General features: G+C 32.8%; 52 protein-coding genes, 1 tRNA gene, 1 other RNA gene, 1 pseudogene and 2 riboswitches (1 of these 57 running past the window's edge). Of the genes and pseudogenes, 36 read left to right on the top strand and 19 right to left on the bottom strand.

The window, feature by feature from the left end:
* A protein-coding gene (locus tag LQ688_RS08605) for an alpha/beta hydrolase (RefSeq protein WP_239705247.1) crosses the window boundary here: on the bottom strand, nt 1–706 show its 5' portion. 107 nt of this gene lie to the left of the window's left edge; the window shows 706 of its 813 coding nt (coding positions 1–706); its start codon is at nt 704–706; the stop codon falls past the left edge of the window.
* Between the two features lie 180 nt (nt 707–886).
* Nucleotides 887–1768, bottom strand: coding sequence for a hypothetical protein (locus LQ688_RS08600; RefSeq protein WP_239705246.1), 882 nt, complete (start codon nt 1766–1768; stop codon nt 887–889).
* Between the two features lie 202 nt (nt 1769–1970).
* Here LQ688_RS08600 and LQ688_RS08595 point away from each other — a divergent pair, with 202 nt between their 5' ends.
* The gene (locus LQ688_RS08595) at nt 1971–3488 is read left to right on the top strand and encodes an SLC13 family permease (RefSeq protein WP_218729230.1); all 1518 of its coding nucleotides are present in this window, start codon (nt 1971–1973) and stop codon (nt 3486–3488) included.
* 127 nt (nt 3489–3615) lie between these two features.
* Here the strand turns inward: LQ688_RS08595 and LQ688_RS08590 are convergent, their stop codons facing one another.
* Together LQ688_RS08590 and LQ688_RS08585 are read right to left on the bottom strand one after the other, a co-directional pair.
* On the bottom strand, nt 3616–4956 hold the full coding sequence (locus LQ688_RS08590) for a sodium-dependent transporter (protein ID WP_016999215.1): 1341 nt from the start codon (nt 4954–4956) through the stop codon (nt 3616–3618).
* Nucleotides 4957–5177: 221 nt separating this feature from the next.
* Complete coding sequence (locus tag LQ688_RS08585) at nt 5178–5837, bottom strand: nitroreductase family protein (protein ID WP_070044836.1); 660 nt, start codon at nt 5835–5837, stop codon at nt 5178–5180.
* 95 nt (nt 5838–5932) lie between these two features.
* Here LQ688_RS08585 and LQ688_RS08580 point away from each other — a divergent pair, with 95 nt between their 5' ends.
* Nucleotides 5933–6970, top strand: coding sequence for an NAD(P)H-dependent flavin oxidoreductase (locus tag LQ688_RS08580; protein ID WP_239703891.1), 1038 nt, complete (start codon nt 5933–5935; stop codon nt 6968–6970).
* 173 nt (nt 6971–7143) lie between these two features.
* Here the strand turns inward: LQ688_RS08580 and LQ688_RS08575 are convergent, their stop codons facing one another.
* Together LQ688_RS08575 and LQ688_RS08570 are read right to left on the bottom strand one after the other, a co-directional pair.
* Nucleotides 7144–7800 carry a GNAT family N-acetyltransferase gene (locus LQ688_RS08575; protein WP_239705244.1) on the bottom strand — a complete coding sequence of 219 codons (657 nt, stop codon included), beginning with the start codon at nt 7798–7800 and terminating at the stop codon, nt 7144–7146.
* Between the two features lie 148 nt (nt 7801–7948).
* Nucleotides 7949–9289 carry a YsnF/AvaK domain-containing protein gene (locus LQ688_RS08570; protein WP_239703892.1) on the bottom strand — a complete coding sequence of 447 codons (1341 nt, stop codon included), beginning with the start codon at nt 9287–9289 and terminating at the stop codon, nt 7949–7951.
* A gap of 256 nt (nt 9290–9545) precedes the next feature.
* Nucleotides 9546–9648: riboswitch (purine riboswitch) on the top strand.
* 107 nt (nt 9649–9755) lie between these two features.
* Between LQ688_RS08570 and xpt the strand changes: the two genes are divergently transcribed.
* The 4 genes from xpt to guaA are packed head-to-tail and all read left to right on the top strand — an operon-like array spanning nt 9756 to nt 14669.
* The gene (gene xpt, locus LQ688_RS08565; RefSeq protein WP_239705241.1) at nt 9756–10331 is read left to right on the top strand and encodes a xanthine phosphoribosyltransferase; all 576 of its coding nucleotides are present in this window, start codon (nt 9756–9758) and stop codon (nt 10329–10331) included.
* Nucleotide 10332: 1 nt separating this feature from the next.
* Nucleotides 10333–11601: a nucleobase:cation symporter-2 family protein gene (locus tag LQ688_RS08560; protein WP_064204283.1), complete on the top strand. Its 1269-nt coding sequence runs from the start codon at nt 10333–10335 to the stop codon at nt 11599–11601.
* A gap of 34 nt (nt 11602–11635) precedes the next feature.
* A complete protein-coding gene (guaB, locus tag LQ688_RS08555; protein ID WP_239703893.1) occupies nt 11636–13105 on the top strand; it encodes an IMP dehydrogenase in 1470 nt (489 codons plus the stop codon).
* 19 nt (nt 13106–13124) lie between these two features.
* A complete protein-coding gene (gene guaA / locus LQ688_RS08550) occupies nt 13125–14669 on the top strand; it encodes a glutamine-hydrolyzing GMP synthase (RefSeq protein ID WP_103268551.1) in 1545 nt (514 codons plus the stop codon).
* A gap of 79 nt (nt 14670–14748) precedes the next feature.
* Here the strand turns inward: guaA and LQ688_RS08545 are convergent.
* A pseudogene (locus tag LQ688_RS08545) lies at nt 14749–15854 on the bottom strand (Gfo/Idh/MocA family protein).
* Between the two features lie 279 nt (nt 15855–16133).
* Here LQ688_RS08545 and LQ688_RS08540 point away from each other — a divergent pair.
* On the top strand, nt 16134–16724 hold the full coding sequence (locus LQ688_RS08540; RefSeq protein ID WP_016999224.1) for a type 1 glutamine amidotransferase family protein: 591 nt from the start codon (nt 16134–16136) through the stop codon (nt 16722–16724).
* A gap of 69 nt (nt 16725–16793) precedes the next feature.
* Here the strand turns inward: LQ688_RS08540 and LQ688_RS08535 are convergent, their stop codons facing one another.
* The gene (locus tag LQ688_RS08535) at nt 16794–18020 is read right to left on the bottom strand and encodes a hypothetical protein (protein WP_103268550.1); all 1227 of its coding nucleotides are present in this window, start codon (nt 18018–18020) and stop codon (nt 16794–16796) included.
* A gap of 341 nt (nt 18021–18361) precedes the next feature.
* Here LQ688_RS08535 and LQ688_RS08530 point away from each other — a divergent pair, with 341 nt between their 5' ends.
* Nucleotides 18362–19000, top strand: a complete 639-nt coding sequence (locus tag LQ688_RS08530; protein WP_103268549.1) for a hypothetical protein — start codon at nt 18362–18364, stop codon at nt 18998–19000.
* 68 nt (nt 19001–19068) lie between these two features.
* Here LQ688_RS08530 and LQ688_RS08525 read toward each other — a convergent pair whose 3' ends face one another.
* Nucleotides 19069–19602, bottom strand: coding sequence for a hypothetical protein (locus LQ688_RS08525; protein ID WP_239703894.1), 534 nt, complete (start codon nt 19600–19602; stop codon nt 19069–19071).
* Nucleotides 19603–19734: 132 nt separating this feature from the next.
* Nucleotides 19735–21348, bottom strand: a complete 1614-nt coding sequence (locus LQ688_RS08520) for a BCCT family transporter (RefSeq protein ID WP_239703895.1) — start codon at nt 21346–21348, stop codon at nt 19735–19737.
* A 241-nt stretch (nt 21349–21589) separates the two neighbouring features.
* On the opposite strand from LQ688_RS08520, the gene LQ688_RS08515 reads away from it, so the two are divergent.
* Both LQ688_RS08515 and LQ688_RS08510 read left to right on the top strand, forming a co-directional pair.
* The gene (locus LQ688_RS08515) at nt 21590–22165 is read left to right on the top strand and encodes an ArsR/SmtB family transcription factor (protein WP_016999229.1); all 576 of its coding nucleotides are present in this window, start codon (nt 21590–21592) and stop codon (nt 22163–22165) included.
* The gene (locus tag LQ688_RS08510) at nt 22165–23412 is read left to right on the top strand and encodes an MFS transporter (protein ID WP_026023626.1); all 1248 of its coding nucleotides are present in this window, start codon (nt 22165–22167) and stop codon (nt 23410–23412) included. The genes LQ688_RS08515 and LQ688_RS08510 overlap by 1 nt, the downstream gene beginning before the upstream one ends.
* Before the next feature lie 19 nt (nt 23413–23431).
* Here LQ688_RS08510 and LQ688_RS08505 read toward each other — a convergent pair whose 3' ends face one another.
* Nucleotides 23432–24013: an alpha/beta hydrolase gene (locus LQ688_RS08505; RefSeq protein WP_218729853.1), complete on the bottom strand. Its 582-nt coding sequence runs from the start codon at nt 24011–24013 to the stop codon at nt 23432–23434.
* Between the two features lie 36 nt (nt 24014–24049).
* Here LQ688_RS08505 and LQ688_RS08500 point away from each other — a divergent pair, with 36 nt between their 5' ends.
* The 5 genes from LQ688_RS08500 (at nt 24050) to LQ688_RS08480 (ending at nt 27292) form a co-directional block, all read left to right on the top strand.
* The gene (locus LQ688_RS08500; protein WP_016999232.1) at nt 24050–25021 is read left to right on the top strand and encodes a VOC family protein; all 972 of its coding nucleotides are present in this window, start codon (nt 24050–24052) and stop codon (nt 25019–25021) included.
* A 15-nt stretch (nt 25022–25036) separates the two neighbouring features.
* On the top strand, nt 25037–25399 hold the full coding sequence (locus LQ688_RS08495; RefSeq protein ID WP_147640572.1) for a hypothetical protein: 363 nt from the start codon (nt 25037–25039) through the stop codon (nt 25397–25399).
* Nucleotides 25400–25627: 228 nt separating this feature from the next.
* Nucleotides 25628–25951, top strand: coding sequence for a PadR family transcriptional regulator (locus LQ688_RS08490; protein WP_016999234.1), 324 nt, complete (start codon nt 25628–25630; stop codon nt 25949–25951).
* The gene (locus LQ688_RS08485; RefSeq protein ID WP_016999235.1) at nt 25944–26504 is read left to right on the top strand and encodes an HAAS signaling domain-containing protein; all 561 of its coding nucleotides are present in this window, start codon (nt 25944–25946) and stop codon (nt 26502–26504) included. Before LQ688_RS08490 ends, LQ688_RS08485 begins: the two co-directional genes overlap by 8 nt.
* Nucleotides 26501–27292: a DUF4097 family beta strand repeat-containing protein gene (locus LQ688_RS08480; RefSeq protein ID WP_239705238.1), complete on the top strand. Its 792-nt coding sequence runs from the start codon at nt 26501–26503 to the stop codon at nt 27290–27292. The genes LQ688_RS08485 and LQ688_RS08480 overlap by 4 nt, the downstream gene beginning before the upstream one ends.
* A 115-nt stretch (nt 27293–27407) precedes the next feature.
* Here the strand turns inward: LQ688_RS08480 and LQ688_RS08475 are convergent, their stop codons facing one another.
* Nucleotides 27408–27749 carry a helix-turn-helix domain-containing protein gene (locus LQ688_RS08475; RefSeq protein ID WP_231051521.1) on the bottom strand — a complete coding sequence of 114 codons (342 nt, stop codon included), beginning with the start codon at nt 27747–27749 and terminating at the stop codon, nt 27408–27410.
* Between the two features lie 129 nt (nt 27750–27878).
* A riboswitch (guanidine-I (ykkC/yxkD leader) is annotated at nt 27879–27977 on the top strand.
* Nucleotides 27978–28027: 50 nt separating this feature from the next.
* Here LQ688_RS08475 and LQ688_RS08470 point away from each other — a divergent pair.
* Nucleotides 28028–28351: a DMT family transporter gene (locus LQ688_RS08470; protein WP_016999238.1), complete on the top strand. Its 324-nt coding sequence runs from the start codon at nt 28028–28030 to the stop codon at nt 28349–28351.
* 1 nt (nt 28352) lies between these two features.
* Entirely contained in the window at nt 28353–28667 is a 315-nt protein-coding gene (locus LQ688_RS08465) for a DMT family transporter (protein WP_016999239.1), read from the top strand.
* A gap of 7 nt (nt 28668–28674) precedes the next feature.
* On the opposite strand, the gene LQ688_RS08460 is transcribed toward LQ688_RS08465, so the two are convergent.
* The gene (locus tag LQ688_RS08460; RefSeq protein WP_103268547.1) at nt 28675–29127 is read right to left on the bottom strand and encodes a GNAT family N-acetyltransferase; all 453 of its coding nucleotides are present in this window, start codon (nt 29125–29127) and stop codon (nt 28675–28677) included.
* Nucleotides 29128–29234: 107 nt separating this feature from the next.
* On the opposite strand from LQ688_RS08460, the gene LQ688_RS08455 reads away from it, so the two are divergent.
* The 3 genes from LQ688_RS08455 (at nt 29235) to LQ688_RS08445 (ending at nt 32648) form a co-directional block, all read left to right on the top strand.
* Nucleotides 29235–30131 carry a TIGR01777 family oxidoreductase gene (locus LQ688_RS08455; RefSeq protein WP_147640573.1) on the top strand — a complete coding sequence of 299 codons (897 nt, stop codon included), beginning with the start codon at nt 29235–29237 and terminating at the stop codon, nt 30129–30131.
* A gap of 127 nt (nt 30132–30258) precedes the next feature.
* Nucleotides 30259–31470, top strand: a complete 1212-nt coding sequence (rocD, locus tag LQ688_RS08450; RefSeq protein WP_016999242.1) for an ornithine--oxo-acid transaminase — start codon at nt 30259–30261, stop codon at nt 31468–31470.
* 107 nt (nt 31471–31577) lie between these two features.
* A complete protein-coding gene (locus tag LQ688_RS08445) occupies nt 31578–32648 on the top strand; it encodes an NAD/NADP-dependent octopine/nopaline dehydrogenase family protein (RefSeq protein ID WP_103268545.1) in 1071 nt (356 codons plus the stop codon).
* A gap of 82 nt (nt 32649–32730) precedes the next feature.
* Here LQ688_RS08445 and LQ688_RS08440 read toward each other — a convergent pair whose 3' ends face one another.
* Nucleotides 32731–33894, bottom strand: coding sequence for an MFS transporter (locus LQ688_RS08440; RefSeq protein ID WP_103268544.1), 1164 nt, complete (start codon nt 33892–33894; stop codon nt 32731–32733).
* A gap of 177 nt (nt 33895–34071) precedes the next feature.
* Here LQ688_RS08440 and LQ688_RS08435 point away from each other — a divergent pair, with 177 nt between their 5' ends.
* Complete coding sequence (locus tag LQ688_RS08435) at nt 34072–35001, top strand: VOC family protein (RefSeq protein WP_103268543.1); 930 nt, start codon at nt 34072–34074, stop codon at nt 34999–35001.
* 218 nt (nt 35002–35219) lie between these two features.
* Here the strand turns inward: LQ688_RS08435 and LQ688_RS08430 are convergent, their stop codons facing one another.
* The 4 genes from LQ688_RS08430 to gltC all read right to left on the bottom strand — a co-directional run bounded on the left by LQ688_RS08430 (nt 35220) and on the right by gltC (nt 38688).
* Complete coding sequence (locus LQ688_RS08430; protein ID WP_017000867.1) at nt 35220–35987, bottom strand: YibE/F family protein; 768 nt, start codon at nt 35985–35987, stop codon at nt 35220–35222.
* Nucleotides 35987–37102 carry a YibE/F family protein gene (locus LQ688_RS08425; protein ID WP_017000868.1) on the bottom strand — a complete coding sequence of 372 codons (1116 nt, stop codon included), beginning with the start codon at nt 37100–37102 and terminating at the stop codon, nt 35987–35989. Before LQ688_RS08425 ends, LQ688_RS08430 begins: the two co-directional genes overlap by 1 nt.
* 71 nt (nt 37103–37173) lie before the next feature.
* Nucleotides 37174–37785, bottom strand: coding sequence for a DNA-3-methyladenine glycosylase (locus tag LQ688_RS08420; RefSeq protein WP_064204267.1), 612 nt, complete (start codon nt 37783–37785; stop codon nt 37174–37176).
* A gap of 15 nt (nt 37786–37800) precedes the next feature.
* On the bottom strand, nt 37801–38688 hold the full coding sequence (gene gltC / locus LQ688_RS08415) for a glutamate biosynthesis transcriptional regulator GltC (RefSeq protein WP_103268542.1): 888 nt from the start codon (nt 38686–38688) through the stop codon (nt 37801–37803).
* Between the two features lie 144 nt (nt 38689–38832).
* Here gltC and gltB point away from each other — a divergent pair, with 144 nt between their 5' ends.
* The 6 genes from gltB to LQ688_RS08385 all read left to right on the top strand — a co-directional run bounded on the left by gltB (nt 38833) and on the right by LQ688_RS08385 (nt 48025).
* Nucleotides 38833–43326 carry a glutamate synthase large subunit gene (gene gltB / locus LQ688_RS08410; RefSeq protein ID WP_103268541.1) on the top strand — a complete coding sequence of 1498 codons (4494 nt, stop codon included), beginning with the start codon at nt 38833–38835 and terminating at the stop codon, nt 43324–43326.
* A 15-nt stretch (nt 43327–43341) separates the two neighbouring features.
* A complete protein-coding gene (locus LQ688_RS08405) occupies nt 43342–44799 on the top strand; it encodes a glutamate synthase subunit beta (protein ID WP_064211300.1) in 1458 nt (485 codons plus the stop codon).
* Between the two features lie 60 nt (nt 44800–44859).
* A tRNA-Ser gene (locus LQ688_RS08400) sits at nt 44860–44952 on the top strand.
* 132 nt (nt 44953–45084) lie between these two features.
* Entirely contained in the window at nt 45085–46002 is a 918-nt protein-coding gene (locus LQ688_RS08395; RefSeq protein WP_239703896.1) for a S66 peptidase family protein, read from the top strand.
* 17 nt (nt 46003–46019) lie between these two features.
* Complete coding sequence (locus tag LQ688_RS08390) at nt 46020–47120, top strand: dipeptide epimerase (RefSeq protein ID WP_103268539.1); 1101 nt, start codon at nt 46020–46022, stop codon at nt 47118–47120.
* Nucleotides 47117–48025 carry a C40 family peptidase gene (locus LQ688_RS08385; RefSeq protein WP_017000875.1) on the top strand — a complete coding sequence of 303 codons (909 nt, stop codon included), beginning with the start codon at nt 47117–47119 and terminating at the stop codon, nt 48023–48025. Before LQ688_RS08390 ends, LQ688_RS08385 begins: the two co-directional genes overlap by 4 nt.
* Here the strand turns inward: LQ688_RS08385 and LQ688_RS08380 are convergent.
* A complete protein-coding gene (locus tag LQ688_RS08380) occupies nt 48014–48760 on the bottom strand; it encodes a serine hydrolase (protein ID WP_103268538.1) in 747 nt (248 codons plus the stop codon). The two genes, LQ688_RS08385 and LQ688_RS08380, sit on opposite strands and share 12 nt — an antisense overlap.
* A gap of 120 nt (nt 48761–48880) precedes the next feature.
* On the opposite strand from LQ688_RS08380, the gene treP reads away from it, so the two are divergent.
* From treP to LQ688_RS08335, 9 genes are all read left to right on the top strand, one after another.
* Entirely contained in the window at nt 48881–50317 is a 1437-nt protein-coding gene (gene treP, locus LQ688_RS08375) for a PTS system trehalose-specific EIIBC component (protein WP_103268537.1), read from the top strand.
* A 27-nt stretch (nt 50318–50344) separates the two neighbouring features.
* Complete coding sequence (gene treC / locus LQ688_RS08370) at nt 50345–51988, top strand: alpha,alpha-phosphotrehalase (protein ID WP_103268536.1); 1644 nt, start codon at nt 50345–50347, stop codon at nt 51986–51988.
* A 32-nt stretch (nt 51989–52020) separates the two neighbouring features.
* Nucleotides 52021–52758: a trehalose operon repressor gene (treR, locus tag LQ688_RS08365; RefSeq protein ID WP_017000879.1), complete on the top strand. Its 738-nt coding sequence runs from the start codon at nt 52021–52023 to the stop codon at nt 52756–52758.
* A 45-nt stretch (nt 52759–52803) separates the two neighbouring features.
* An RNA gene (ffs, locus tag LQ688_RS08360) (signal recognition particle sRNA large type) lies at nt 52804–53072 on the top strand.
* A gap of 92 nt (nt 53073–53164) precedes the next feature.
* On the top strand, nt 53165–53698 hold the full coding sequence (locus tag LQ688_RS08355; protein WP_103268535.1) for a GNAT family N-acetyltransferase: 534 nt from the start codon (nt 53165–53167) through the stop codon (nt 53696–53698).
* A 71-nt stretch (nt 53699–53769) separates the two neighbouring features.
* Nucleotides 53770–55461, top strand: coding sequence for a DNA polymerase III subunit gamma/tau (gene dnaX / locus LQ688_RS08350; protein WP_239703897.1), 1692 nt, complete (start codon nt 53770–53772; stop codon nt 55459–55461).
* 91 nt (nt 55462–55552) lie between these two features.
* A complete protein-coding gene (locus tag LQ688_RS08345; protein WP_017000882.1) occupies nt 55553–55873 on the top strand; it encodes a YbaB/EbfC family nucleoid-associated protein in 321 nt (106 codons plus the stop codon).
* 2 nt (nt 55874–55875) lie between these two features.
* Nucleotides 55876–56472: a recombination mediator RecR gene (gene recR / locus LQ688_RS08340; protein WP_026023728.1), complete on the top strand. Its 597-nt coding sequence runs from the start codon at nt 55876–55878 to the stop codon at nt 56470–56472.
* A gap of 78 nt (nt 56473–56550) precedes the next feature.
* Nucleotides 56551–57399, top strand: a complete 849-nt coding sequence (locus LQ688_RS08335; protein WP_017000884.1) for a patatin-like phospholipase family protein — start codon at nt 56551–56553, stop codon at nt 57397–57399.
* Nucleotides 57400–57671 lie beyond the last annotated feature (272 nt).

The raw sequence follows: 57671 nt of genomic DNA, 5'->3' as shown, positions 1-57671 counted from the left end.
TATTAGTACTATCTATATCATATCTGTCCAACATATTACAAAAAGGATTAAACTGATTTTTCATATCTGATGAGCATAACCTATTTTGTACATAATAGATTTCTGGAACATAGTTTTTTTGTCTAAACAAACTAGTAATAGATAACCTAATAGCATATTTCTTCTTGATTTCTTCTGTTGAATAGTCAGGAAATATAGATGTATAAAGCTTATTTACATTGGTTTGATCATATTTATCAACATAACATTGAGGATTGTTAACAATGGCTTTAGTATCTTTATGTAACGTGGCAAGATACATGGACATAAAACCTCCTGCTGATGAACCATAATAATAGGTGTTTTCAGGTTGGATACTTAGCGTATTTGCAATCATTTGGGCAATATCACTATAATCCATTAAATAATGTCTATCTTCGCTGCCAACACCCCAACCGATTCTCAAGTTATTATTATGAACAGTTCTATCATCAATAAAAATACAACTTGCATTAAAGTCTTCGTGCCATGAATGTCTCATAAAAATTGGTGGCTTACTTTTATTAGGATCGATAGCACCGTTAGAGAAAATAATTAATTGTTCGTTGTTTTCTTTTAAATTCAAATGAATATAGAAGTCGATATTGTCTTTAAGAACTTTAACAGTTTGATTATTGTTTATTATCAAGTCATTGTACTTTATGTTTTCAAAATATAATGTTTCCACTTAATGGAGCACCCCTAATCGTATTTATCTGTGTATGATTAGCTTTTAATATATCAAAGTGGAAATTTGATTTACAATAAAAGCCCATAAATTTACAAAAACTTAACATAAGTCAAAATAATTTGGTAAATTTTGGAACAAAAAACCCAGAAGATATATGTCTTCTAGGTTTTTAAAATATTATATATTGAATAACCTTTGGAAGAAACCTTTTTTCTTTGGTTCTTCTTTTGGAGATTCTTCTGATTGATTACTTTCTGCTGTAAGTGGTACAACTGTTTCATCGTTTGAAGTTTCAGAAGTAGTAGACTCTTCTTTATCATCTTTAGCTTCTTCTTTAACTTCTTCTTTTTCTGAAGACTCTTTAGCAGTTTCTGTAGTTTCTGCAGTTTCTGCTTTAACTTCTTCAGATTGATCAGATTTAGTTTCTGCTGAAGCTTGCTTATTATCGTCATCTTGTTCGTTGTTTTCTTTTGATGCTTCTGCAGCAGCTACAGTTACTTTAGAAGGTGTCTCATCTATATCTTCAGTTTTAACAGATTGAGTTGTAGTCGCTTCAACTTCTTCTTTAGGAGAAGTTTCAGTTTGAATAGTTTCTTTCTCCGCTACGTTAGTATTCTCAGTTGGCTCACTATTTTGAGTTTCTTGTGGCGCTTGTAAAGCTAAAGTTTGTTCTAATTTTTGTTGTGTAATATGTACTTGTTGTAGCATTTCGCCTAACATTTGTCTTTCTCTACGCATATGTTGTACTTCAGTTCTTAATTCATCAATTAATTGTTGAAGTTCAGGCGTTTGTTGAGTAGGTTCATCTTTCACAAGAACTTGTAAGAAATCTTTTTCTTTTTCTAAAGTTTCAAAAGCTTGATCATAACTGTTAGTTTCTTTCACCTTTTCAGCAATTTCTTGGAATAATTCAATATCTTCTTCTTGGAAATCTGTAGCTTCTCTTCCACGATATTCCGTCTTAGAAAGCTGATAACCTCTATCTTCTAAGTGCTGTACAATTTTTCTAACTTGCTTTTCGCTAAGACCAACCTTAGCTGAGAATTCTTTTGTTAACATTTCTATGCCTCATCCTTTATATAACAGTGTTTTCTATAGGTCGGGTTGTCTGCCTACAGACAACCGTCACGCTTCCCTTAATACATTACATGTATTTGTGATAAAGTTCAAGTATTAGTTAAATAATTCGTTATATCCCAATAAGAAATATGCTACTATTTAGGAAAATAGAATAATAAACAATAAATTGGAGCTGTTGTCGATGTCAAAAAATGCAGAGAAAAAAGCTTTTAAACCAATTTGGATTATCATTAGTTTTATTTTACTAATCACAATATTATTATTACCAACACCTAACGATTTACCTATTATGGCTAAGTGCGCACTGGCAATATTAGCTTTTGCCGTCATTATGTGGGTTACAGAAGCTGTTACATATCCAGTATCAGCTGTAATGATTGTTGGTCTTATTGTATTATTAACTGGTTTTAGTCCAGTTCAAGATTTAGCTGATTCATTAGGTAATCCCGCGGTGGATGGTAAAGCTGTTGAAGGAGATGCTTTATTAGGAACGAGTAATGCTTTAAAAATGGCCTTAAGCGGATTTTCAGGATCAGCAGTTGCGCTTGTTGCTGCAGCGCTTTTTCTCGCAACAGCCATGCAAGTGACAAACTTGCATAAACGTTTAGCATTGCAAGTTCTGTCAGTTGTAGGAAATAAGACTAATAGAATTGTTATTGGAGCTATAGTTGTTTCAATAATATTGGCATTCTTTGTTCCTTCAGCTACTGCACGAGCAGGCGCAGTCGTACCTATACTATTAGGTATGATTGCAGCGTTCAATACGTCTAAAAACAGTAAGCTAGCTGCTTTACTGATTATAACGGCAGTCCACTCAGTATCAATATGGAATATTGGTATAAAGACTGCAGCAGCACAGAATATAGTCGCAATCGGATTTATTAATAAATCTATGGGGCAAGATATATCATGGGGCGAATGGTTCTTATATGCAGCACCATGGTCTATTATAATGTCAGTTGTCTTATACTTTGTGATGATTACAATTATTAAACCTGAAGAAAAGGAAATCGAAGGCGGGACAGAATTAGTTAAAAAACAATTAAAAGAACTAGGTCCTATTTCAGCAAGAGAATGGCGACTCATCACTATTTCCGTTTTATTACTATTATTCTGGTCTACAGAAAAATTACTGCATCCTATAGACTCATCTTCCATTACAATCATCGCTTTAGCAATAATGCTTACACCTAAAATAGGAGTATTTACTTGGGAAGATGTCGAAAAGAAAATCCCTTGGGGAACTGTTATTGTATTTGGTATAGGAATATCTTTAGGAACTGTTTTATTAGAAACAACAGCAGCACAATGGTTAAGTGATAAAACATTCGGTTTGATGGGATTAAATCATATGCCTTTAATTGCAATCATTGCTTTAATATCACTATTTAATATTCTTATACATCTAGGGTTTGCGAGTGCAACGAGTCTTTCTTCAGCACTGATTCCTGTATTTATCGCTTTAACACAAACGCTAGATTTAGGAGATCAGTCGATTGGTTTCGTATTAATCCAGCAATTTGTTATTAGTTTTGGTTTCTTATTACCAGTGAGTTCACCACAAAATATGCTCGCATATGGTACAGAGACATTCACAGTAAAAGATTTTATTAAAACAGGTGTACCAATTACCGTCATCGGTTATATATTAATAGTTATAATGAGTATGACTTATTGGAAATGGATAGGAATACTTTAAAATAAAAAGCATCTCACTTAACTGATTATTTCAGTTTGAAAGTGAGATGCTTATTTTTTATAAAATCGTGACAATTACACATTTTAGTTCCTAAAAATGACTATCTATTGATTTTAATATGTTCATCCTATAATAATTGTCCGATGAATACTGCGATAATAATAATTGGTAAAACAAATCTAACTAAGAAATACCAAGTGTTAACGAAGAGTCGTCCTTTTTTACTATCTTGCATATTCAACTCTTTCATAATAGTAGTTTTATCAAAAATGTGACCAACAAATATTGTGACACCGAAAGCTCCGATAGGCATTAAAATGTTAGCTACTAAATAATCCATGTTATCAAAGAATGTACCGACACCAAATGTTAAGTTTTGCAACAATCCATTTGATAAAGCGGAAGGTATCCCAAAAATAAACACAAGCCCGCCAATAATATAAGCCCATTTCTTTCTATAATCATTATTGTTTTTTGTGATGTTTGATATATTTAATTCGAGCAATGATATTGATGATGTAATTGCTGCGAACAAGAACAATAATAAGAATAATAAATAGAATAATGAACCTAAAAACATTTGATCAAAAACTTGTGGTAATATGATGAACAATAATCCAGGACCTTGGTTGGGTTCTAGACCAAAAGCAAAAATAGCTGGGAATATTGCTAGTCCTGCTGCTATTGATACACCGATGTTCATCCATACAATTGCATTAGCACTTTTAACGATATTCGTTTTTCTGTCTAAGTATGAAGCGTATGTCATCATTCCGCATGTACCTAGTGATAAGGCAAAGAAGGATTGACCAAGAGCATATAACACACCTTCAGAGCTTAAATCAGCTATTTTAGGAGTAAGGAAATATTGGATACCCTCTAAAGCGCCGTCTAAAGTTACAGATCGAATGATAATGATTAAAAATGATAAAAACAATAGTGGCATCATGATTTTTGATGCTTTTTCTATGCCTTTTTCTACGCCTTTACTAACAATAATAACGGTGATAAATATAAACGCAAATTGACTTGCTAATGCGAAGAGTGGATTTGAAATATAATCATTAAAGATATTTCCGTATTCGTTGGAATGCGTTAAACCAACGCTATCCAATAACGTCCTAATAATATATAAAATAATCCAACCGCCGATAACACTATAGAAAGAAAATAATACAAACACGGTTAAATTACCAAGCCAACCGATTAAATTGAAAGAAGACTTACCAGAAACTTTCTTGAATATATTTGTTGAGTAAGTCTTTCCATATCGTCCTAATATAAACTCACTTAATAGTAGTGGTAAACCAACTAGTAGTGTAAATATGATGAAGATGAATAAAAATGCACCTCCGCCATAAGTTCCAGCCATGTATGGGAATTTCCATACAGCACCTAATCCAATAGCTGATCCCGCACTTGCTAATATAAATCCAATATTAGAAGACCATTGTGATAAATTTTTCATAATAAACCTTCCTTTATATATAAAATGCTTTAAAGCGTTAAAGCGTTCATGTAAAAAAGTCTTAGCGCAATAAATTCTACACTCTATTAAGTAATAAAGCAATATAAAAAATACCCTAAAAATTAGAATTTTATCTAACTTTTAGGGTTTGATTTGAATTAATATCTCATTAATGATGTTTTTATTTAAGAAGACTAGTCCATATTTAAATAATTTAACAATTATTTCCCAACTGTACCATCACTTTCGTCGTTCCATGCTATGATACTTTCTACAGGTAATCTACTTGACTCATGCGGAGCTTTAGCGCCTTTACCGATAGCAAGTAAATGAGCAGGTACATATCGTGAAGTATCGATATTTAAAGCTTCAAGTAAAGCCGTTTTGTCGAAACCACCAATAGGGTTAGTATCATAACCATGATCAGTAGCGATAAGCATAAGTTGCATAGAAGCTAGGTTTACATCCATTAAACCTTGTTCTTTGAAGTAGCTTTCATCTGCACCGCTTATTAAATTAGAAATTGTTTCAATGAAATAATCTTTAGAGTTTTCATCCATGTATCCAAGTTCTACGTTTTTCTCATAAATTTCACTAACGTAATCAGCATGTTTTAAGTCAGCTAATATGAGAATAATAGCACTTGAAGAGTGAAGTTGTCTTTGGTTGAATTGTACAAGGCTATCTAATTTTTGTTTAGTTTCTTCTGAATCTATAATAACAAATCTCCAAGGTTGTAAATTGATTGATGAAGGTGCTTCTGTAGCAAGCTCAATCATTTCTTCAATTTCTTCTCTAGGTATTTTAAAGTTAGGGTCGAATTCCTTAACTGATTTTCTTTTCTTTATAATTTCTGTCAATGTAAGTTTTGATTGTGACATTTTGATACTCCTTTTAGTAAGATGACATTATAATGAACTAAATAATGACAAAAATAAAGCAATCAGCTTATGGTTATTTTGAAAGGGGTAATGATATGAATAGAACTATCTTATTGAATGAATTAGGCGTGTCAGAACCAATATTTCTAGCAGGAATGGCTGGTGGTGTAACGACACCTAAGCTGGTTTCTGAAGTTTGTAACGCAGGTGGATTAGGTCAAATAGGGGCAGGTTATATGAATCCAGAATCATTATCAGACGATATTGATAAGGTACGAAAAATGACTGATAAACCGTTTGGCGTGAATTTATTTATCCCAGAATTTCCTGAAATTAATCAAGACAAAGTTGATCGAATGAATGCAATATTGAAACCAATAGAAGAAGAACTTCAATATGAACCAATTAAAGAAGTAAAGATTACAAATCAATTCGACGAAATGATAGATGTCATTATTGATAAAGAAGTAAAAGTTGCGAGTTTTACATTTGGCAAACCAACAGAAGCGCTTGTCAGCAAGTTGCACAGGCATAACATATTAGTATTAGGAACAGCCACTGAGTTGGAGGAAGCACTAGATTTAGTGAAGGTTGGTGTAGATGGAATTGTTTTACAAGGAAAGGAAGCAGGCGGGCATAGAGGCTCCTTTAAACAGTCATTACCAGATGACCTGCTTACAACAGAGCAATTATTTAATCTTGCAAAGGAATCTATAGATTTACCTCTAATAGTAGCAGGTGGAATAACAAACCCTGAACGTTCACAATTTTTCCTTCAAAAAGGCGCTACGGCTGTACAGTTAGGTACAGCATTTTTAACAACAGAAGAAAGCGGAGTGCCTAACATCCATAAAGAGAGTATATTGCGAGCTACTACTAAAGATATTGTTTTAACAAATACTTTTAGTGGTCGCTATGCTAATGGAATAAGAAATGCTTATATTGTCTATGCTGAAACATTTGAAAGAGCGATTTGTCCTTATCCAATTCAAAATATATTAACACAGCCTATGAGAGGGAAGTCTAAAAAAGAAGACAATCATGATTATATGAATTTGTGGTGTGGTAAAAATCCCGAGGGAGCTAAGAGAGAAAAAGCTCAAGACCTTATAAAGAGATATACAGAAAAATAAAAATCAGGGAGCGGGAAAGGCATCTCATTTTGTTAAAAAGATTTTGTATCCCCACCCCGGCAAGGATGACTAGATATGAAAAAAGCTTGATATAATCGTGTTTTCATACCAGTCAGCTACTGCCAATATGATAAAACAGGCTGAGACATTTATTTATGTCGCAGCCTGTAATTTTATAACCCCATTGAATCTAATAGTTCATATACAAATTCCCTGTCATTTTCGTTACCGTGTATATATTTATTAATATAACATGAACGTATACTTGGCATAATAACGTCTTTTTGAAGCGGTAAGTATTGTTTAACAAATAAATTGATTGGTGAAGGTGGTGAAGATTTTTGAGGATTTGGTTGAATATATGATATGTTTTGCAAAATTTCATAACCATGTCTATTGAAAAAGTTTTTGCGCATAATAGCTTGTTCTTTTCCTTCTTCAGAATCATATGATTCTTCACCGAATGACTCAAGCATAATCATGTTAGCATCTCTACCATGTACTTCTTGACCACACTTGTGTAATTCTTCTTCGATTTTTTCTAAAGTTTGTGCACCTACACGTCGATTTCGGTGTTCTGGGTGGGTCATTAAATAATTAATGAATGCAGAGTTAGTAGTTGATTCATAATGACCAGTTGATAGGCTAACAACCATATCATCTTTAAGACCAACTAAAAATATATAATGATTTTTGATATATTCAGATGTTAATGAATGTATGAACACATGACGATCTTCTCTGATTTCTACTTTGAAAATTCCCTCATACATATCTAATGCTTTTTTAAACAATGGATCATCTATTGATGTGACAACTTCAAAATTCATGTTAATAAACCCCTCGACTCAAGATTTAGTCATATTATAACATATCACACTAAAAATGCTTATACAGTGTATTCTTATATTTTATATACGTAAAGTAGAGCCCGGGACAATTATTTATGCCCCGGACCCTTTTAATATTAATGATGTTTTATTGTTTATCATCATCAGTAGGATTATTAATATCTGCTTCTTCTCGTCTTACATTTTCTGAAACGTGTTCTGTGTCTTGTACTTTGTTTTTCTTGATTACAATTTCTTCAGACACTACGTTTTCTTTATCAACATTCACACGTTCTTCATGTAATGGTACGTGAATAGAATCATCCTCGTTTGATTCAAAGTCGCTATCTACTTTTTCATTTACTGGTCGACGCTCGATAGTAACTTCTTCTTTTTCTACAGGTACATCGAACTCTTCAGTTTCCTCAACTACATGTTTATCAACTGAAGCTTCACCAGTTTCAACGTTTTCTTTGTCGACGTTCACTCGCTCTTCATGTAGTCTAACAGCTTCTTCATCATCTGCCGTAGTATTTGTACTATCAGCAGCGTTTCTGTTTTCATTAGAAGTTAAGTCAGACTGTCGTGTTAAATCGTCATTAGCGTCTTGAGCATTTAAATTTTCTCTTTCATCATTTAAAGATGAACGCTCAGTTTCAACACTATCATCGTGAACTCTAGTGAACTCTGATTCATCTTCACGTGTTAAATCTCTTTGATCTTTTACATTATCAGCTTCACCATATGGTGGTTTTGAATCATTATTATTACGATTTTTAAGTTCTTCTAAATCTCTTTCGTTATCACTAGATAATGTTTCATTTTCATTTTGCTCTGATTGGTTTGCTGCATAACCTGCTGCACCTAAACCAGTAGTGCCCGCAAGAGTAGAAGCTGTAGAATGATCATCAACATCATCATGTGCTTCATTTTCTTCATCTATGCTGTTACCATAGCGATTGGTATCTTTATCATCTTGTAAATCGTCTGATTCATTGTTTACATCTTTTGATGAATTTGCAGAAGCAGCTCTAGCTCCGATACCGGCACCTGTTCCAGCTGAAACACCGCTATTACTATCTTCTTTTGAGAAAGGTTTAGTGTCATCGTAATGTTCGTTGCCTAATTGTGAATCTTTCGGATGGCTAGAATCAAAGTTCTCAGTTTCTTCAGTATTATCATTGTCGATATACAATAATATTTTTCCATCATTTAGAGCATTTTTATACTCATCTACATTTTCGTCAGGGACATTGATACCTGTAAGTACTCTTTCTTCTGCGCTTTCACCTGAGAATAATGCAGTGAGTTTATCACTAAATGATCCTCGAGAATTCTTTACTTTTACGTCTGTATATTCTAGTGAGTTATCTTCTAATCGATTTTCAGTTATAACTTGTAAGTCACGTTCTCCTAATCCATCTGCTTTCAATTGGTCTATTCGTTGTAGTAATTCACTTTCTGTATTAAACTTTTCGATTTTACCCATACTTAAAACCTCCATAAATTTTGTAATGTGCAAAAACCATCAATCAGTGAATACTCTTATGATGTTTATAGATTAATTTAATATTGTTTTCATAAATACAATATAATTCACAAATACCCTTCTATGAGATAATCAAACAAAACAGGGTAAAAATTCTCATTATTTTAATTATTCTGTCTATTTAAAATGTGTTTAAATCCCGTGATAATAAGGTTTTTCCTATTGTAAAAATACTGATATTTTGTTATTATCAATGAATAATTTATTACTAAAAACTCATATAATCTGAAGAATATGGCTTTAGAAGTTTCTACCGCATTGCCTTAAACGATGCGACTATGAGTAAACGAATAACTCTGGAACCAGACTATCAATTTTGTGTGGTTTTATATTATTTTTTACTCATCTTACCTATATTTTAGGATTAAGGTGTGTTTTTTTTAATCTAAATGAGGAGGCGAGTAGTGTGAGGACACTACAGAATAGGGTTAAAGAAGATGGTGTAGTTATTGATGAAAAGATACTTAAAGTTGATTCATTTTTAAATCACCAAATTGATGCAAAACTTATATACGAAGTAGGACAAGCAATTGTCGATCATTTTAAAGAGAAAAAAATAACAAAAGTGTTAACGATTGAAGCTTCAGGTATTGCGCCAGCTATTATGGCTTCTCTACATTTAGATGTGCCTTGTTTATTTGCCAAAAAAGCAAAACCTTCTACAATGACAAATGAATTTTATCACACAGATATTCATTCGTTCACAAAGAATACAACAAGTACAGTTGTTATTTCGAAACAATTTTTAGATGAAGATGATCATGTATTGATTATTGATGACTTTCTAGCGAATGGTGAAGCATCATTAGGCTTACACCGATTAGTTCAATCTGCAAATGCAACTACTACTGGAGTTGGAATTGTAATAGAAAAGAGTTTTCAACCGGGAAGAGAAAAATTACAATCAGAAGGATTAGACGTCTTATCATTGTGCCAAGTTGCATCTTTAGCAGGTAACAAAGTCAAATTGGTGGACGAATAAGATGAGAAATTTCATACTAAGTGTCCAACATTTATTAGCAATGTACGCTGGCGCAATTATGGTGCCTATTATTGTAGGTTCAGCATTAGATTTCACGCCCGAAGAAGTAGCGTATTTAGTAGCAATAGACATATTTATGTGTGGTGTAGCAACATTTCTACAAGTATATAAAGGAATTGGTATTGGACTGCCGGTCGTCTTAGGTTGTACATTTACCGCTGTTGCACCCATGATACTTGTCGGAAACACACACGGAATTAGTGTGTTATATGGTTCAATATTCTTATCAGGTATTATTGTTATTATAATGTCTCCATTCTTTTCATATTTAGTAAAATTATTCCCACCAGTTGTTACGGGTAGTGTTGTAACGATTATAGGAATAACACTTATGCCTGTTGCAATGAATTACTTAGCTGGCGGGGAAGGCGAAAAAAACTATGGAGATAGTAAAAATATATTTTTAGGTGTATTCACACTCGTTATCATTTTACTGATTCAACGATTGTCTAAAGGATTTATTAAATCAATTGCTATTTTATTAGGTTTATTAATCGGAACAGCAGTTGCATCATTTTACGGATTGGTAGATACTTCAGAGTTACATAAGTCAAATTGGTTAGAACTACCACGTCCATTTAGATTTAGTGGTTTCGAATTTGAGTTTGGAACAACAATAGTCTTTGTCATTATCGCAATCGTCAGTTTGATTGAATCCACAGGTGTGTATCATGCACTTAGTGAAATTACAAAACAACCTATTTCTAGAAAAGATTTATCTAAAGGTTATCGTGCAGAAGGTATAGCTATTGTAATAGGTGCTATATTTAACGCGTTTCCATATACAGCCTACTCTCAAAACGTTGGCTTAGTTTCTCTATCTGGAGCTAAGAAGAATCAAATCATGTATATGATGGTTGCACTACTCATTATATGTGGTTCTATTCCAAAGTTAGGTGCGTTAGCAAGTATGATTCCTTTCCCAGTGTTAGGTGGTGCAATGATCGCAATGTTTGGAATGGTTATGGCATACGGCGTGAAAATGCTAGGTGGCATAGATTTCAACAAACAGAACAATTTACTTGTGATTGCAGTATCAGTTGGGATAGGCGCAGGTATTACTGCAGTACCACAGGCATTAGAAACATTCGGTGAACAATATGCATGGTTAACTCAAAATGGTATTGTTTTAGGGACATTTGCAGCTATTATATTAAATTTATGTTTTAATGGGTTAAACAATCAACAAACCAGTGAAAATATGAAATAATGAAAATGAAAATAAATTAATGGAGGTTATATTCATGTGGGAAAATAAATTTCAAAAAGAAGGATTAACGTTTGATGATGTATTACTTGTACCAGCTAAGTCAGAAATATTACCTAGTGATGTTGATTTAAGTGTGAAATTATCTAAGAACATTAAATTGAACATTCCAATTATTTCAGCAGGTATGGATACAGTAACTGAAGCTAAAATGGCTATAGCTATGGCTAGACAAGGTGGTTTAGGTGTTGTTCATAAAAATATGTCTATTGAACAACAAGCTGATGAAGTTCAAAAAGTTAAGCGCTCAGAAAATGGTGTTATTACAAATCCATTTTACTTAACACCTGAAGAGCAAGTATATGCAGCTGAAGCATTAATGAGTAAATATCGTATTTCTGGTGTACCTATTGTAAATAACGAACAAGATATGAAACTTGTTGGTATCCTTACGAATCGTGATTTAAGATTTATAGAGAATTTCTCAATTAAAATTTCAGACGTTATGACAAAAGAAGATTTAATTACAGCTCCAGTAGATACAAACTTAGAACAAGCAGGAGAAATCTTACAAAAATATAAAATAGAAAAACTTCCATTAATTTCTGAAGAAGGTAGTCTAAAAGGCTTAATTACAATTAAAGATATCGAGAAAGTGATTGAGTTCCCATATGCTGCAAAAGATAGTGCAGGTCGTTTATTAGTAGCAGCAGCGTTAGGTATTGCTAAAGATACACCTATACGTGCACAAAAACTAGTCGAAGCGGGAGCAGATGCTTTAGTTATAGATACAGCGCACGGACACTCTAAAGGTGTATTAGAAGTTGTTAAAAACATAAGTGAAACATATCCTGATGTAACGATTATAGCAGGTAATGTAGCAACTCAAGAAGGTACTAAGGCATTGTATGAAGCGGGAGCAGACGTTGTTAAAGTTGGAATTGGACCAGGTTCAATTTGTACGACACGTGTTGTAGCTGGTGTAGGTGTTCCTCAAATTACAGCTATTTATGAATGTGCTACTGAAGCACGTAAACATGGTAAAGCTATCATTGCAGATGGCGGTATTAAGTTCTCAGGAGACATTGCTAAAGCATTAGCAGCAGGCGGTAACGCAGTAATGCTAGGTAGTCTTCTTGCAGGTACTGAAGAAAGCCCAGGACAAACTGAAATCTTCCAAGGTCGTCAATATAAAGTATATCGTGGTATGGGATCACTTGGTGCTATGGAACAAGGTTCTAAAGACCGTTACTTCCAAGAAGATACTACAGCTAAAAAATTCGTTCCAGAAGGTATTGAAGGTAGAATTGATTTCAAAGGACCTTTACAAGATACAATTTATCAACTAACTGGAGGTATTAAGAGCGGAATGGGTTATACTGGTTCTGCTAACTTAGAAGAACTAAGAGAAGAAGCTCAGTTTATTAGAATGACTGGCGCAGGACTTAAAGAATCACATCCACATGATGTTCATATAACTAAAGAAGCACCAAACTATTCATTTTAATTAAAGGAGCAGGACTATTATGGAAATGGCTTTTGAGCAAGAATTAATTCTTGTATTAGATTTTGGTAGTCAATATAATCAATTGATTACACGCCGTATAAGAGAAATGGGCGTATATAGTGAATTACACGACCATGAAATCTCAATGGAAGAAATTAAAAAAATGAATCCTAAAGGAATTATCCTTTCTGGAGGCCCGAATTCAGTATATGAAGAAGGATCTTTCACAGTAAATCCTGAAATTTTTGAATTAGGTATTCCAGTTCTAGGTATTTGTTATGGTATGCAATTAATGACAAAATTACTGGGCGGTTCAGTTGAAAGAGCAAGTGAACGTGAATATGGTAAAGCGACATTAAACGTAAAATCAGATGACGATTTATTCTTTAGCTTGCCTAATAGCCAAACTGTATGGATGAGTCACAGTGATAAAGTTATTGATATACCTGAAAACTTCGAAATCATTGCAGATAGCCCAAGTTGTCAAAATGCAGCTATAGAAGATAAATCAAGAAAGCTATATGGTGTTCAATTCCATCCAGAAGTAAGACATACAGAATACGGAAATGATTTATTAAGAAACTTCATTCGTCGTGTTTGTGAATGTACAGGGAACTGGACAATGGAAAACTTCGTAGATATTGAAACCGAAAAAATTAGAGAACAAGTTGGAGACCGTAAAGTACTATGTGCAATGAGTGGCGGAGTAGACTCTTCAGTAGTAGCTGTCTTGCTACATAAAGCAATCGGTGATCAACTTACATGTATTTTCGTAGACCATGGACTTCTTAGAAAAGGAGAAGGCGACATGGTTATGGAGAACTTTGGTGAAGGCTTCAATATGAACATCATCAGAGTAGATGCTAGAGATCGTTTCATGAAAAAATTAGATGGCGTTTCAGATCCAGAACAAAAACGTAAAATCATTGGTAACGAATTTGTGTACGTATTCGATGATGAAGCTTCTAAATTAGAAGGTGTAGACTACTTAGCACAAGGTACACTTTACACAGACATTATTGAATCAGGTACGAAAACTGCACAAACAATTAAATCACACCATAACGTTGGTGGATTACCAGAAGACATGCAGTTCCAATTAATCGAACCAATCAATACACTATTCAAAGATGAAGTGCGCGCATTAGGAATTGAATTAGGCATCCCAGAACACCTTGTATGGCGTCAACCATTCCCAGGACCAGGGTTAGGTATCCGTGTATTAGGAGAAATCACAGAAGACAAATTAGAAATCGTTAGAGAATCAGATGCGATCCTAAGAGAAGTCGTACGTGAAGAAGGTCTAGAAAGAGAAATTTGGCAATACTTCACAGTATTACCAGACATTCGTTCAGTAGGCGTTATGGGAGATTACCGCACATATGACTACACAGTAGGCATTCGTGCTGTAACTTCAATAGATGGAATGACGAGTGACTTCGCAAGAATAGACTGGGAAGTATTACAAAAAATATCAAGCCGTATCGTTAATGAAGTAGACCACGTAAACAGAGTAGTCTATGACATAACATCTAAGCCCCCAAGTACGATCGAGTGGGAATAAAAATTCAATAGAATATGGGATGATCCTTTCCCTTAATAAACCCTCCTGTCAAATGTTGATTTGACAGGAGGGTTTTATCTTAATTCGTAATTTCATCAAGTGAAACTTTGCGGTCTTCTTTTAATGAAAGTGTGCATGCATCTGCAGTTGCTATTGATTCTAGGGCTGCAACACCGTTAAGAAGGTTAACATATTCTTCTGTTACATCTCCTCCTTTAAGAACGTTGTGAAGATAAGACATTTCTTTATCAATACATGTTTGAAGCCATAATGGACATCTGACGCCTGGTTTACCATAAGCAATCGCACCATCCATACCACGACCTGTGTAAATGTCAGTTCTTTCATCGTCTTCTTGTTGCGTTTCATGTACTAAAAAGTGTGATTCTTTTTCACCTTTTATTCTTAGTGTGCCACCAGTATTATAAAGGTCAAGTTTGATAGCTCCTTTTGTTCCTTCGATAAGGACGTAGTGTTCTCCCCAACGAAAGGCATTTCCATATTCTAATAAAGCATATCGATTATCGTCATACTCTAAATTAATAATTAACATATCATCTTCATCACCGAAATTATCGCCTTTATGATAAACATTTCCGCCAACCATTGTAGCTTTCTGTGGTAGACCTCCCATAATAAACTGGATACAGTCTAATTCGTGAATATGATGATATAAATGGCCGCCTGATTGAGAACGTATTTTTTCCAAGAAACTTTTGATTGTTGTTCTTCCCAACCTGTACGAGTAGCATGACAATATAATACTTTTCCAATTTTGCCTTGTGGAACTAGTTCTTTTGCATAATGAACGCCATTAAAGAAATTCATAATATGTCCTGCCATGAAGATAACATTATTTTTTTCACAGGCATCTACCATAGCTCTACAATCTTCAAAATTTAAAGCTATTGGTTTTTCGCAAAAAACATGTTTACCATTTTCAGCAGCTTTAATAACTGGTTCACGATGAAGATAACTTGGAGATGCGACAATAACACAATCGATGTCATTGCGAGCTACTAAATCATCGAGACTTGAACACGTTTCAGCTTCTAATTCTTCAACTATTTCCTCTGCATGATTTGGATCAAATACTGCAATTACTTTAGCATCTTCAATTTTATTAATGGAGCGTGCTAAATCAGCTCCAAAATAACCTGTTCCTACAATCCCATAATTAATCATAAAGAAACTCCTCTCTGTTTAATCATCAATGCTATATGATAGGTATAGAACTACATTTTCATGTGCAGTTAATTTCGAGACCACGGAATCACTTCTCCTACTATGTAAAGCATACAATTACAAATACATTATTTCCATCAACGAAAAATAAAAACATCGACTAATTTAGATAAATCACTATTTCCTAGGAAATTATAAATTTAATTATTCATCTAATAATTTATTTTATCCCTTAAATTTTGTATGATTAAAACAGTAAAATAAAAGGAGTTTTCAATTATGAAAAAAGCATTGTTTCTTTTGTTAGATGGTTTTGCTGATTGGGAAGGTAGTTATTTGTCTTCGACTTTAAATCAAAGTGAATCTTGGTCTGTTAATACGATTTCAATTGAAGAGAAGGTAGTTTCTTTAGGAGGTTTTACTGTTTTAATTGATTATATAATTGGTGACGAACCTAAAAATTATGATCTTTTAATAATGATTGGTGCTAATTCTTGGGACAATGACAATCATAAACTATTAAAGTTTGTGCAAGAAACATTTAATAAAGGTATTCCTGTGGGAGCTATATGTGGTGCTGTTGATTACTTAGCGAAACATGGTTTCTTAAATGACTCAAGACATACTGGAAATACCGTTTATTTATGGGAAGATTATAATGAATATAATTCTAAGGATAATTTTATAGAAGAACAAGCAGTGAAAGATGGAAAATTAGTTACTGCAAATGGTACAGCTCCTATTGAATTTACAGAATTAGTATTAGAATTAATAGAATTTGCTAGCCCGAATAATATCGAAAAAAAGATTTATATGTATAGAAATGGCTTTTATAAATACAATGATAAATATGGAAATCCTTTTGTTTAAATTATCTTTATAACTAAATAAAAAACCCTAAAAATTCAGCTTTACTCCTGAATTTTTAGGGTCTATTTTCTATTTCTTAGTTTCAACTTTCACGAAATTTTCGCTCTTTAATTCGTTTATAAGGTCTTCTTGTTTTTCATTTGTGAAGTTATTCATAACTTCTGTTGTGGATTCATCTTTGATGAGGCGTTTGCCTTCTAGTGTGTAATTTTTATAGCCGTAACCTTTATATCTTGTCGTATCATCTGAATATTTGTCATGGTCTGTTATTTTGGCTGTAGTAAGTATTGTATATTTGTCCGGTTCTAACGTAGATGTTGGTGTTACTTTTTCTGATTCGTTATCATCTTCTTCATAACCGAAGCTATACTCATCTTCTTCAGATCCAATTTTGTAATAGCTACTTAATATTTCTGTTGATTTCTTATTGTATTTCGTACTTTTGTTGTCTTCTTTAATTTGTGTTTTTGTTTTGTCGATAATGTCATTAATGTTATCTATATCATCAACATCTGGTAAATCTTTAACTTCAACTTGATATGTTTTTGATCCTTTAAATGTTTTTGAACCACTGTCTTGTATATTACTTATTAATTCTTTTGGTAGTTCTAAATTTATTTTATCACCATTTTTCAAGTTGCCGTTGTTAGGGACGGTAAAATTATATGAGCTAATATCATAACCATCACTTTTATCATCTTTAGTAATTAAGTTTAATTTTCCAGAGTTGTTTAAACCAGTAAATTTCGTTTCAATATTAGAGAATATGTCTTTAGTTGTTACAGTTTTAGGTTTTTTAAGGCCTTTTGCTTTGAATGATTTTTTGAATTCTTTCACTTTAAGTTTGTAATCATCTGAAATACCCTTTTTTACAGATAATTTTACTGTCGTTTTATCACCATTAGATAAATTACTATCATTATATGTATCGAGCTCAACGCTATCGTATATTTTCTCTGCTTTTTCAAGTTTCTTTTGTTCTTCGTTATTGAAGTTCATAGGGTCTATATCATCTTCATCACCATTCTTTATCATATCAATGACTTCTTTATTTTTAAATTTGCTTTGTTTTAGCGATTGAACTAAAAGTTTACGTTCAATCTTTTCTTCTGAGCCTTCAGTTAGTGTAGCATTCCCACTTTTATCATACCCAGAAAATTCTACATCTACGTCTCCTTTTACATCTATCGCTTTATTTTTAACGACTAATGTAATAATAGTTGCCACAATAATAATAGCTATAATTGCAATAATAAGCCATTTGAATTTAAGTAAATAATGTTTAAATTGTTCCATATCAATTTCTCTCTCCATCCAATTATATATTTATGTATATAATTATATACATAATATATATCGTTTTAAAGGGCTCAAAGTAAATCAGATTTAGAAAAACTTATTTTATGAATTGCTTTGTTTGTTATGGAATTTTTTAACAAATATATGTAATATAAAGTTAATATCATATTTGGATAGGTGAATTTTGCAGGGAGTGAAACGTTATAAAGAAGTTACTTTTAGCACTAGTTGCATTTATTGTAATAGGGGCTGCTATATATTTTTTTGTTAATTTAAAATTTGATAGAGACAATAAAATACATCACTATACTTCAAAAGATGGAATTGAGGGTGAATATATGATTTATCCTGTTTCAAACCCTAAAGGTGTATTAGTTTGGTTGCATGGTGACGGTGCTTATGAATTAAGTCATCCTGATTCAGAGTTGTATCTAGGTGGAAAACTTGGCGTTAAGAAGGTAGCTAAAGATAAGAATTTAACTTTAATTGTTCCTAAAACACCAGCCGATGACTATATTTGGTGGAAGAAGGGCGAAGAAAACTCAAAATATTTAATAGAACTTATCTCTTCTATACCCAATCATGATCATTTATGGATTGGAAGTTTTTCAGGTGGTTCAGAAATGACAACTTATTGGTTAATTGATCAATTACCAATGTTAAACGTTAAAGAAGGAGGAGCGGTTCTATTTGGTGGCGGGGGTTCGCCGAAAACAGAAGGTATAGCAAATCATGTAAAAAAAGATGAAATAGTATCAGGAACATTTCCATTAACTTGGATTGTTGGTGAAAATGACTATGGCCTTCAGACTGAAGATGATCCAATCAGTGCTATTGAAACAAGTAAAGAAGGTCAGTTATTCTATAAGGAACAAGGATGGAAGACAGAAAGAAAAGGATTAAAAGGATACGAGCATGTACTTTCTAAAGATGGTGAAGGTTTATATGGTTATTATCTAAAAGAATACATAAATTAGAATAATATTATAGAATGGGACTACGAAATTTTTTTAATAAAACGAAATTTCTGTCCCACTCCTTTATGTCACTTTATGTTGAGGATTTTTTCGATATCTTGAGTAGATTTCCATTCTTCTAAAGTAGAAGGATCAATATGTAGAAATATTCCATCTTCAGTGTTGATGTATTCTCCGTCTTGAGAACCTTTACCACCGAAGTAATAGGACTGATTATTTTTTTCGAAATAATCTTTAAGGGCTTGTTTTAAAGATTGTCTTAATTTAATTTCTTCTTTAACTTCATTATTGTCGTAATAATAATTATCGATTTTAGTCGAACCTGAAGTAATGCCATGGTGTTGGTTCATATATGCTATTTCTTCCCAACTAAAGTATAAGTATTCGCCCGTACTAAAGGAATATTGAGTAAGTGGAACAATAGAATCCTTCCATTTAATATTAATAAACTCAGTTAAATCTTCAATTTTTAGAATGTAGTTATCATTATAATCTTTCTTAACATTAGGAACACTATTAATCCAACTTACTACATCTTCTTCAGTATTGAATGCACCTATTAATTGAGTTGTTTCATCGTCTTGAAGAGATAATATATACACTATAATCGCCTCCTTTTTTCCTAATTTTACCACAGCAAAATAAATTTAAAAGGTAGAGGAACAGAAATCTACTTGTCATAAAAAAAGATCCCGAGACGAATTTTTATGTCTCGGAATCTTAAAATGTTTATATTATACAGGTCCATTATCATAATAAGTTTCTTTTTTAGAACTATCTCTTTTTTCATTCTCAAATGAATTTATATATTCTTGATAACGTCTTTTATTTGGTGTAATAGTCATACCTAAATACTTACGATCACCGTTAGCATCTTTATAGAATGCAATCACCATCAAAATAATTACAAAGCTAAATGGTAGAGCTGAAATAATTGCGGCGGATTGCAGAGCGTCTAGACCTGTATCGCCACCTGCTAATAACAATACATACGCAATAGCTGATAAAGAAACGCCCCATACAATTTTTACAAAACCTGATGGATTTAATCTACCGAAAGATGTTTGCATGCCTAAAACAAATGTTGCTGAATCTGCTGATGTAATAAAGAAGGATGCAATCAGAGCTAACGCTACAATTGATAGAACAAATCCAAACGGCAGTTCATTAAAAATACCAAATAATTGTGTTTCTGCAGGCAATTTAAATATAGCATTGTGTTCTTTTCCAGTTTCTATACCTGTAACACCGAATACAGTGAACCATATAATACTGATTACTACAGGTACTCCTAGGACACCACATACGAATTCACGAATAGAACGACCTTTAGAAATTCGAGCAATAAATAAACCAACGAATGGACTCCAACTCATCCACCAACCCCAGTAATATATCGTCCACGTTTGCAGCCATTTTTCTTTTTGCTCATTTAATGGTGCGACGTCTAAACTGTTATAAATAAGCGTGTTTAAATAATCACCAGTACCTGCTGTCATCATATTTAAAATTAATAATGTAGGGCCAACTATAAATAAAATAACGAGTAATATAGTTGCTAATATCATATTTAAATTACTTAAATATTGGATACCTTTACTTAAACCGCTCCAAGCACTATATAAGAACAGAACTGTTACAATGGCGATGATAATGCCTTGTACTAGTTTATTATTTGGCACATCAAATAAGTAATTTAAACCTGCATTAATTTGAATAGCACCTACACCTAGAGAGACAGCTACACCTATGATTGTAGCGAAGACAGATATAACATCTACTGTTGTACCTATAGGGCCTTCAACTTTATTACCTAAAATAGGACGTAATGTTCTAGATATAAGCCCGTTTTCACCTTTACGAAATTGAGAATAAGCTAAACATAAAGCAACGATTCCATATATTGCCCAAGGGTGAAATCCATAGTCCATAAAGGAACCTCTAAAAGCTTCTACCATTGCCTCTTTTGTTTCAGGTTTAGCTGTTGGAGGAGCGAGGTAATGAGCTATTGGTTCAGATGCCCCATAGAACACAAGACCAATACCCATACCTGCACTAAATAGCATAGCCAACCATGAAACTGTATGAAATTCAGGTTTGTCATCAGGCTTTCCAAGTTTTAATTTCCCGATAGGGCTAAAGACTAAGAAAATAGTAAAGCCTAAAATAACTGTATAAAGTAACATGTAATACCATCCGAAAGTAGTCGATACCCAAGCTGACATCATACCAGTGATTTCTCCGAATTGTTTTGGGAGAATAGCGCCGATTACTACAAGGAAACCAACAATACTTGCCGCATATACAAATACATTAGAAAATTGTTTTTCTTTATTGATAACATTCACTTCCCCTTTAAAAATAAAATACAGTTTTAAATCATACCATAGTGAGTAAGATATTCAACCGTGCATAGGGAGGTAGTGAACTTCCATGAAAGTGTTTATAAGTATTAAAAATTCTGTTGATTATGATTAGACCATACTTTGTACCAAATTTTGACTTACATGTATCATTAAAATATATACCCTTGTTTTAATTTATTTAATCGGTTAAAATAAGTTAACCGTAAAATATGGAGGGGAAATCATGGAATATAATAGATATGAAATTAATACTTTTGATGAACTGAAATGTATTTCTGATAAATTGAGAATGGAAATCTCAATGTTGCTTATTGAAAAAGAAATGACAGCAACTGAAATTGGCAAGAAACTAGAGATACCGAAAGCCAAAATTTTTTATCACCTTAAAGAATTAGAAAAGTATGAAATGGTTAAATTGAGTCGAAGCGAGGTTAAAGGGAGTAACGTGTATAAATATTATGTGGCGACGCATAATGGTTTTAAAGTGAATCCTCATTTATTGAATGTTTATCAAGAAGAAATTTCTAATTCTACTAAAGGTATGATGCTAGCGCAAATTAATAGAACAATTGATGTTTTGAATACTTATGGTTTAATTACTACTGATGAACAGTTAATTTCTAAGACGGTTCAAGCTAGGTGGTCTAAAGCGCAGTTTGAATCTTTTAATGAGCGACTAGATCAATTAATTGAAGATATTGATAAACAAGAAAAAGATGGCTCAGAACCTTTATATTATTTAAACATGGTAGGGTTTGAAGTTAGCGATAAAATTTTTAATCGTCAGGATAATGAATAATGCGGTCAGTCTTAAAACATCATTCGTTTATGCGCTTGATATTTGGGAGGTTACTAACAAATACTGCCGACAGTATTTATTTCATTACCACGATGTGGCTTATTTACGATATTACTAAAAGTTCAGCTATGACGGGATTATTGAGTAGTTTAATTGTAATACCAAGCTGTTTACAAATGTTTTATGGTCCTGTTATTGATCACTTTAATGTGAAGAAAATCCTCATTAATTCTCAGCTTGTGCAAGCAGTTTTGATTGGGTTTATTGCAGTTATGTTATTTTTCAACTATGAAAATGCAGTTATTATTATCATACTTGTAGTATCAGCTGCTCTATTAGGCGAAGTGTCTTATCCTATTAGTAATAAATTAGTCCCTTCGTTATTACCAAAAGATAAAATTGTAACCGGTAATGCCATGATGTCTTTTTCTAATCAAAGTATGGATTTAGTATTGAATACTGTTATATCTATTTTAATATCAGTGGTGAGCATTTATTCATTATATGTTATGAATACGATTGTGTTTGTTGTAGCAGCAATTGTGTATTCTACAATTAAAATAAAAGCAAACCAAAATATAACGAATCAATTCAGTTTCAAAGATTATAAGCAATCTTTAGTAGAAGGTATGTATATTGTTAGACATTCTTTGCTATGGATTTTTCAGATTGGTGCTTTTTCCGTTAATTTTGGTATTGGAATAGTTTATACAGCATTACCGGTCTTATCCCATTATTTAAATGAACCTGTATACTACGGATTATTCTTGTCAGCTATTTCATTAGGTATGGTTTCATCGACTTTAGTTGTAAGTTTTATTAAGAAATTTCCTTTCGGTAAAATCATGGTTATCACATTTTTAATGTCGGGTGTATGTTTGTTAGTAGGGTTTATTTTGCCCGTTTATCTATATATTGCTTTCTTTGCTGTCAGTTGGCTTTCAGTGGGATTAGCTAATATTTTATTTTTATCAGCTGGACAAGCAATTATTCCAGAATTTATGTTAGGACGCATTACATCCATTACTAGTAGTTTAGGTGTGATAGGTTTGCCATTGGGCAGCTTGATAGGAGGATTCTTATTAGAAGTGATTAATCCTATTTCCATGATTAGTTTAACAGGATGTTTCTTTATTATATTAGGCATCATTTGGTTATTGCATCCGCAACTATTTAAGTTAAAAGCGATTGACCATTTAACTTTGGAAGATTTTAATATTAAAATAAAAAATAATCCTCCAAATTAAAATTGGAAGATTATAATTGTTAAATTAAACTTTTTAATAACTCTATTTCTGGATCAACTAGCTCATGATCGCTATCTAATAGTTCGAAATGGACTTTTTTGAAGTAAGGTTTAAGTTGTTCTGCTAAACCTTTCACATCGCCTGGAAGCGCAAAATAATCGTTAGCACCAGCGGTAATAATTAAAGAAGTGTTATGATAATTTTTTGAAATGTTATAATTTAATTGAGCTGGATGTAATAGTAAAATTTGATCTACGTGTGCTAAAGATTGCTCGAGCAGACCAAGTATAAAGTTTGCTCCATTTGAGTACCCTAAAAATATGACTTTATCATATGAATGTTCGTAAATGAAATGGTTCCAAAATTGTATGAATGATTTTGTACGATGATTGAAATCATCTCTATCAAGTTGATTGTTTTTCAGTGGTGCAAAAAAACGTCTTTCTATGCCTTCACCAACGTTGCCTAAAAAGCTAAGTGTATGAACATCTGGCATTATTTCACCGGAAATAGGTAGCAGCTGATATTGATTGCCCCCAGTACCGTGAAACAGTACAATAAGCGTATTGTTATTTTGATTTTCTTGTAAGAAGTATTCCATAAAATCTCCTCCATAAATTTGAAAGGGGTGTCGTGTATGAATCACCATTCAATTATACACCATGTATCCATTATAAATAATGACGCAGAACAATCTTTTAATTTCTATCGTAATATATTAGGTCTTAATTTGCTAATGAAGACTGTAAATCAAGAAAATTATGAAATGTATCATATATTTTTTGCAGATAAATACGGACGTCCTGGGACTGAAGTAACCTTATTTGAAATGAAAGAGGGAACTAATAATCATTTCGGTACGAATGCGTTTGATAGATTATTATTTAAAGTGCCTTCAAAAGAATCTTTAAAATACTGGGAAAGACGCTTCGATGAACTTGACGTTTGTCACTATGGTTTAGAAATTTACACTGACCGCAGTCTTATTCGCTTCGAAGGTCCAGACGAGACACCACTAGGTTTAATCGTTATGTCTGAACAAGAGAATTTAGATGATTATTACACAGATGAAAAAGGTATAATACCTATAGAGCATCAAATTATTGCATTGGATTCTGTACATATGCGAACAAAGTATCCTGAGGCAAGTAAACAATTTTTCCAAAAATTATACAACTGGGAAGCGTATGAACGTACTACATTTTTCGATACTCAATTACCCGTTGAGATATTGCATAACAATAATCATAATATGTATCATGAAATACATATTGTTCATGATGCATTTAATAAACTTGAAGAACAAGGATTTGGGGGTATTCATCATGTAGCTATCTCAGCAAATGATGAGGAAGCACTTGTTCAAATTGAAAAGACATTAGATAAATTGAATATGAAACACTCATCAATAAAAAATAGAGGTTTCTTTAAATCTATTTATTACAGAGATCCTAACCAAGTGCTTTTTGAAGTTGCAACAATGAAACTCAATATCGACGAAGTGAAGTTCGAACAAAAATCTTTCGAAGAAATACCACTTTATTTGCCGGAACATTTAGAAGAAAAACGTACATTTATTGAAAAACAACTTAGAAAATCAAAATTTTAAATGAGGTGATTTTAATTGAATTCAGTAATTGAAAATATTAAATTTAAGCCACTTCGATTTACATTTACGTTTGTATTACCAGCTATTTTAATCATAGTATGTTTAGCCATATTTAAAACATCAACATTCACTTTATGGATGGGCGCGGTCTGGATTATACAATTTTTCCTAAACTTTAATCTATTTATATCGAGTGAAGTTTTAAATGATAAACTTAATAACATAATTAAAGAAAAAGGAATTACAAAAGAACAACTATTTGATATAACTGGTTTAACTAAATATGAAGTGACTGAAAGAAATGGTTATTATGACTTTTATTTCTCAGGATCTAAAAAGAAAAAATATTTAAAAATGCTTAAAAATTATAATGCTTAAATACATAGTATTTGATTTGAAAATCCTTGTTCAAGATAATTCTCCTAATCCGTTAGATGTTAACTTTCGGATTAGGAGAATTTATTTTTATATAGCATTTTTAATTTTTGATATAAATATATCTAGACTATTTATTGTTCAGTACCTTGCATTGTTTAATAGTGTGTGGTATATTTTTTGCAACAGCTATTATACATTGTTTAGTACTGAATAATGTGGGGGAAAATTATGAATATACAATTTAAAAAAGGTGCACTTGAATTTATAGTATTACTTATTATCAAAGGTGAAGACCAATATGGGTATTCATTAATTCAAAAAATAACACCTAGAATCATGATATCTGAAGGAACGGTTTATCCATTACTTAGACGTTTAGTTAAAGACGATTATTTAACGACTTATTACAAACCTTCAACTGAAGGACCAGCTAGAAAATATTATAAAATAACGGATTTAGGAATTGAGAGGTTAGAAAGTTTGTTAGATGAATGGAAGAGCTTTACAGAAGCGGTAGATTTATTTTTAGAGGAGAGTGAAATTGATGAATAAAAAGACATATTTAAACACGTTAAATAAACATTTGAAGAATATTTCTGATGAGGAACGTGCCGATATTCTAGATGAATATGAAACTCATTTTATTAGTGGTATCGAAGACGGACAAACTGAAGATATGATTGCTAAAGAGCTAGGACATCCTAAAGAAATTGCTAAAGAGCTCAATGCGACATTAGCACTTGATAGAGCAGAAACAAATAATAAAGTGGGTAACGTATGGCAAGCCATTATATCTGTGATGGGACTAGGAATATTAAATTTCTTTGTTATTTTAATTCCATTTGTCATTATTATTTCTATTTTATTTAGTTTTATCGTGACAACATTATCTTTATTAATTACACCAGCAATGTTGATTGTAAAAGGGCTTTACAATGGATTTGATGCAATACAATCAATTGACGTTTATGTCGTCATAACTAGTTTTGGTTTAGGTTTAATGATATTTACAGTCACTTATTTATTAACGAAATGGTCGTATAAATTGTTTGTAAAATATTTAAGATGGAATATTTCTATCGTTAAAGGAAGTGCTAAATCATGAAGAAAACATTATGGATATTATTTGGTGCTGGATTAATTTTGTTTATAGTATTTGGCACTATGACGTTAATAGAAGGTCAAAAATCAGCAAAGAACATGAGTGAAGAAACGCTTATTAATGAAACTTACCAAAGTGAGATAAAGAATATCAAAGTAAATGGAAAAGATGCAGCCGTAAAAATTAAAAAAGGTAACCAATTTAAAGTGAAATCAGTTGGAAGCAAAGATGATTTCCAAGTAAGCTCAAAGGTTAGAGGCGATACTTTAGATATTAATGTTAAAAATCAATTTGACATAATAAATTTTGATTTATTTAAAAACATGCATACACAAATTGAAGTTACAGTACCAGAAGAATTAAATAGCTTAAATGTAAAAACAGATACAGGGAAATTAAGCGTTAAAGATATTAAATCTCAAACTTCAACATTTAAAGTAGATACAGGTATGATAGATATTTCAAATTCACAATTGGGAAATTTAAAAGTGGATTCAGATACTGGAAAAATTTCAACGCATAATATAGATTTAGAAAGTGGCAAATTAGAAGCAGACACAGGAACAATTAAAATGAATGGTGTACCAGCTGATAAACCACTTAATATTAAGACAGACACAGGTGCTATTAAACTAATATATAATGAAGCACCAAAGAATACATTTTTAGATATCGAACAAGACGTCGGTAATGCTAAAATCAATCAACCAGAATTGAAAAATAAAAAAGTAGGATCTGGAGATAATTTAGTGAAAATTACGAGCGATGTGGGTTCTATTCAAATAGATTAATCAAATATTTTAGAAGCACTTAGGACATAATTCCCAATTCAAAATAAACAAGCATATCACTTAACTAATATTTTAGATAAAAGTGATATGCTTATTTTTATAAAATCATTATAAATTATTTTGAAGAAATATCTTTTATTAAATGATAAACTTCTCTTTTCTTCTCTTTACTTAAAGATCTTAATAATTGTATAGATTCATTAATGAGCATGGAGTCTTCTTCGTCTTCATAAGCTTCAGGGACATTGACCCACCCCATGATATACGCAGGTGTTGTTGAAAGAGCGATAGCTAATTTTTCGACCATTTTTGGCGTTAGTTTAGAAGTCTGTCCCGTTTCATAACGAGAAATTGTAGACTGGTTTACATCAGCTAGTTTAGCTAATTTATATGTCGTAAATCCAAGTTCTTCCCTTCTTTGTTTAATACGATATCCTGTATGATTCAATGATTTCACCTCAATTACTTTAAATCATAGTCTGTTATATATATTATATATGATTTGTGTTGTTATTTGTTAATTTGTGATACGAATTATACTTTCATTGACCAGTCAAAATCTATTTGCTATAATTCAAATTAATTTAATAAAGCTTTCTAGGGTTCCGTAACACAATGTTAGCCTGGACCGAGAGAAAGCCACAAGTTAATGCTTGTGACACGGAAGGATAAAAGCCTGGGAGACTTATTTTTAATATAAGTTTCCCGGGCTTTTTAATTTGAGGAGGAATCATAATGAATTGGTTAAAAATTATCATTGGTGCAGTATTTGAGGTGGTCTGGGTAGTTGGTTTAACACATTCAAGTAACGTATTAGAATGGATTGTTACTTTAATAGCTATTGTAATTAGTTTCTATTTATTAATAACAGCTTCAAAAGCATTACCTGTTGGAACATCGTATGCAGTTTATGTTGGTTTAGGTGCTACGGGTGTCACAATTGTTGATTTTGTATTTTTCGGACAGCCAGTCGTTATTGGCAAAATCATTTTAATCATCACACTTATTATCGGTGTAGTAGGTCTTAAATTAGTTACACCAGAAGGGGAGGAAAGTTAAAATGGCTTGGTTAATATTAATTATGGCAGGTTTATTTGAAATGTTAGGCGTACTCTTCATTAATATTTACTCAAAAAGAAATAACGTTAAATCTTTATTAGGTCTCATGTTATTCTTTGGCTTAAGCTTTATTTGTTTAACAATCGCAATGAAAAGTATTTCGATGAGTACGAGTTATGCTGTTTGGACAGGCATTGGTGCTGTCGGTGGTGCACTATTAGGAATTATATTCTACGGTGAATCCAAAAATATAAAAAGAATTTTATTTATCGGAATCATACTAGCGAGTACAATCGGTTTAAAATTAATTAGTTAACGTTATTTTATAAATCATAATTTATTTCCATCCATTCAGGTGCTTCTTCAAATCCTAATTTTTTATAAACGGGTTTACCTAAAGGAGAAGCAGCTAAAAATATTTTTTTAATGTCACGCGCTTCAGCATCTTTAATGAGTAAAGAAATAATTTGTTGTGCGATGCCATGACCTCTAAAGTTAGGATGTGTGTATATATTAGTTACGTATGCACGTTCTCCTGATTGGTTTATGTATGAAGGAGGAAATGGATAATAAATAATTGCGCCCGTAGCAATTACTTCTTCATTTTCGACTGCTAAAAGCTGATAAAGAGATTCGTCTGTTATGACATTTGTAAAAAATGTTTCTAAATCATGATCAATATCTATAATGGGGTTTGAGCCTTCATCTATTAATTGTTGTTTTCTTAGTTTTACAATTATATTTAAGTCATCAATCGTTGCTTTTCTTATATGCATGATAACTACTCCTTGTCGTTTATTTATTATGGGTCATTTTTTGATTTAAGGGTATAGTACCATTATAGATGAACAAATAAAACAACTTAAATTAAAGTAGGGATAAAATGAAAAGAATACTCATAACAGGTGGCACAGGTTTAGTAGGAAGTGAACTAGTTGATTATTATTTGGCAAATAACGATGAGGTCTATGTTCTAACGAGAAGTGATAGAGATTCTAACAATACATCTTTATATTATATTAATTGGTCGAAAGAAAATTGGGAAAAAGCAATACCGAAAATAGATGTTGTAATCAATTTAGCCGGAGCTAGTTTAATGAACCGTTGGACAGAGGATTATAAAGAAACTATTATGAATAGCCGTATAGAATCAACGAATCGTTTGTTTAAATTTTTTGAGGCACAAGACTATGCACCAGAAGTATTATTTAACGCGAGCGCAGTTGGTTATTATCCACCTTCCAAAGTTGTATCTTATGACGAATATGATCAATTCTTATCTCATGACTTCTTATCTACAGTCGTTGAAAGATGGGAAGAAACAGCATTATTATTTAAAGAATTAGGAACAAGAGTCGTTATCGGTAGATTTGGTATCATTCTTTCTAATAAGGGAGGAGCTTTGACTACAATGGTTAAGCCTTATAAATTCTTTGTTGGCGGTTCTTTAGGTTCAGGAGAACAGTGGATGAGCTGGATACATCTTGAAGACTTAAAAGAGGCCATAACAACTTTAATTAATAATAAAGATAAACAAGGTGTGTATAATATTTGTAGTCCAAACCCTGTGCGTCAAAAAGTGTTAGGAAAAACAATTGCTCAAACTATAAATAGACCGCATTTCTTGCCAGGACCAAAATTTGCTTTAAGGGCGGTCTTAGGTGAACAATCGACAATGATATTAGATGTACAAAGAGTATTTCCTAAGAAATTATTGGAGATGCGTTTTCCATTTAAATATCCAGAAATTGATGAAGCAATCAAAGACTTATTAAATTAAATAGATTAAATTATTAAAAGAGAAGTGAAAAACTTCTCTTTTTGTTTTGACTTATTCTCCGATAATATGTATCATATATGAATAATAATACGAAATATAGAATATTTATTATGAAGGTGGATGTTAAATGAATAATTATATTGAACTAACTGAAAAGTATAGCCCGAATAACTATAGCCCTTTAAATATTGTTTTGACAGAAGGTAAAGGTGCATATGTTAAAGATTCAGAAGGTAATACATATATTGATTGTGTGTCAGGTTTCTCTGTATTAAATCAAGGACATTGTCATCCAAAAATCATTCAAGCATTCTTGGAACAAAGCCAAAAGATAACGATGACTTCAAGAGCTTTATATAGTGATAATTTAGGCGTTTGGGAAGAAAAAGTATGCAAACTGACGAATAAAAATAAAGTCTTGCCGATGAATACTGGAACTGAAGCGGTAGAAACAGCGATTAAAGTTGCGACAAAATGGTCACAAGATGTGAAAGGTTTAAATGCGCATGATGCTGAAATTATAGCAATGGAAGGTAACTTTCATGGTAGAACAATAGGCTCATTATCTTTATCATCAAATGATCAATATAAAGAAGGGTTTGGTGAGCTAGCTGGCAATATAAAATATAGTGAATTTGGAAACATTGAGGATTTATCTTCTAAAATCACATCTCAAACTGCAGCTATTATATTAGAACCAATACAAGGTGAAGGTGGCGTCAATATTCCACCAAAGAACTTTATTAAAGAAGTTAAAGAATTATGTGATGAACATAATATATTATTAATAGCTGATGAAATTCAAGTCGGATTAGGCAGAACTGGTAAGATGTTAGCAATTGAGTGGGAAGACGTTGAAGCGGATATAATATTACTCGGAAAAGCTTTAGGTGGTGGCTTTTATCCAATATCAGCAATAGCTGCTAATGATGATATTATGCAAGTTCTGACACCTGGAACACATGGATCGACTTTTGGTGGTAATCCATTAGCTTGCGCGGTTTCAATAGCATCATTAGATGTGTTAATCGATGAGTCTCTACCAGAGCGCTCTGTAGAATTAGGAGATAAATTATTAAAGGGTCTCCAAGAAATTAAAAGTCCAATTATTAAAGAAGTAAGGGGCCGTGGTTTATTTATGGGAATAGAACTCAATGAAAATGCACAAGAAATAGTATCAGAAATTAATCAACAAGGTGTTTTATGTAAAGAAACGCAAGGAAATATTATTCGTTTGGCACCTCCATTAGTTATTGAAGATAAAGATATTGATACCATCATTAACGTTATAACTGGTGTTATAGAGCGTGTATCAACGAAAGAATTAAATGAAAAATAAAATTTTTAAACGTTTTTAGTTAATAATTGTAATCATTATGTTAAAATTTCTTGGGTATTTATAAAATAAGCAATTATTTATGATGCTAAAAGAAAGGAGTTTTAAAAATGAAAATTGCAATTGTTGGCTCAGGTAATGGTGCAGTAACAGCTGCTTTAGATATGATAGATAAAGGTCACGAGGTTAAATTATATTGCCGAAATCAGTCTATAAATAAATTTGATAAAGCTTTTGAAAAAGGTGGATTTGAATTTAATAATGAAGGCGATAGTAAGTTTATAAAATTCACGAATATTAGTGATGATATTGAATATGTATTGAAAGATGCAGAATTAATTCAAATGATTATACCATCATCATTTATAGAACATTATGCTAAAACGATGGCGCCTTTTGTTAAAGAGAATCAATTAATACTCTTTAATATGGCAGCAGCAATGGGATCTATTAGGTTTATTAATGTATTAGAATCTAAGCATATTGATTTTAGACCACAATTTGCTGAAGTTAACACATTAACGTATGCTACGCGTGTTAATTATGATACTGCAGAAGTAAACTTATCTTTAAATGTGAAAAAAGTTCACTTTTCAACATATTATAAAACTTATTTAAATGAAAGCTTTAAATTAGTAGAGAAGTTATACCCTTATGTTGTTAAAGAAGAAAGTTTATGGAAAACAAACCTAGAAAACGGTAACCCAGAAGTACATCCTGGACCAACTTTATTAAACGTTGGTCGAATAGATTACTCAAAAGATTTCTCATTGTATTCAGAAGGTATTACACCTCATACGTTAAAATTACTTCATGCTGTAGAATTAGAAAGATTGGCACTCGGAAGAAAATTAGGGTTTGAGTTAAATACTGCTAAAGGTGCTCGTATTGAAAGAGGTTATTTATCAATAGAAGACGAAAACGTCCCTCTTAATAAATTATTTAATGACAGTCCTGTCTTTTCTCAAATACATGGACCAAATTCAGTAGACAATCGCTATCTTACAGAAGATATTGCATACGGATTAGTACTTTGGTCAAGTTTAGGGAAAGTTATCGGCGTAGAGACACCTAATATAGATGCAATTATCGCTATTGCATCAACAATTCTAGAAAGAGAATTCTTTGAAGAAGGTCTAACAGTAGAAGAACTTGGACTAGAAAAGCTAGGTTTAGCATAAAGCAAAAAGTGTTAACAATAAAAAAGAGTAAAGACATTTACACACTGTAGATGTCTTTACTTTTTTTGTATTAATAAATTATTTAAGTTGTGCTATCTCTAAATAGAGAACGGCTAATGAACACAGCTATAAAGGTTAAGAGTAGTGACAATATACCAATGCCTAACCATTCTAAATGTACATAGATATAACCGCCTAATATTGTTAATAAACTTGAGCCTACATAGTATCCTAGTAAATATAATGTAGACGCATGAGATTTGCTTGATTCTGTAAGTGTCGCTATATAACTACTTTGAATAGAATGTGCACCAAAGAATCCAAATGTCATTGCTGCTAAACCTACAATATCAATAGGTAAGTATGTGATGAATGTTAAGGCAATTCCTACAATCATAATGGTAATGGCAAGTGCGTAAGCTTTTTTAACACCAAGTTTAATACTTAATTTACCGAAATTGATAGAGCTATATGTACCAATTAAATAAAGTATAAATATAAAAGCAATAGTGGATTCGCTTAAAGAGAATGGAGGTTGTTCAAATCTAACAGTAATATAACTGTAAATTGTCACGAATGTACCCATTAATAAAAATGATAATGACATTGTTTTTAAAACTGCTGGAATTTTTAATAATTTAATGTATTTAAGCAAATGTTGTTTAGGGGAAATCCAGTTCGGAGTTTGGACTTTTGATACAGGTAATAAAGAGACCATCAAAATAGCAAAAATTAAATTAATTACGCTTAATGCACCAATTGCAATTTGCCAATTGAATAGATCAGTTAAAATACCGACAACGACACGTCCAGACATACCACCAAACGTTGTGCCTGCAACATATAAACCCATAACCTTACTTACACGGTCTTTATGAACTTCATCAGCAATATATGCCATGGCAGTAGAAGGAACGCCACTAAGTACTAAACCCATTAATCCTCGAATCACTAAGAAAACTTCAAATTGCTTAACAAATACACTAATCAAAGAAAGTATACTCACTAATAATACAGAGATAGACATCATACGTTTTTTTTCAATGTTGTTTAACATTGGAACGATAACTAATCCGACACCTAGCATAAAAGTAGAAATAGAAAGTGTTAAGCTCACATCAGATAACGAAACATCAAAATAGTGACTTAAGCCATTAAATATCGGTTGAGTTACATATAAACTGGAAAAAATAATAAAACCAGCTAATAACAAAGAAATTGATCTCTTTTTCTGTTCACTTGTCATGACGCATCTCTCCTTATTTTTTAATCATACATTTAAAAAAATGATTTTTCGAAAAATATGCATATTAAGACTACCCTCTCACTGAGTCCACTGCGAACGGTGTATAAAGTGAGTTGTATTTTTGTGCATGGATAATGAAACAGTTATAATGTACTTAAATATATAGGAGGTACAATTATGGTAGAAATATTAAGGCATCATCATATTTCAATGTTAACGAAAGATGCGAAGTTAAATAAAGATTTCTATGTAAACAAACTTGGTTTACGATTGTATTTAAAGACAGTCAATCAAGATGATACATCTATGTACCATTTATTTTATGGAGATGAAGTTGGCACACCTGGAACGTCATTAACATTTTTTGAGTTAAAGTCGATGGGTCAAACTTACAAAGGTACGAATAGTATATCTAGAATAGGATTGCTTGTACCTAGTGAAGAAAGTTTAAGTTATTGGAAAGAGCGCTTTGAAGAAATGGACGTCGACCATGATGCGATTGGCATTTACAATGGGCTTATGGCACTGCATTTTCGTGACCATGAAGGTCTAGAAATGGTATTGTTACCGAACGGTGATAGAAGGACGCCTCAAGATTGGCGTAATAATAGTTATTCAGATGTTCCGAAAGAACACCAGATTATGGGCATGGGGCCAATAGAATTTAAAATGGACCAAGTTACTGATATGAAAAACTTCTTGGAAAATGATTTAAACTTTGATGTCGCTGATTCCGAAAGTGAATTGCTTTATACAAGAGATCAAGAAGGATTGTATAGTGATATCGTACTAGTTGAAGAACAAGGAAAAAGAGGAAAACCGGGTAAAGGTAGTATTCACCACCTTGCTTTATCAGTCGCGGATGAAGAAGAGTTAAAGAAAGTAAAAGAGCTATTAGATAGTAAGAATGTCGTACATTCCGGCATAATAGATAGAGATTTCTTCAAAAGCTTGTACTACAGACATTCACATATATTAATTGAATTTGCTACAGAAGGACCGGGTGTCCCATACGATGATATTGATCAACTAGGAGAAAAATTAGATTTACCAAATTTCTTAGAGTCTAAGAGAGAAGAAATTGAATCAAATTTAGAGCCTATTTAATTAGAAAAGAATTCAGAAGATAAATGTTCTTGAGAACGAACAAAATCGAAAGTTTTATAAAAAATGAGGCTGGGACATAAATACTTGTCTCAGCCTCTTTTATTATAATGGCAGTAGCTGACTGGATTGAAAATGCGCTTATATCAAGCTTTTTCCAACCCTAGTCCCACTCCCATTATTTTGAGTAAGGAGTTTATTTTCGAACTTTTTTACATACTCTAATGTTCATTTAATTTATTGCGTCTTTTTATTAATTGTACTGTGATGATAGACGTTATAGGAATAGCGATACTGACTGCTATACCACCTAATAATATTGAAATGATTTCAGCTGCAAATATTTTAGCGTTTATAATTTCTCCAAATGTATAATTTAATTTTCCAAACCAAAAGAACAATGTAATTTGTCCGCCTATATAAGCAAAATATATTGTGTTTGTTGTTGTTGATAATATATCTCTACCTATAGTAAGTCCAGATTTAAAGAGTTGTTTTAAAGATATATTTGGTTGTGCTTCATATAGCTCGTACATAGGAGAACTGATAGAAATTGTTAAATCTATTACAGCTGCAATTACAGCTAAAACGATGGTAAAGACCATTAATTGTGCATAGTTAATACCGATATTCATCGAAAAGATATAAGTTTCATCTTGTTCTTCTTCTGTGAAACCTTGCAACATAGATATATCTACAATAAAGTATATTAATCCTATGAGAATGAGCGTTGTTATTATTGTAGCTAAAAATGCTGATTGTGTTTTTGTATTATATTCATTGATATAGAACAAATTGATGCATGCTATTAATAAACAAAAGATGATAAGCACGATAAAGATTGGTGCTTTATAGATAATAAGTAATATTGCGATAAATAATGTGAATATGTTTAAGAATAATGTTATAAATGAACGGAATCCTGTTTTGCCTCCAACTAAAATCATTAAAATGAGAAGGATAACAGCTAAAATGAAAGTAGTATCCATTATTTAGCCTCCTCTCTCTGCATAAATAACATCACGATAAAAATCGTAATAGGAATCGTGATGACAATACCTATCCCGCCCATCAAAGCTCTTGAAATTTCAAGGGACCAATTCATCGATAGTGTATACGTTACAGTATTGTTGTTTTTAAAATAAAGTATAACCATTGGGATACTTCCGGATAAATATGCAAAGAATAGTATGTTGGTCATTGTACCCATAATATCTTTACCTATATTGATACCAGATTGCTTTAACCGCTTCATAGATATTGTAGGATGTTGCGCCTTTATTTCATATAACGAACTTGTGAGTGTGATGGCAACATCCATAACGGCTCCTAAAGAACCGATTAAGATGGAAGCTAAGAATATTTGTGTTGGTTGAATTGTTAAAAAGCTCATCGTTTCATATTTGATGCCATTGCTGTTTGTTAAAGTCATAATCAGTTGAGAAATTCCTATACTGATAAAAGTGCCGAGCAATGTTGAAAGAATTGCAACGAATGTCTTTTTTGAAAAACCACTGACTAAAAGTAACGAAATGATAGTAGAAAAAATAACGGTTATAGCCATTAAAATAAAGAAATGCTGATTATCATTTTTCATGAAATAATTAATCATTATTAAAATGACAGATACATTTATAAACAACGAGATAATTGAATAAAGGCCAGATTTTCTACCAACCATGAGTAAAGTGAATAAAAATAATCCGGTCATAAACACGACAGACGTATCTCGTTTTAAGCCTTTAATAATTGCAGAGCTTTCTTCACCAGTGTATGAGATGAGAACTTCATCACCTTTACGGTACTTTTCAGAGTCAGTAAGTGAGTCTGTGTATTTATGAGGTACGGTTAATGTTTTGCCTTTATATTTTCCATTAACAATTTTTAATTTTATGTTTTCGGTATGTACGATATCTTTGTTTTTATTTTGGTCAACTGTATTTTTACTTTTTTGATCCGTAATATTTGTGATGTGGCCAATAGGTGTCTTATAAAATTGCGCGTTATATTTTGTGAAGATTAAAGCCCCTATTAATAATACGATGAAAGCTAATATCGCTATATTGAAAGGTTTCTTTAAACTCGTTTTGAATTGCTGTTTCATATCATTGCACCATCACTTTTAATTTGTATTGAATAACGTATAGTATACGTATGAAAAAATGTGAATTCAAACTATTTCCATGTTTGTTCTATTGGTAATGTATCACGCTTTCTCGCTCTCGAAATATAAGGATGCCCCGCAACAGTAAATCTTAAATGTTTTTCTGTCCATTCACCTTTGTTAGGTACGCCAATGCGAGCAGATGTATCGATGTTTTTAGGGTACTTTCGATTCATCGTATCGATTTTAAGACTGCCCGCTCCAATTTTTGTGCCATCTAGTGATTTAGATATTTGCATAGCTTGTGTGAATTTCCCAGGTCCATTTGTAAGTTCCACACCCGTCTTGTGATTACGGTTGATTTCCATTTGTTCTATGCCATTTTCAGGTTCTATAGCTCTTAATAACACACCTTGAGGTTCACCTTCAGTTTGTGTAACGAAGTTGATGAGCAACTGTTTGTGCATACTATGAGCATAAATTGTGCCACCTTCACAATATAGCGATTTGACACTCTTTGTATTTTTCCCGTTAAAGGAATGTGCAGCTTGATCGTGAATACCTACATATGCCTCTGTTTCTACAATATAACCTGTGTAAGTTAAGTCTTCAGTTTCATGAATCAGTCTTACCCCTAGTAAGTCCTGAGCAATCTCTTCGGTTGTTCTATTAATAAAGTCCATTGATTTAATTACCTCCTAATGATAAGTCGTTTGTCTATGAAGTAAAGTCTGAGCAAAATTGACGAATGCATTTAATTGCGCATGTTGGTTGTTCTGTTGATAGACGATATAAATTGTTCTTTTCAGTTCTGTGTGCGTAAGAGGTATTTTAACAAGGTGTTCATCCTCTATACCACCACTTAAATAATCAGCGATAATTAAAACACCTTTCTCAGCTAGTAGTGTTTGTTTTAATAAAGTTGGATTTGAAATTCGATATACTTTTTGTGAAGCATGCTTCCTTATAAGTTGTGCGATTTGATCCGGCAGTGTGTTGTAATAATAAATATATTGATGACTGAGTTGAGACAATGGTGGTTTCGGGTTCATAGATAAATCATTGTTGTTATGAACATATAAATTATAAGTTTCTTCAAACAAAGTGTTTTTAATAGTGTTTTTATTATTCATCATTTTAGGTGTTAGTTCACAAAGTGCGATGTCTATTTGATGAGCGTTTAGAGCTTCTTCAATTTCTATAGGTGTCATAAGCATCGGTCTTATTTCTATATTATGTTCTTGTTCAAACGATTTAATAATTGCAGGTAAGGCTTGTGCAACATAGCTTTCAGTATAAGCTAGTCTAATAGCTCTCTTATCAGTCTGGTCTTGATGAATAAATAATTCAGTAGTTTCTTCTACTAAATCTAAAATTTGATTCGCGTAAGATAGTAGTAATTCACCACGTTCAGTTAATTTTACATTTCTACCTTCTCTTAAAAATAAAACTGTATTGAGTTCTTTTTCTAAATTTGCAATTTGTCTGCTAATAGCTGATTGAGCAATTTCTAATTCTAATGCAGCTTCTGAAATGTGTTCCCGTTGTGCGACTTCTCTAAAATATATTAACTGTTTAATTTCCACGCTTTCCACCTCTTAAATTTATATTATCTAATTTTTAGATATATTTCATCTATTTTATATATTGTTAAGATAAGTCACATTAAAGTATGATGTTAACTATAAATTAGAGAAGATTCTGAAATTTTAAATTCGAGGTGATGTAGTATGTCATTAAAAAAAGATAGAAGACGACTTGGCCTATATGATTCAGCAGATGAGCATGATGCTTGTGGAATTGGTTTTTACGCCAATATGGATAATAAAAGGTCACATGATATTGTACTGAAATCAATTGAAATGCTTTGCAGATTAGATCATAGAGGTGGAGTTGGCGCTGATGGTATTACTGGCGATGGTGCTGGTATTATGACAGAAGTCCCTCACCTCTATTTTAAACAGAAGCTAAAGTTAAAATTACCATCTGAAGAACATTATGCAGTAGGGATGTTTTTTACAGATGAAAAGATTGCGGGTAGTATTCACGAAAAAAAGTTCAATGCTTTCTTTGAAGAAGAAGGCTTAAAAGTTATAACGTATCGAGACGTACCAGTAGATACTTCTGTATTAACTGATCATGTTGCAGAAACAATGCCAGCAATACAACAAGTTTTTGTTGAAAATAAAACGAGCGAACATTTTGATCGTTCGTTATTTATTGCTCGTAAACAAATTGAACGTTATGGTGAAGAGCAAAATTTAGATTTATACTTTGCAAGTTTATCTAGAAGAACGATTGTATATAAAGGTTGGTTGCGATCGGATCAAATTAAAGGATTATATGTCGATTTATTAGATGATGCATATGAATCAAAATTCGGTTCAGTTCATTCAAGATTTAGTACGAATACATTTCCGAGTTGGAAAAGAGCTCACCCTAATAGATTATTGATGCATAATGGTGAAATCAATACGATTAAAGGTAATGTGAATTGGATGAGAGCGCGCCAAGATAAATTAATAGAAACGATTTTTGGAGATGTTAAAGATAAAATTGGAGAAGTTTTAGACGAATCTGGTAGTGATTCTTCTATTGTAGATAATGCGCTTGAATTTTTAAGTTTAAGTATCCCACCAGAGCAAGCGGCTATGTTACTTATACCTGAACCATGGTTATACAACGAAACACAAGACCCTAAAATTAGAGCTTTCTACGAATATTACAGTTATTTGATGGAACCATGGGACGGACCAACGATGATTAGTTTTTGTGACGGTGATAAATTAGGAGCATTAACAGATAGAAATGGATTAAGACCAGGTCGATACACAATTACTGACTCAAATGAAATTATTTTCTCATCTGAAGTTGGAGTAATTGATGTTGATGAAGAGCATGTTCTATATAAAGGTCAATTAAACCCAGGAAAATTATTACTTGTTGATTTTAAAGAAAATAAAGTTATTGAAAATAACGAATTGAAACAAAGAATAGCAAGCGAATATCCTTATGAAGAATGGGTACGTCAACAAGATTTAAATATTAACGACGTCATAGCGACACCATCAAGAACAAGTCAAGATCAATTATTCCAATTACAAAGAAGGTTTGGTTATACAAAAGAAGAAATCAATAAATATATGACGGAGTTAGTTAGTGAGCGAAAAGACCCGATTGGTGCTATGGGATTTGATACACCAGTTGCAGTATTGAGTACACAACCTGAATCATTATTTAATTATTTTAAACAACACTTCGCACAAGTTACCAATCCACCAATTGATTCATATCGAGAAAAAATTGTAACGAGTGAAATGGTTTATTTAGGCAAAGAAGGTAATCTATTAGAACCCCATCAAGATAATACGAAACGTATACAGCTAAATCATCCTGTATTGTCTAAAGCACAACTTCAAAAAATCCAAAATAGTACTTATCAGACAAAATTTATTTCTACGGTATATGAAACATCGCTTGAAGATGCTTTAGACGAACTATCGCATAAAGTTTCACAAGCTGTAGCAAATGGTGCAGAAATAATAGTACTAGAAGATGAGTCGGTAAATGATTTAGAAAACCAATTTGCTATGCCGATGTTATTAGCAGTTAGTCATATTCATCAAAGTTTAATTAGAACTGGTCAGCGACTTGATACAAGTATCATTGCATATTCAGGTGAATGTCGAGAAGTCCATCATTTAGCTACTTTAATTGGATATGGCGCTAATGCAGTTGTTCCATATTTAGCACAGTATACAATAGAAGACTTAACAGAAACGGGTAGACTAACAGGTACTGTAGAGCAGAATATCGATGCGTATAGTCAAACGTTGTCAGCAGGATTGATTAAAGTAATGGCTAAGATGGGTATCTCGACTGTTCAAAGTTACCAAGGCGCTCAAATATTTGAAGCGATAGGTTTAGGCCAAGATGTGATCGATAAGTACTTTACAGGTACACCGTCTAAACTATCTGGGATTTCAATTGAAACGATAGACCAAGAAAATAAAGCGAGACAATCTGAAAATATTAAATATTTAAATTCTGGAAGTACGTTCCAATGGAGACTACAAGGTGACTATCATGCCTTTAACCCTAAAACTATTCATTTATTACAACATGCGTGTAGAGAAAATGATTACAAGATGTTTAAAGAATATTCAGAAGCGGCTGATAGTGAAAGAATGACTCATTTAAGAAACTTGCTTGAATTCAAAGAGAAAAAAGCAATCGATTTAAAAGAAGTAGAATCAGCAGATCAAATTGTAACAAGATTTAAAACAGGGGCAATGAGTTTTGGTTCAATATCTGAAGAAGCACATCAAACATTAGCAGAAGCAATGAACCGTATTGGTGGTCGTAGTAACAGTGGTGAAGGTGGAGAAAATCCAGAGCGTTACATCGTGAAACCGGATGGTACAAATTATATGAGTGCTATTAAACAAGTTGCATCTGGTAGGTTTGGTGTTACAAGCGATTACTTGCAACATTCTAAAGAAATTCAAATTAAGGTAGCGCAAGGTGCTAAACCAGGTGAAGGCGGACAATTGCCAGGCACTAAAGTTTATCCTTGGGTAGCTGAAGTTCGTGGTTCAACGCCTGGTGTAGGATTAATATCACCGCCGCCACATCATGATATTTATTCAATTGAAGATTTAGCACAGCTAATCCATGATTTAAAAAATGCAAATCGCAAATCAGATATTAGTGTGAAACTTGTTTCAAAATCAGGTGTAGGAACAATTGCTGCAGGTGTAGCAAAAGCTCATGCAGATAAAATTGTTATTAGTGGCTATGACGGCGGTACTGGTGCTTCACCTAAGACAAGTATTCAACATGCAGGTCTACCATGGGAAATCGGTTTATCGGAAACACATCAAACACTTATGTTAAATGGTTTACGTTCCCGTGTCACATTAGAAACAGACGGAAAATTAATGACTGGCCGCGATGTTGCATTAGCATGTGCATTAGGCGCTGAAGAATTTGCTTTCGCCACGGCACCGTTAGTAGTCCTTGGCTGTATTATGATGAGAGTTTGTCATAAAGATACGTGTCCAGTAGGGATTGCTACACAAAATGGAGAATTAAGAAAACTATTTACTGGAAAAGCAGACCATATAGTAAACTTTATGTATTTTATTGCCGAGGAAATAAGAGAAATTTTAGCTTCATTAGGCCTTAAGTCTATGGATGAGTTAGTAGGTCGAACAGATTTATTAGAAGTTTCGGAACGCTACTACACACACCCTAAAGCGAAAGAGCTAGATTTAGAGGCATTACTATTTGTTATCGAAGGAGATAAACATCGCATTATGGATCAAGATCACCAACTTGATAAAGGTTTTGATTTGTCTAAACTTTATGATGATGCTAAAGCTTCTATTGATTATGGTGAGAAATTTGTTGGAAGCTATAATATTAGAAATATTGAGCGTAATGTTGGTGTGATAACTGGTAGTTATATTACGGAAGTACATGGAGAACCTGGACTCCCAGAAGATACGATTTATGTCAAAACGTTTAAACATGCAGGACAAAGTTATGGTGCATTCACGCCTAAAGGTATGACTTTACATCATACTGGCGATGCGAATGACTATTTCGGAAAAGGGTTATCAGGCGCTAAACTTATTTTAAAGGCTCCAAACGAAGCAAGAGAAAATAATATTATTGTTGGTAATGTATGTTTTTATGGTGCAACGAGCGGTACAGCATACATTAATGGACGAGCTGGTGAACGTTTTTGCGTTAGAAATAGTGGTGTAAATGTGGTTGTAGAAGGCGTGGGTGACCATGGTCTAGAATACATGACTGGTGGACGTGTCGTGATTTTAGGTGATGTTGGACGTAACTTCGGTCAAGGTATGAGTGGTGGCGTGTGTTACGTTGCTCCATCTGACATAGATGCATTTAAAAGAACAAACGCACTTGACACGCTAGAATTTGAAACGTTAAAAGATAAAAGTGAAATTACTAATTTGAAATTAATGCTAGAGGATCATGTTAAATATACAGATAGTAAAAAGGCGAAAATCATGTTAGAAGATTTTGATTTAATCGCGGAGAAAGTTGTAAAAGTCATTCCCAAAGACTATAAATTGATGATGCAGAAAATTTCACAGTATAAACTAGAAAATGAAGAAGATGCACTGTTAAATGCGTTCTTTGATGATCGTAAATCTATAGGTGATGAAGAAGAATTAGCTTCTGTTTATTAAGAAGGAGGGCATAATATGGGTGAATTTAAAGGTTTTATGAAGTATCCTAAAAAGCAATTGGATGAGTTATCTTTAAAAGATAGAATTAATGGATATGAACCGTTCCAACAAAGATTTACTACAGAAGATGCTTCGACACAAGGCGCACGTTGTATGGACTGTGGAACGCCTTTTTGTCAAACAGGTTCATCATTTGGGAGAGATACGATAGGTTGTCCAATAGGTAATTATATTCCGGAATGGAATGACTTAGTATATAGAAAAGATTTCGAAGAAGCTTTTGAAAGATTGTCTGAAACTAATAACTTTCCTGAATTTACCGGACGTGTTTGTCCAGCGCCTTGTGAGTCATCTTGTGTGTTAGCAATAAATAATGATTCAGTAGCGATTAAAGGTATAGAACGTACAATTATAGATGAAGCATACGATATGGGGATCGTTAAACCGAAAGTTCCAAATACACGTTTAGAAGAAAAAGTCGCTATTATCGGAAGTGGACCTGCAGGCTTAACTGCAGCAGAAGAGTTAAATTTATTAGGGTATCAAGTCACGGTATATGAACGTAATCATAGACCAGGAGGACTATTAATGTATGGTATTCCAAGTATGAAATTGGATAAATCAGTTATTGAGCGCCGTATTAAATTGATGGAAGAAGCAGGTATTGTTTTTAAGACCGACATTAATGTAGGGAAAGACATCACGAAAGAAGAACTTAATGAGCAATATGATGCTATTATCGTTTGTACAGGGGCTCAAAAAGGTAGAGACTTACAATTAGAAGGACGTATGAGTTTTGGTATTCATTTCGCAATGGAATATTTAACTGAACAAACACAACTACAAATGGGAGAAATTGAAGAACCAACAATAACGGCAAAAGGGAAAAATGTGATTGTAATTGGCGCGGGAGATACTGGTGCAGATTGTGTGGCAACTGCACTAAGAGATGATTGTAAATCAGTAGTCCAATTTAATAAATATGTACGATTAACTGATAAAATGGAACAAAACACTGCGTGGCCATTACCAATGCCTATATTTAAACTAGATTATGCGCATAAAGAATATCGTGAAAAATTTGGATTTGAACCGAGAGCTTATGGTATTCAAACAATGAGGTATGATGTAGACGAAAACGGTAATATTAGAGGTCTATATACACAAGTATTAAAAGAAACAGATGACGGTATGGTTATAGTAGAAGGTACAGAACGTCATTGGCCCGCAGATTTAGTATTACTTTCAATAGGATTTGAAGGTACAGAACATTTAGTTCCTCATTCATTTAACTTGAATACTGATCGTAATAAAATCGTAGCTAATGAAAGAGACTTTAAAACAAATCAAGATAAAATATTTGTTGCAGGAGATGCTAGAAAAGGTCAAAGTTTAGTTGTTTGGGCAATTAAAGAAGGACGTGCAGTAGCAAAAGCAGTAGATAAGGCGTTAAAGGAAAAAATTACAATATAAATTATTGAAATATTATTGACATCAGTCTTGGCTTGGTATAAGATAAATATTGTCTTATTTGGAGGAATACCCAAGTCCGGCTGAAGGGATCGGTCTTGAAAACCGACAGGGGCTTAACGGCTCGCGGGGGTTCGAATCCCTCTTCCTCCGCCATTATTATTAAATATCCAAGACTATTATATAAACAAGCACTACCTACTTTTGTAGGTAGTGCTTTTTGTTTTGTACAAATGTTTTATAATTTTGTTATAATATAAGAATATTCTGACAAAAAGGGGTGTTTTAATGAAAGCGAAGAGATTAAAAAAGGGAGATACAATCGGTGTTGTTGCTTTAGCAAGCCCTCCGAACCAAGAACATTTAAAAATTGGCTTGGGACGTTTGGAAGAGCGATATGATATTCATTTTAAATTAGCGGAAAATATACATGATACTTATGGTCATCTAGCGGGAACAGATGAAGTAAGACTAAAAAGTTTGCATGATATGTTAATGGATGATGAAGTAAAGGGCATCATATGTGCATGTGGAGGATATGGAACACCGCGTATTGTTGAACAAATTGATTTTAATCTTGTTAAAAAACACCCAAAAATTATATGGGGCTATAGTGATATAACTTGCTTACATAATGCCATTAGACAAGAAACTGGGTTAGTAACATTTCAAGGGCCAATGATCTCTTCTGATATTGGAGAGAATTATCATGATATTTCCATTAATAGCTTTGAACAATTGTTTGAAGGTAAAGATTTAAATTACCCTGTAGAACAGTTAAGATTTAAACCATTTGTGAGTGGTCGTGTAGAAGGAGAGATAGTAGGGGGATGTTTATCGCTTTTAGTATCTAGTATAGGTACACCTTATGAAATTGATACAAAGGATAAAATACTTTTCTTAGAAGATGTAGGAGAAGAACCATATAAAGTAGATGGTTTTTTACAACAATTAAAATCTGCTGGAAAGCTAGACGATGCAATTGGATTTATAATTGGTCCATTTACTAATAGTAAACCTAAAAAGCCAGAGAAATCATTAAAAATGGAAGAAGTATTACAGCATTTTATAGGCAGTTTAAATAAGCCTACTGTAAATGAAGTGTATATAGGCCATTGCACACCACATTTTGGCATTCCATTTGGGACTAAAGCAATATTAAATGTAGATAAAAAGGTTTTGCAAATTGAGTCTGGTGTTTATTAATGCAAAGGGGGATGGGTATGTTTATTACTGATATTAAATACTATAGATATAAAACGCCTTTGAAAAAGCCTTTTAAGACAGCTCTTAGAACTGTTGATGTTATAGAAAGTATTTATGTATTTATTGAAACGAATCATAAAGAGATGGTTGGTGTTGGTGAAGCAGTACCAACGTATGTTATTACGGGAGATACAAAAGGTGGAATAGAAGCAGCTATAGAAGAGGTTTTTAAACCATTGCTGATCAATAGGCCATTATCTATTGGTTTATTGGATGAAATGGACGAAGCCTTAGTAGGAAACTCTAGTGCAAAGGCAGCAATAGATATCGCTCTATATGATTTGCTTGCACAAGAAGCGAAGTCTCCTCTGTATGAATACTTAAATAATGACCCGGGAAATAAATCATTAGAAACTTGTTATACAGTAAGTTTAAATGAAGCAGATGAAATGGTTAAAGATGCTTTTAGATACATACAAGAAGGATATACTCACTTAAAAATAAAAGTCGGAAAAGATAGTGTTGAAACAGACTTAAATAGATTAAAAGCTTTAAGAGCTGCCTTACCTAAAGATACAACGCTTAGTGTAGATGCTAATCAGGCTTGGAATGAAAAGGGAGCAGAACAAGCTTTAAAACATTTTGATGAAGCGTCATTAAATATTGAAAGTATAGAACAGCCGGTTAATAGAAATGAATTTTCAGTATTAGGTAAATTAACAAAAGATTATCAAATTCCACTAATGGTAGATGAAAGCTTATTTAGTGTCCATGATGCTAAACGATTAGTTGAGGTTGGAGCGATTAATCTCTGGAATATTAAACTTATGAAAACAGGTGGCATTCATCAAGCGCGTAAAATACATGAAATAGCTAACGAATATGATATTACTTGTATGGTCGGTTGTATGATGGAAACGCATGTTTCAGTAACTGCAGCGTTACACTTTAGTTTAGCTGCCAATAAAGTAACACGAGTGGATTTCGATGCGCCTCTTATGGTTTCTAATCGTGAAGTAGTAGGTGGTATAGCTTATAATGGTTCGAAAGTGACGGCGCCAAAAGGTTATGGTTTAGGAATTGATAGAAAATCTTTACTTAAGAAGGTGAGTGTATGATCAAGTATTGCAGAGTAAACGTTGGCACAATTTGGAGAGATACAGATAAAGCACGAGATATAGATCGTGATGGTATTATGTACCCAGCTGATATCCAACGATGGTTGTTGGAACTTAATTTAGAAGAAAAACTATCATTTACTGAAGACAGTCGAATAGACACACAGGTACTGTATGGTGAAGCGGTTGAAGTATTGGAAGAGCAAGACGGATGGAGTTATGTTATCTGTTTAGAACAACCATCCAAACAACATGATAAAGGTTATCTAGGATTTATACCTTCTAGCCAACTAGGCGATATGAATATCAAAGCATCCAATCAGCGCATGCGCGTCAAAGTGCCAAAAACTACATTGTTCAATACAGATTTCACAACTAAACAAATTTTATCATTTAATACAGTATTGCCTGTCTTAAAATTAGATCAACAATTTATCGAAGTAGAGACACCAGAAGGTATCGGACTTATTGATGGCAAAGATATTGAACTGAGTGATGAATTTGGCGCATTTAAACAAGGTTCAATGCAAGGCGTTATAGATAATGCTAAATTATTTATTGATTTACCTTATTTATGGGGAGGTATGTCTAGTTATGGTTATGACTGCTCTGGATTATGTTTCCACATGTATAAAAGCCAGAATTTCAATATACCTCGAGATGCAGATGAACAATATGAAGCTATGACGGATATTCCTTTAGATGAACATTCTTTAAAGCCAGGAGACTTACTATTTTTCAGTAAGCCTGAAGATAAAGGTTTTCTTTCCCATGTAGGTATTTACATGGGTGAAGATATGATGATTCATGCACCGCATACACCTAGAAGTATTGAAATTGTTAAACTAACAGGTAGTTATTATCAAAAAATCTTAGTAAAAGCAGCTAGGCTATCAACATTTTAATATAGATTGAATCATATAAGACCCGAAATCGTGAGAGAATTTTATCGCTTTTTCGGGATTTTCTGTGTTAGAAAGAAAACTATAATAATAATACTTTTCTTTAAATTGTATAATGCCTACATCGTTTGCTACATGGTCGTATTCTCCAGTTTTTGAATAATAAATCAATTGATCTTCATAAAATGATTTAAAGATAGAAACTTTATCATTTAAGTGTTGATGACGCATAATTTCTAACATATCATCTCCATTTGCATGTTGAGTGATATATCGAAGCATGTTAATCATATCTTCAGAAGTTGTATAATTTTGTTTACCTTGGTCTATCGCCTCAGCATCCATCATTAATCGGTTTAATTCAGTGTTTTTACAATTCAAAGTTTGTTGTATAAACAAATTGATATGTTGTTGGCCGAAGTAATTAATTAATATATTTGTTGCTGTATTATCAGATACGACAATCATTAATTGAATAAGGTCGTTAACGCTTAAGTACGGGATATCCAATGTTTGTAATACTCCGCTCCCACTCACTTTATGTTCTATTTTTAAATTTTCTTGTCTTTCTTCTTTATTTAACTTCGAAAAAATATAAATCATAATCGGAATTTTGATTAAACTTGCTGATTCGAATATTTTCTTTTCGTTGTGATTTGTTAAAAATGTCTCATTCTCGGAAGCAAATTCTAATGAAACGTTATCGTGTTCCATATATTCATGTGTTAAAAATGACATAATTTATACCTCCTTTATTCAATCATACTACAGAATAAAAGTAATATTAATTGAAAGCCTTTACATACTTGTATATACAAGTTATAATTCAAGTAATAAAAAACAGGGGGAGTGAGTTCAATGTCTGTAAATAGAGAAGAAGTGAAACAGATTATTGATGCTATAGGTGGTAAAGACAACGTAGATGCAGCCACACATTGTGTTACCCGCTTAAGATTAGTGTTAAATGATGAAAGTAAAGTTAATAAAGAAGCTTTAGACAACATCGATTTAGTGAAAGGGTCTTTTGCAGCAAATAATCAATTTCAAATCGTTATTGGTCAAGGCACAGTTGACGAAGCTTATAAAATTTTCCAAGAAGAAACGGGAATTGGAGAAAGCTCTAAAGATGAAGTGAAGAAAGTTTCGGAACAAAAAATGAATCCTTTGCAAAGATTAATTAAATTGCTCGGTGATGTATTTATTCCTATTTTACCTGCAATCGTTACTGCAGGTTTATTGATGGGGTTAAATAATGTGTTAACAGCTGAAGATTTATTTGGTCCTAAATCTTTAGTAGACCAGTATTCATGGTTAGCTGATTTTGCAAACATGATTAACGTTATTGCGAGTACAGCATTTATCTTCTTACCTGCCCTTATTGGTTGGTCAGCTATGAGAGTGTTTGGAGGTAGTCCAATATTAGGATTAGTATTAGGACTTGTACTTGTTCATCCTCAGTTAGCTTCTCAATATGATCTTGGTGGCGGTAAATCAGATGAAATTCCAGTATGGCATATGTTTGGTTTAGAAATTAAACAATTGAACTATCAAGGTCAAGTGTTGCCGGTATTAATAGCAACATGGGTACTATCTGTAATTGAAAAATTCTTAGCTAAACGCGTGCATGATTCAATCAAAATGTTAGTCGTTGGTCCGGTCGCTTTATTAATAACTGGATTCTTATCATTTATTATTATAGGACCTTTAGCATTAGAACTTGGTACACTTATTACGAATGGTATTAAAGGAATATTTGATAGCGCAGGTTGGTTAGGTGGCGCAGTATATGGTCTGTTCTATGCTCCGCTTGTTATTACAGGTTTACATCATATGTTCTTAGCAGTAGACTTCCAACTGATGGGAAGTAGTATAGGCGGTACTTATTTATGGCCAATCTTAGCTATATCTAATATCTGTCAAGGTTCAGCGGCATTTGGTGCTTGGTTGATTTATAGAAAGCGTAAAATGGCAAAAGAACAAGGTTTAGCAATGACTTCAGGAATATCATCTTTCTTAGGTGTTACTGAACCAGCTATGTTTGGTGTCAATTTACCATTGAAATACCCGTTTATAGCCTCTATCGTTTCATCTTGTTTACTAGGTGCGTTTATTGGCGCAAACGGCGTATTAGGAAAAGTTGGTGTTGGTGGTGTGCCGGCAATTATTTCTATAACACGTGAATATTGGGGTGTATATATTATCGCTACATTAATAGCTATGGTGTTACCAGCTATTTTAACAGTGGTATTCTCAAGATTTGCTAAAGAACAAGCGAAAGAAATGGTGCAAGAATAATATTATTAAATAAAGGAGTTCATAAACATGGCGGTTTCAGATTGGAAAAAATCAGTAGTATACCAAATATATCCGAAATCATTTAACGACACGACTGGCAATGGTCAAGGGGATATAAACGGGGTTATCGAAAAATTGCCTTATTTACAAAAGTTAGGTGTAGATTATGTATGGTTAACACCTATTTATGAATCGCCAATGAATGATAACGGATATGATATTAGTGATTATTATGCAATCAATCCTGATTTTGGTACGAAAGAAGATATTGAAAAGTTACTTACTGAAGCACATAAACTTGGCATTAAAGTAATGCTGGATATTGTGATTAATCATACGTCTACGTCACATCATTGGTTTGTTGAATCTAGAAAGTCTAAAGATAATCCGTATAGAGATTATTATATTTGGAAAGAAGGTACTAAAGATGAGCCGCCAACAAACTGGGAATCTAAATTTGGTGGTAACGCTTGGGAGTACGATGAACAAACTGAAAGTTATTATTTAAGATTATTCGACGTCTCTCAAGCTGATTTAAATTGGGAAAATGACCAATTGAAAGAAGAAATCTATGAAATGATAAATTATTGGATTGATTTCGGCGTAGATGGTTTTAGATTTGATGTTATTAACTTAATTTCTAAAGGTGCTTTTGAAGATTCAGAGGAAATCGGTAAAGAATTTTATACGGACGGGCCAAAAGTTCATGAATATTTACATGAATTGAACCGAAAAACTTTTGGAAATAAAGATATTATGACTGTAGGAGAAATGTCTTCTACTACAATAGAGAACTGTATAAAATACACCAACCCTGAAAGACAAGAATTAAATAGTGTATTTAATTTCCATCATTTAAAAGTAGATTATAAAAATGGTGAGAAATGGTCTGATATGAAATTTGATTTTATAGAATTAAAACGTATTCTGATGGATTGGCAAGTTAATATTGCTAAAGGTAATGGATGGAACGCTATTTTCTGGTGTAATCATGATCAACCGAGAGTTGTGACAAGGTTTGGTAATGATGAAACAGAAGCTAACAGAGTTAAATCAGCTAAAATGCTTGCTATATCACTTCATATGTTGCAAGGAACACCTTATATCTATCAAGGTGAAGAGATAGGTATGACTGATCCTAAGTTTACATCAATCGATCAATATCGAGATATTGAAACATTAAACGCATATCGTAGTCTAAGGAATCAAGGCTTGGATGAAGATACGATTATGAAAGTTATTGGACAAAAATCTCGTGATAATTCACGTACACCTGTTCAATGGACAGATGAGGAAAATGCCGGTTTTACAACAGGCACGCCTTGGATAGGCATACCGGATAACTATAGAGAAATTAATGTGGAAGCGGCGATTAAAGATAAGAATTCAATCTTCTACACTTATCAGCGGTTAATTGATATTCGTCATAAACATGATATTATAACGTATGGAGATGTAGAACCACTATATATGGATCATCCAGACTTGTTTATTTACAAAAGAAAGTTAGATAATGAAGAGTGGTTGATTGTAGCTAACTATACAAATGATAAGGTTGAAATACCTGAGGATATTGATATGGAAGGCGAATTGATAGTGGCTAATAATGATTTAAATGGCAATATGCTAGAGCCTTTTGATGCATTTGTTGTTAATTTAAAAAGCATTTAACTATGAAGTTTTGAAGGTATAGAGGTGAAACAATGAATAAGTATATGAAAATCTATCAGTCAATTTGTAAAAAAATTATAAATGGTGAATATGCACACTTACAACAATTACCTTCAGAAAATGAATTAACAAAGATATATTCAACTTCGAGAGAAACAGTAAGAAAAGCATTAAATCTTCTACAAGAAAAAGGTTATATACAAAAGTTACGTGGAAAAGGTTCAGTTGTTATATATGAAGGAATTATTCAATTTCCAATATCTGAAATGATCAGTTTCCAAGAAATTAATAATAGACTAGGTCTTGACTATGAAACGGTAGTTGAAGTATTTGAAGTTATCAATGCTGAAGACGAGCCAATTGTTCAACACGCTTTAGAATTGAATAATCACGATAAGCTATGGCACGTAATTCGAACAAGACAAAAAAATAATAAAGTTCATATCATGGATGAGGATTACTTTGTTTGCAAAGTGATACCCAAACTTTCAAAAGAAGTAGCGTCTCATTCGATTTATCAATATATTGAAAATGAAATGAATGTAGAAATAAGCTATTCAAATAAATCTATTACTTTTGAAAAAATGACAGAGAAAGAAGAACGATATTTTGGACATTTAGATCCTTTATATACAGCTACAGTTAGAGGTATTGTTCATTTGAGTAATGCTGAAAGATTTCAATATAATATCTCTAGACATATTGCGACAGAATTCAAATTTGTCGATTTTTCTAGAAGGGTTTTGAATAAACCTGTAATAGATCAATAGTTTTTTCTTGCCAAGTATAATGGTTTTGTTGTACTATATAAAGTGCCGTGCTAAGTGGGGAGGTAGCGGTTCCCTGTACTTGAAATCCGCTTTAGCAAGACTGAATTCCTTTGCCGCGGACATATTATTGTGAGGTCTGCCCTCAGCACGTGGTGTCTGAAGACGTCGGTCCTATGCAATACAAACCCATGAATCATGTCAGGTCCGGAAGGAAGCAGCATTAAGTGGATCATTGTATGTGCCGTAGGGTTGCCGAAGTTTAGCTAACGACTGAGGTAACGCTTGTGATGTTTGTTCCAAGCAAAGGTGCACGGTATATTTTTTATTCAACTAAACATATTATATATAAATCAAAAAAGGGTGACCTCGGTCACCCTTTTTCTTATATCAGGAGGATATAGTATATATGACGCAATTATATATCGGAACGATTATAGAATCTGAATATGAATTAGCGAAAGAAGTAGTGAAAAAAGCTTTTTTAAATACTGATTATGTAAATGCGAAAGAACATGAATTAATAGGTAGAATTAGAAAATCTCCACATTATAATGCCGAGTTAGAAGTAGTTGCCAAGACAGAAGGCGGAAAAATACTAGGGCATGCGATGATGACAGAAGTAACAGTCGATTCAGAAGAAGATAGTAATACAGTTCTAACTTTAGCGGCAGTATCAGTTTTACCAGAAGTCCAAAATAAAGGGATTGGTAAAGCTTTAATTGAAGCTTTAGAGTATCGAGCTTATGAAAATGGTTATATTGGTGTTGTCGTCATGGGAGATGAAACATATTATCGCGAACTAGGTTATAGAAATGCAGCGGAATTTGACATTTATCCTTCATTTGAAATTAAGAACGAAGATTTTATGTTCAAATATTTATGGGACCATCCTAACAAAGAAGTACGAGGTATAGTTCATTTTCCAGAAGAATTTCGATGATTTATATTAAGAAGAAATATTGATTCGTGATATAATAGTTGTTATGAAGAATTAAACTTGGAGGTGCCATTTTGAATTATCAAGCTTTGTATCGGATGTACCGACCACAATCATTTTCAGATGTTGTTGGTCAAAAGCATGTAACGAAAACATTAAGAAATGCTATCCAAAAAGGAAAGCAATCGCATGCTTATTTATTTAATGGCCCACGTGGAACAGGAAAGACAAGTATTGCTAAAATATTTGCTAAAGCAATTAACTGCACAGTAAATACAAATGGTGAACCTTGCAATGAGTGTGCAATTTGTAAAGGTATCACACAAGGGACTAACTCAGATGTTATTGAGATAGACGCAGCGAGTAATAATGGCGTAGATGAAATTCGTAACATTAGAGATAAAGTTAAGTATGCACCTAGCGAATCTAAGTTCAAAGTATATATTATTGATGAAGTTCATATGTTAACTACTGGAGCTTTTAATGCGCTTTTAAAAACACTTGAAGAACCACCTAGTCATGCTATTTTTATATTAGCAACAACAGAACCTCACAAAATTCCACCAACTATTATTTCAAGATGTCAAAGGTTTGATTTTAAAGCAATCAATTCTGGAGAAATTGAAGATAGACTTGCATTCGTAGCTGATCAACAAGAGATTACTTATGAACAGGAAGCATTAGCATTTATTGCTCAAGTGTCTGAAGGTGGCATGAGAGATGCTTTAAGTATTATGGATCAAGCGATTGCCTTTGGAGACGGTCATTTATCACATGAACACGCGTTGAATGTTACGGGCAGTGTGGACAAAGCAGCTTTAAATGCTCTGTTTCAAGATATCGTTGCTAAAGATATCAAGCAAGCATTTATGAGATATCATGAGTTTATATCTAGTGGTAAAGAAGTTAATAGACTTGTTAATGATATGATTTACTTTATTAGAGATGCTATTGTAGCAAAGACTACTGACCGAGAAGATGAAGAACATGCTTTAAACCAAATCGATTTAAATACAATGTACAAAATGATTGATTGTATAAATGATACACTTGTTTCTATGCGTTTTGCGATTAATCAACAAGTTCATATTGAAATATTGATTGTGAAATTAACAGAACTGGTTACACGTAATCGTCAACAAGAAACACAACAAGAGCAACCATACCAAAATATTTCTAGCGATGTAGAGAATAAAATTAAACAATTAGAAGCTCAAATCACGCAACTCTCTCAAAACGGTGTACAACCAAAAGCGAAACCTGTTGAAAACAAACAAGGTGTTGCAAGGAAACAATCGAAACATGTATTCTCAATACGTCAAATTGAACGTGTATTAGATCATGCAAATAGAGATGATTTGAATTTATTAAAAGAAAAATGGCAAGCAGTTATTGAATCAGTTAAGCAGAAAGATCAACGAGCGTTAGTCAGCTTGTTATTAAATTCAGAACCAGTAGCTGCAAGTGAAGATCACGTGCTTGTTAAATTTGATGAAGACATTCATTGCGAAATCGTAAATAAGAACGATGAGAAAAGAGAACATATCGAATCTATAGTCTGTGAAATAGTGAATAAGACAGTTAAAGTAGTGGGTGTTCCTAATTCTCAATGGCTACAAGTAAGGCAACAATATATTCAATCAAAGAAAGCAAATTCAACCGAAACTAAAAATGAACCAGAACAAGAGAACAAAGAAGAAGCGGATATTGTTAAGAAAGCTCAAGAATTATTCGGCGAAGATACTGTTCATGTAACAGATGAGTAATACATGACATAGACTTCAAAGGTATGTATAATAAATATGACAAAAATTAATTTTCTATAATAATTATAATAGATATTAGGAGGACAAAATTATGCGCGGTGGCGGAAATATGCAACAAATGATGAAACAAATGCAAAAAATGCAAAAGAAAATGGCTGAAGAACAAGAAAAATTAAAAGAAGAAAAAATTGAAGGAACAGCTGGTGGCGGAATGGTTACAGTTGTTGTTTCAGGACACAAAGAAATCTTAGATGTTGTTATTAAAGAGGATGTAGTAGATCCTGAAGATATCGAAATGTTACAAGACTTAGTTTTAGCTGCAACAAATGATGCTTTGACTAAAGCTGATGAAGTAACTGCTGATCGTTTAGGTAAACATACAAAAGGTCTTAACATCCCTGGAATGATGTAATGATGTTTTATCCAGAACCTATATCGAAATTGATTGATAGTTTCATGAAATTGCCAGGTATTGGTCCAAAGACTGCACAGCGATTAGCGTTTCATGTATTAGATATGAAAGAAGATGACGTTGTTCCGTTTGCAAAAGCACTTGTTGATGTAAAACGAGAATTAACATATTGTGAAACATGTGGCCATATAACAGATGTTTCGCCTTGCCAAATATGCCAAGACAAACAAAGAGATCACTCAGTTATATGTGTTGTTCAAGATTCTAAAGATGTTATCGCGATGGAAAAAATGCGCGAGTATAATGGTATGTACCATGTACTTCACGGTGCGATATCTCCAATGGAAGGAATTGGACCAGAGGACATTAATATACCATCATTGCTAGAGCGTCTGAAAAGTGATGAAGTAAAGGAAATCATTTTAGCGACAAACCCTAATATAGAAGGCGAGTCCACTGCAATGTATATTTCTAGGCTTGTTAAACCAATAGGCATAAAGACAACGAGATTAGCTCACGGTTTACCGGTCGGCGGTGATTTAGAATATGCAGATGAAGTGACACTTTCTAAAGCTATTACTGGCAGAACTGAAATTTAAAGAATTATTTTGCAACCTGTTTACAAATATGTAGCAGGTTGCTTTTGTTCAATTATATGATTAGAAAAGAGTGTAAATATGATAAAAGACACAGGTTTAATCTTAGAAGGCGGCGGCATGAGAAGTATGTATACAGCTGGTGTCTTAGACTTTTTTATAAAAGAAGATATATATTTTGAATATAACATCGGCGTTTCTGCTGGTGCTTCTATGGCTGCTAGTTATATTTCTAGACAGTTTAGGCGTAATCATCGTGTGACAGCTAAATACATTAAAGATAAAAGATATCTTTCTTTATCTAACTATATAAAGAGGAAAGAATTATTTGGGATGGATTTTGTCTATCACTATATTCCAACTTATTTAGAACCGTTTGATTTTGAAAAGTTTGATCAAGCTGAAGAGAAGTTCGTAGTTGTTACAACAGATTGCGAAACGGGTGAAGCAGTTTACTTTGATAAAAATGATACAAAGGGTAGTTTATTAACTGCATTAGAAGCAACAAGTTCTCTACCATTGATGGCTAACCCTGTTCAATATAAAGGACACACGCTTTTAGATGGTGGTATTGTTGATCCTATTCCTATTAAGAAATCTATTGAAGAAGGATATACTAAAAACGTTCTTATATTAACAAGACCAAAAGGATATAGAAAAACACCTAGTAGGTTTTCTAAAGTATTTAGAATGAAGGCTTATCCTAAAGTTAATCATTTAATGGAATTAAGATATAAACATTACAACAAAACATTAGATTGGATTGAAGAGGAAGAAGATAAAGGAAATATCTTTGTAATAAGACCAACTAACACACTAGCAGTAGATAGAGTAGAGAAAGATCCAAGGAAATTAGATGCTTTATATAGAGAAGGATACGCAGATGCAGAAAAAATCTATAAAGATTTAAAAGAATATGTAGAGAAATAATCATATTAGGGTACATTAAGTGTTTTGGTGTAATTTTGATGCTTGAGAAAGGGTTGTATAGCCTGTATAGTTATATCTTGTGAGCGAGAGATATTGAAAACATCAAAACACTTCAAAAATTAATTTTAAAAAGTTGTTGACTTCACCAAATGAAGCGTGTATAATTATTTCTTGTGATGCAAAATGAACATTGAAAACTGAATGACAATATGTCAACGTTAATTCCAATAATTTGAGTACTGAAAGTACTTCAAAGAGTGATTGGCTTAACC

It is taken from the genome of Mammaliicoccus sp. J-M40 (assembly GCF_022386395.1).
Taxonomy (GTDB): domain Bacteria; phylum Bacillota; class Bacilli; order Staphylococcales; family Staphylococcaceae; genus Mammaliicoccus; species Mammaliicoccus lentus.
Note: the sequence above shows the minus strand (reverse complement) of the source record. Positions and strands in the feature narration are given on the sequence as shown.

Excerpts from the sequence above, each read along its gene's own strand:
- LQ688_RS08355 (WP_103268535.1), top strand. The coding sequence starts at position 53,165 with ATGACGCAATTATATATCGGAACGATTATAGAATCTGAATATGAATTA.
- LQ688_RS08510 (WP_026023626.1), top strand. The coding sequence starts at position 22,165 with ATGCGGTCAGTCTTAAAACATCATTCGTTTATGCGCTTGATATTTGGG.
- LQ688_RS08600 (WP_239705246.1), bottom strand. The coding sequence starts at position 1,768 with ATGTTAACAAAAGAATTCTCAGCTAAGGTTGGTCTTAGCGAAAAGCAA.
- guaB (WP_239703893.1), top strand. The coding sequence starts at position 11,636 with ATGTGGGAAAATAAATTTCAAAAAGAAGGATTAACGTTTGATGATGTA.
- LQ688_RS08390 (WP_103268539.1), top strand. The coding sequence starts at position 46,020 with ATGTTTATTACTGATATTAAATACTATAGATATAAAACGCCTTTGAAA.
- LQ688_RS08470 (WP_016999238.1), top strand. The coding sequence starts at position 28,028 with ATGAATTGGTTAAAAATTATCATTGGTGCAGTATTTGAGGTGGTCTGG.
- LQ688_RS08590 (WP_016999215.1), bottom strand. The coding sequence starts at position 4,956 with ATGAAAAATTTATCACAATGGTCTTCTAATATTGGATTTATATTAGCA.
- LQ688_RS08385 (WP_017000875.1), top strand. The coding sequence starts at position 47,117 with ATGATCAAGTATTGCAGAGTAAACGTTGGCACAATTTGGAGAGATACA.
- LQ688_RS08445 (WP_103268545.1), top strand. The coding sequence starts at position 31,578 with ATGAAAATTGCAATTGTTGGCTCAGGTAATGGTGCAGTAACAGCTGCT.
- treP (WP_103268537.1), top strand. The coding sequence starts at position 48,881 with ATGTCTGTAAATAGAGAAGAAGTGAAACAGATTATTGATGCTATAGGT.
- LQ688_RS08335 (WP_017000884.1), top strand. The coding sequence starts at position 56,551 with ATGATAAAAGACACAGGTTTAATCTTAGAAGGCGGCGGCATGAGAAGT.
- LQ688_RS08570 (WP_239703892.1), bottom strand. The coding sequence starts at position 9,289 with ATGGGTAAAATCGAAAAGTTTAATACAGAAAGTGAATTACTACAACGA.
- LQ688_RS08465 (WP_016999239.1), top strand. The coding sequence starts at position 28,353 with ATGGCTTGGTTAATATTAATTATGGCAGGTTTATTTGAAATGTTAGGC.
- LQ688_RS08560 (WP_064204283.1), top strand. The coding sequence starts at position 10,333 with ATGAGAAATTTCATACTAAGTGTCCAACATTTATTAGCAATGTACGCT.
- LQ688_RS08405 (WP_064211300.1), top strand. The coding sequence starts at position 43,342 with ATGGGTGAATTTAAAGGTTTTATGAAGTATCCTAAAAAGCAATTGGAT.
- treC (WP_103268536.1), top strand. The coding sequence starts at position 50,345 with ATGGCGGTTTCAGATTGGAAAAAATCAGTAGTATACCAAATATATCCG.
- recR (WP_026023728.1), top strand. The coding sequence starts at position 55,876 with ATGTTTTATCCAGAACCTATATCGAAATTGATTGATAGTTTCATGAAA.
- LQ688_RS08580 (WP_239703891.1), top strand. The coding sequence starts at position 5,933 with ATGAATAGAACTATCTTATTGAATGAATTAGGCGTGTCAGAACCAATA.
- LQ688_RS08460 (WP_103268547.1), bottom strand. The coding sequence starts at position 29,127 with ATGCATATAAGAAAAGCAACGATTGATGACTTAAATATAATTGTAAAA.
- LQ688_RS08540 (WP_016999224.1), top strand. The coding sequence starts at position 16,134 with ATGAAAAAAGCATTGTTTCTTTTGTTAGATGGTTTTGCTGATTGGGAA.
- LQ688_RS08380 (WP_103268538.1), bottom strand. The coding sequence starts at position 48,760 with ATGTCATTTTTAACACATGAATATATGGAACACGATAACGTTTCATTA.
- LQ688_RS08585 (WP_070044836.1), bottom strand. The coding sequence starts at position 5,837 with ATGTCACAATCAAAACTTACATTGACAGAAATTATAAAGAAAAGAAAA.
- LQ688_RS08420 (WP_064204267.1), bottom strand. The coding sequence starts at position 37,785 with ATGGACTTTATTAATAGAACAACCGAAGAGATTGCTCAGGACTTACTA.
- LQ688_RS08455 (WP_147640573.1), top strand. The coding sequence starts at position 29,235 with ATGAAAAGAATACTCATAACAGGTGGCACAGGTTTAGTAGGAAGTGAA.
- LQ688_RS08430 (WP_017000867.1), bottom strand. The coding sequence starts at position 35,987 with ATGGATACTACTTTCATTTTAGCTGTTATCCTTCTCATTTTAATGATT.
- LQ688_RS08440 (WP_103268544.1), bottom strand. The coding sequence starts at position 33,894 with ATGACAAGTGAACAGAAAAAGAGATCAATTTCTTTGTTATTAGCTGGT.
- treR (WP_017000879.1), top strand. The coding sequence starts at position 52,021 with ATGAATAAGTATATGAAAATCTATCAGTCAATTTGTAAAAAAATTATA.
- LQ688_RS08535 (WP_103268550.1), bottom strand. The coding sequence starts at position 18,020 with ATGGAACAATTTAAACATTATTTACTTAAATTCAAATGGCTTATTATT.
- LQ688_RS08530 (WP_103268549.1), top strand. The coding sequence starts at position 18,362 with ATGATTTATCCTGTTTCAAACCCTAAAGGTGTATTAGTTTGGTTGCAT.
- LQ688_RS08425 (WP_017000868.1), bottom strand. The coding sequence starts at position 37,102 with ATGAAACAGCAATTCAAAACGAGTTTAAAGAAACCTTTCAATATAGCG.
- LQ688_RS08395 (WP_239703896.1), top strand. The coding sequence starts at position 45,085 with ATGAAAGCGAAGAGATTAAAAAAGGGAGATACAATCGGTGTTGTTGCT.
- gltB (WP_103268541.1), top strand. The coding sequence starts at position 38,833 with ATGTCATTAAAAAAAGATAGAAGACGACTTGGCCTATATGATTCAGCA.
- rocD (WP_016999242.1), top strand. The coding sequence starts at position 30,259 with ATGAATAATTATATTGAACTAACTGAAAAGTATAGCCCGAATAACTAT.
- LQ688_RS08485 (WP_016999235.1), top strand. The coding sequence starts at position 25,944 with ATGAATAAAAAGACATATTTAAACACGTTAAATAAACATTTGAAGAAT.
- LQ688_RS08480 (WP_239705238.1), top strand. The coding sequence starts at position 26,501 with ATGAAGAAAACATTATGGATATTATTTGGTGCTGGATTAATTTTGTTT.
- LQ688_RS08575 (WP_239705244.1), bottom strand. The coding sequence starts at position 7,800 with ATGAATTTTGAAGTTGTCACATCAATAGATGATCCATTGTTTAAAAAA.
- LQ688_RS08435 (WP_103268543.1), top strand. The coding sequence starts at position 34,072 with ATGGTAGAAATATTAAGGCATCATCATATTTCAATGTTAACGAAAGAT.
- LQ688_RS08595 (WP_218729230.1), top strand. The coding sequence starts at position 1,971 with ATGTCAAAAAATGCAGAGAAAAAAGCTTTTAAACCAATTTGGATTATC.
- LQ688_RS08515 (WP_016999229.1), top strand. The coding sequence starts at position 21,590 with ATGGAATATAATAGATATGAAATTAATACTTTTGATGAACTGAAATGT.
- LQ688_RS08505 (WP_218729853.1), bottom strand. The coding sequence starts at position 24,013 with ATGGAATACTTCTTACAAGAAAATCAAAATAACAATACGCTTATTGTA.
- guaA (WP_103268551.1), top strand. The coding sequence starts at position 13,125 with ATGGAAATGGCTTTTGAGCAAGAATTAATTCTTGTATTAGATTTTGGT.
- LQ688_RS08490 (WP_016999234.1), top strand. The coding sequence starts at position 25,628 with ATGAATATACAATTTAAAAAAGGTGCACTTGAATTTATAGTATTACTT.
- LQ688_RS08345 (WP_017000882.1), top strand. The coding sequence starts at position 55,553 with ATGCGCGGTGGCGGAAATATGCAACAAATGATGAAACAAATGCAAAAA.
- LQ688_RS08500 (WP_016999232.1), top strand. The coding sequence starts at position 24,050 with ATGAATCACCATTCAATTATACACCATGTATCCATTATAAATAATGAC.